Here is a 56,591-nt window from a genome sequence, read left to right as displayed (position 1 = left end):
TGATCCATCACGCCGACAACGTGGCCGCCCAGAAACGTCTGATCCAGGAGGTGTTCGGGGTGGAGCGCCTCGCCCTGATCTATGGCTGGTCGATGGGAGCGCAGCAGGCCTACCACTGGGCGGCCCTGGAGCCGCAGGCGGTGGAGCGGATCTGCTGCCTATGCGGCACGGCCCGCACCACCCCCCACAACCGCCTGTTCCTGCTCAGCCTGCGCCAGGCCCTCACCAGCGATCCCGCCTGGGATGGGGAACAGTTCAGGGCCACCCCCGAGCAGGGGCTGCGCAGCTTCGCCCTGATCTACGCCAGCTGGGCCGCCAGCCAGGCCTACTACCGGCAGGGTCTGCACGAGGCACTGGGCTACACCAGCGTGGACGACTACGTGGAGCGCAGCTGGTTGCCTGCCTACCGCCGCCATGATCCCCGCGATCTGCTGGCCATGCTCGACACCTGGCTGGCCAACGATCTCGGCGCGGCCGCCCTGGGGCGCATCACCGCCCGCACCATGGTGATCGCCGGCTCCCACGACCTCTATTTCCCCCCCGACGACTGCGCCGCTGAAGCCGCCTGCATCCCCGGCGCCCGCTTTGAGCGGCTGGAGTCGGTGCTGGGGCACAGGGCCGGCAATCCCCGCGATGCACCGTATGAGCAGGCCATGATCCGCGCCGCCCTTGAACGCCTGCTGATGGATTGATCCGCCGTTACTCCCGCCTCCCCGCTGAGCTCATGACCGACCTGGCCCGCTACGCCGCCGACCACGGCCTCCGCCATTTCCTCTTCTCCTTCTCGGACCTGTTCGGGGTGCAGCGCGCCAAGCTGGTGCCGGCCAGCGCCGTCAATCAGGTGGCCCGCGATGGCGCGGGCTTCGCGGGCTTCGCCGCCTGGCTGGCGATGACCCCGGCCGATCCCGATGTGCTCGGCCTGCCTGATCCCGCCAGCCTGGCGGTGTTGCCCTGGCAGCGCAACGTGGCCTGGGTGGCGACCGATCTGCAGGTGGAGGGCCGGCCACTGGAGCAGTCACCACGATGGGTGCTGCGCCGCCAGCTGGAGCGGGTGGACCGGCTCGGCTACAGCTTCCGCACCGGAGTGGAAGCGGAATTTTTCCTGCTGGAGCCCGGCGGCAAGACGATCGCCGATGGCCACGACACCCAGAGCAAACCCTGCTACGACCAGCTGGCATTGATGCGCCAGTTCGAGCTGATCGGCGGTCTGCTGGAGGCGATGGAGGAGCTGGGCTGGGGGCCGTACCAGGCCGATCACGAGGATGCCAACGGCCAGTTCGAGATCAACTGGACCTTCGCCGACGCCCTGGTGACCGCCGACCGCCACGCCCTCTTCCGGGTGATGGCCCAGGCGATGGCGGAACCGCTGGGCGCTCGGGTGAGCTTCGGCCCCAAGCCCTTCCCACAGCTCACCGGCAGCGGCGCGCACCTGCACCATTCCCTCTGGGACAGCTCGGGCCGCAACCTCTTCCACGACCCGCGCGGCGAGCTGGGCCTCTCGCAACTGGCCTACCACTTTCTGGGGGGTCTGCTGGAGCACGCCCCGGCCCTGTGCGCCATCACCAATCCCACCGCCGAGAGCTATGCGCGCCTGGGGGGGATCACCACCAACTCCGGCGCCACCTGGGCACCGGGCTGGATCAGCTACGGCGGCAACAACCGCAGCCACATGGTGCGCATCCCCGACGATCAGCGCCTGGAGCTGCGCCTGGCCGACAGTGCCGCCAACCCCTACCTGCTGCCGGCAGCCGTGCTCGCCGCCGGTCTCGACGGGCTCGAGCGGGAGCTCGACCCGGGTCCGCGCAACGACGCCAACCTCTACACCGATCCGCCGCCCCCCGGCACGGCGGCGGCGCTGCCCACCAGCCTCGAGGAGGCCCTCAGCGCCTTCGCCACCGACACGGTGTTGCGCCAGGCGCTGGGGGAACCCTTCTGCCAGGCCTACGAAAGCTTGCGGCGGCAGCGGGGGTAGCGCGCTGACATCCGCTGCGCCGCGGTTCTTCGTCCATGGTGGAGCCTGATGGCACCGTTGCCCTGGGCAGCGCCCCCTGTCGATGTGTTTCTCGAGCAGCTCCAGCTTCGCGGCAGCGGCACTGCTGATGCCATTGGGCGGGCTGGCTGTGCGCCGGTGCTGGCGTGAGCCATCGAGCAACCTGCTGCCCCTGGCCCTGACCCCAGTGTTGTTCGGCCTGCAGCAGGCTCTGGAAGGCCTTGTGTGGATCGGCCTCGATAGCGGGAGCCTGGAGCCCCTCACCCAGCCTGCGGCCCTGGCCTATCTGTTCTTCGCGCTTTGCTTCTGGTTGGCCTGGTTCCCCTGGTGCGCGTTGAAGGCCGGCGCCACGGGCGATGGCCACCACCGCTGGCTGATCCGGATCTGCCTGGTGCTGGGCCTGATGCTGGGCCTGTGGCTCTGGCTGCCGCTGCTGCTGGATCCCTCCCAGGTCACACCGACCGTGACTATTGGCAGCATCGAGTATCAGATCAGGAGTCCCGCCCATGGCGTGGTGAACCATGCCTGGGGCAGGCTGATCTACGGGTTGATCGTGACGGTGCCACTGCTGCTGACACCGTTCCGGCGGCTGCGCTGGTTCGCGGCGGCGATCGTGATCGCGTTTGTCTATGCCCAGGTGGCCTATCTCCACGCCTTCAGCTCGGTCTGGTGTTACCTCACCGCGATGCTCTCGGCACTGCTGCTCTGGGTGGTGGAAGAACCAGCAGCAGAAATCGGAGCCGTAGCCGTTCAGACCACCTCCAGCACACCCCGCACCATCGACATGCCGCAATGAAATGGGTACTCACCTGGCTGCATCGGCGGCAGTTCCAGGCTGGTGCGGGCATTCAGGGGTAGATCAAGCGTGCGGCGGAAGTCGGGGACGATCACCTGCGCGACGCAGCCGCTTGGATCCAGCCGGTGAAAGATGAGGCGCACCGGGCGGCCAGCCGTCAGCCGGATCCGCGCTGGGGAGTAGCCCCCATCCACGGTGATCGTGATCTCCTGCACTCCTCCTTCACCTTCGCCAGCCGCCACACCACCGCCATGGCGGCCGAGGAACCACCAGAGTTCGGCAGCGATCAGCGCCAGGCCAGCGGCGGCTACCGCCACGTTGAGGCCAAAAGGCTGCTCGATCGTGCGCCACAGCGGTTCGCCGCTGGCGATGGCGTTGGCGGCGGCTGTGGCTGTGGCGGCAGCTACGAAGCTGTTCATCAGCTGGCGGCAACGGGAAGGGGGGTGGGCTTGAAGCGACGCAACCGCAGGGCGTTGCTCACCACCGACACGGAGCTGAAGGCCATGGCCGCGCCGGCGATCATCGGACTCATCAGCCAGCCGGTGAAGGGGAAGAGCAGTCCGGCGGCAATGGGCAGACCAGCCACGTTGTATGCAAAGGCGAAGAACAGGTTCTGGCGGATGTTGGCCATGGTGTGGCGGCTGAGCTCGATCGCCGCGGGCACCCCGGCCAGGTTGCCGGAGATCAGGGTGATGTCGCTGGCCGCGATCGCCACATCGGTGCCAGTGCCCATCGCCAGACCCACATCGGCCTGGGCCAGGGCGGGAGCGTCGTTGATGCCATCGCCCACCATCGCCACCGGACCCTCGCCCCGCTCCTGCAGCCGCCGGATCACATCGGCCTTATCGGCGGGTCGCACCTCGGCGATCACCCGCTCGATGCCCAGCTGGGCGGCCACCACCTCGGCAGTGCGGCGGGCGTCGCCGCTGAGCATCACCACCTGCAAACCGAGGCGCCGCAGGGCGGCCACAGCGGCATCTGCTCCCGGTTTGATGGGATCGGCGATGCCGAAGCAGGCCTCGATCCGCCCATCCACCGCCACCGCCGCCACGCTGCGGGCCGCACCCTCCAGCCGGGTGACCAGGGGCTCAAGCGCCTCCATGCCGAAACCAAGCTCCGCCAGCCAGCGGGGTGTGCCCACCACCACGTCTCGAGCATCGGCGCGGCCCCTGACGCCGCAGCCCGCCACCGCCTCGAACGCCTCCACGGCCGGAAGGCGCGGAGCCTGGAGCTGGGGGCGGATGTAGCCCACGATGGCCTCAGCCAGCGGATGCTCCGAGCGCTCCTCCAGGGCCGCGATCATCCCCAGCAGGGCCGCCGCCGGCAGCTGGCTGCCGCCCAGCCGCTCGAAATCGGTCACCTCCGGCTGGCCGCGGGTGAGGGTGCCGGTCTTGTCGAGCACGATGGTGCGCAGGCCGCCGGCGGTTTCCAGAGCCTCGGCGCTGCGGAAGATAAGTCCGTTCTCCGCCCCCTTGCCCGAGGCCACCATGATTGAGGTGGGTGTGGCCAGCCCCAGGGCGCAGGGACAGGCAATCACCAGCACGCTCACCAGGAACAGCATCGCCAGCACCGGGTTGCCGCTCACCAGGAACCAGCCCACGAAGGCGGCGATGGCCAGGGCGATCACCACCGGCACGAACCAGCCCACCACCTGATCGGCCAGGCGCTGCACCCGCGTGCGGGAGCTCTGGGCCTGGCGCACCAGCTCGACGATCTGGGCAAGCACGGTGTCGGTGCCCACGTGGCTGACGCGAAAGCTGAAGCTGCCGCTGCGGTTGAGCGACGCCCCGATCACCGCATCGCCGGGACCCTTCTCCACTGGAGTCGGCTCACCGGTGAGCATCGATTCCTCCACCCAGGAGCTGCCCTCCACCACCACCCCGTCGAGGGGCAGCTTCTCGCCGGGGCGCACCTGCAGCAGATCGCCCACCACCACCAGCTCCACCGGGATCTCCTGGACGGCGCCATCGCGCAGCACCCGGGCCGTGGGCGGCTGCAAGCGCAGCAAGCGGCGGATCGCCTCTGATGTCTGGCCGCGGGCGCGGGCCTCCAGCAGGCGGCCCAGCAGCACCAGGGTGAGGATCACCGCGGCGGCCTCGAAATAGACGTCGGCGGGAAGGCCTTCGTCGGTGAGCAGCCGCGGCGCGACGGTGGCCACCAGGGACGTGAGCCAGGCGATGCCGGTGCCGGCGGCCACCAGGGTGTTCATGTCGGCGCTGTGCTGACGGAAGGCCGAGGCGGCGCCGGTGAAGAACTCCCGGCCGCACCAGAACAGCACCGGGGTGGAAAGCAGCAGCTGGGTCCAGGGGCTGGTGAACCAGCCGGGCAGGAACGGCAGGGAATGGAGAGCGAGCATGTGGGGCAGGCTCGCGAGCACCACCAGCGCGGTGAGCACGGCCGCCAGCGAGAGCTTGCGACGCAGCTGGGTGAGTTCATGGGCCAGCTCCCGCTCCGGGTCGGGAGTGGGGGCCAGGCCATCGGCGTGGCAGCAGGACGGAGTGGGGGGTGGGCCGGTCATCGGGGATGGGTGATCGATGAGGGTCGATCGGGAGCAGCGATAACTCGACGCTAAGGTGTCCAGTGGACTGGAGAGTCAAGTGCTTCATTGCACCGGCTCCTCCTCTGGGGCGATCAGATCCGCGGCCTGCCGCGCGTCGCTCAGCACCTGAACCAGCAGTCGGGGAGACTCCCTGAGCAGGTCGATCCAGTGGGACAGGTAGGCGGCATGGTGGCTCACATCACTGCCGATCTCAAGGCGATCACCCAGCAGCACCGCCCCAAGCTCAGCCACCAGCTCCTCACGGGCGTAGGCCCTGCTGCCCATGACGCCCGAGAGATCCCGCTTCAGGCGGCTGGGGTGGCCAGTGGAGTGAATCGCCTCATGGGCCCAGGTGGCATAGAGGGCACTGGCGGAATGGAAGGCGGCGCGATCGGGCAGCGCGATGCGATCCAGCTGAGGCAGATAGCAGGCCCTCTCGCCGCCATGGTTCACCGGCACCGGCCAGGCCCCGAGCACCGCCTCGGCGGCGGCCAGGCGCTCGGGCTCCGGCCGCATGGCTGCGCCCTCAGCAGCCTGGCGGGCAGCGATCAAACCGCCCAGGCCCTCACCGACCAGATCCGCCGCATTGAAAACGGCCACTGGCCTGTAGCTGATCCAGGCCCGGTCGGTACCGGGCTTCGTGCCCTCAACTCCGGCACCCTCCGCGACGCTCTCACGCTGGTTCAGCTGGGGCCGGAGCACGCGCACCGCCTGGGTGCCCTTGCGTGGCCCGATCCCCCGTGCCTTCGCCTCGGCAAACCCGCACCAGTAGGGCAGGGCGTGGTGCCGGCCTGCATCAAGGCAATCAACGAAGCGACGAGGGCCTCCTCGCCACTGGGCCTGCTGCGAGTCGGGGACGGTGCGGTGTCAGCAGCCATGGGGCGTCGGGATACGTCCCCCCTCCAATGCCCCTGCTGGCTCAGACCGACGTGATCAGGGAGACGTGATCAAGCTGCTGTAGAGCCTGTGACGATTGGCCTGCTCACGAAGCTGGATCGCCTGGTCGCTCCATTGGCTCCAGCGCTCAGCCTGCTGGGCAAGGATGCCGGCCTGCAACACCGGCAGGGTTTCAGCCACACCATTCTCGAGCTGATCGCCCAGAATCGCTGCGAGCACCTGGAGATCGTGAAGATCCCCCAGACAGTCCTGGGCCTTTTTCAGAAGCGCGATCCACTCCCCCAGCACCGGTGCCGCGAAAGGCTCCAGATGCTCGAGGGCGTAGCGCAATCCCTTGATGCGCTTGCGCAGATCGTGGAGAGCAGGGTCGTGCGGATCGGCGGCGAACCAGCCGCCATGCAGGAACAGGCCGCTGGAGGCCTGCGACTGCCATTCGAACAGCCAGGGCCCCAGCGGAAGATCTCCCACGGGAGAGAAGCGAGGCTTCAGCTGCCAGGCGCGCAGACGGGCGAGCAACTTGAGATAGGGCCCGCCGGTGAGCGCCTCCGCGAGGTCTTCGAAGGCCAGCCGCCGGTTGCGCGAAAGCCGCTTCAGCACCGGCTTCATCGCCTTGCGTTCCTGCTCCGGCAAGGGGGGCAGCAACTGCCCCTCCAACCGATCCCTGAGCACATCGAGATCACGACAGAGGCTGGTGCGCCGCGCCACCCTGGCGATGCGGCGATCGCTCACCGAGTCCGGCATCCGCAGCGCGGGCGCGAACTGGCTCAGGGCCGTGCGCAGCCTGCGCAGGCTCACCCGGAGCTGATGCAGCGGTTCAGGATCGTGATCAGCCAGCACTTCGGACTGGAGCTTGCCCAGCCGGCGCGTCTGGTGCTGGATCAGATCGGCTGCGTAGAGCCCACAGACCATCGCGGGGTCAATGACCTCCGCGTTGCTGGTGCTGGCGCTGGTCTCGAAGGCCGTCACGGCGATGGCGGTAAGACAGGACTCATCTTCACTGAGCGGGCGGAGTGCCGCTCAGCGGGGCCGGGGCTGCTTGAGTTGGTCGAAGCTGCGGTCAAGGGCCAGGCCGATCGTCAGTCCGATCGGCAGGTCGCCACCGAAGGAGGTGCCGAGCACGTGGCGGTACAGCTTGCTTTCCACCAGGAGGTAGGTGGAGTCGGGAAGGGGAATGAAGTCTGAGGCCCTGACAATCTGGGGGCCGGTCCGCACGAAGAAGGTGACGAACTTCTGCACCTCCGGGCGGGAGAACAAGTCGGCATTGTTGATGTAGATGAAGAGCGGCCTCGACAGTGGGGTGTAGCGCTCTTTCTGAACAGCCTCTACTGAAGGTCTGGTTGCTCCCTTGCGTCCGAGAATGGCGAGGGACCTGAGCTTGCTCTGGTTAGCGAGATAGTAGCCGAAGCCAAAGTAGCCAAGTGCGTTGGGATCATTTGCCACGCATCTCACCAGCACATTGTCATCTTCACTGGCGGTGTAGTCGCTGCGGCTGTTCCCTGCATCACCGGTGATCGCCTTGTTGAAATAGTCAAAGGTGCCGGAATCGGAACCAGCTCCGCACAGCTTGATCGGGCGGTCGGGCCAGGCGCTGTTCACCTGGTTCCAGCGCTTCACCCGTCCAGTGGCCTGGCGGTTCCACAGGGTGTTCAGCTCCTTGACAGTGATCTGATTGACCCAGGTGTTCTTCGGATGGACAGCCACCGTCAGAGCGTCGAAAGCAATCGGCAGCTCGATGAACTTGACCCCCTTCGCCTCGCAGGCCTTGAGTTCCTTGCTGTTGATCGGCCGTGAGGCATTGGCGATCGGCACCTTGCCGGAGCAGAAGTCACGGAATCCGGCCGATGTGCCCGTTTCCTTGAGCTCGAAGCGAACGTTTCGACCGGGATCAGTCTTGCGGAATGCCCCGATAGCCTCCGAAGTGATCGGGAACACCGTGCTTGATCCACTGATCCGAATCACTCCAGCCGCGGACTGGGCCCGAGTGGGAGACAGGGGCGTAGCGGTGATCAGAAGGGCGACCGCCAGTGAGGTGCCTCCGCAAGTCAATCGGCCGGACTGAGGCAGGAGGAAGCGTGGAAGCATGGAGCGAGCGCCCTACCCACTCACTTTGCGTGAGGAGGTGGGCATCATTGGTTAACAGTAAGTTAGGGCTGGGTTGTGAACCGTGCTCCTCATAGGCTGTTGAATGGCACTTCCGGGCGTTGGTCCCATGGCCAGGCCCCCTTGGACAAGGAGACGCGACCAGCTGCGACCAGCTGGCCCTGACCCCGGCCCGTGGTCTCACGACATCCTCTAGTGGCCGGGATCGTGCAGGACCGGCGTCGCTGGCTCTGGGGGGATGGATATGAACTGAACCTGATGCTGGAGCGGTTCACTCTCGAAGCGCCATTTCTGGCCGAGGCCCTGGGTTACTCCGATGCCTCCTCTCTGCTCCAGGAGGGCCATCGTCAGAGATCTCGCGATCGGCTGTGTCCTGCAATACCTTGCAGCACCTGTGCGTGTTCCGGCAGTGAGTTCAGCGCTTGTCGGCGGGATGCCCGTTAGCGCTCCAGCACCTGTCAATCACGGGTCAGCCGAACTCGTCGCCTCCTCATGAAGACGTAAGGTTTCGCTGTTCACCGGCTAGCAAGGCTGGATCCTCCGTGACACCAGCAGATCCTTCATCAGCCGTCGCGACGATTCGTTCCTGGGGGGATTCGGCCCGCGACTACATCAGTGCAGGCCTGGGAGTGCATCCCGGCGAGAGAGCTCTCGTCGCAGCACTTTTCCTGCATTCTGCGCTTATCGGCTCGATTCTTATCTTCACGCTGACATCGGCAAATGCTCTCTTTCTCTCCTTTGTTGGCCCCAAGGGTCTCCCACTGATCTATCTCTCCGTGGCCATCGTGGGGCCACTGACCAGTGGTTTTCACCTCTGGTTCGCCAACCGATATTCCAATCAGCAGGCCTGGCGATTCAGTCTGTTGCTGATCACTCTGGGTTTTCTCTTTCTCCGCTCGCTGATGGCGACTGATGCTGCCATGGTGGCGGCCTTCGGTCTGCTGATCTGGTATCGGGTGGTGGAGGGGTTACTGAACCTGGAGTTCTGGGGCCTCACCGCCTCGCTGCTCGATGTGCGCCAGGCCAAGCGGCTGTACGGGGTGATCGGCTCAGGAGAAGTGCTGGCCCTCGTCGTCGGCGGCTTCGGGCTGCCCGTGCTGGTGGCTCGGCTCGGCAGTGAGAATCTCGTGCTTCTCTCCGCCGCCGCCGCCGCGCTCTGCCTCCCCGTCGTGGAATTCATTCTGCGCGTTGATCGCCGGCACCGGCACCGCTCCGATCCCCAGCAGCGGGGGAAGGGACCCCAGCGGTCCCAGCCGCTGGGGTCGAGCTACACGAGGCTGATCCTGGCGCTGTTCCTGGCCTCTGTGCTGATGCGCTTCCTGGTCGACAAGAGTTTTCTGGTGGCGGCGCATGCACGTTTCAGCAATGCCGACGCCGTGGCGGCCTTTCTCGGCACCTTCTACGCCGTGGCGGCCTCCACGACGCTGGGGCTGCGATCGTTTGCCACCGGTCCTGTGCTCAACCGCTGGGGGCTGGGCATCGGTCTGCTGGTCCTTCCGCTCAGCCTCGGCCTGACGTCGCTGGCCAGCGTTGCGGCCACTGGTCTTGGTCTCCCCACCCTGGTGGTTTTCGGGGCTCTTGCGCTGTCCAAGTTCTTCGATCGCGTTCTGCGGCTCTCGATCGATCGTTCCTCCGTTCTGCTCCTGTTTCAGCCGTTCGCCAGCCGGGACAGGGTCAGAATCCAGACCTTCGCAGAAGGAATCATCAGCCCGGTGGGCGCAGGCCTCGCCGGCGTTCTGCTTCTGTGCCTCGACCACTTCTGGCCCGATGGAGTGACGGCCCTTGCCTGCCTGATGCTTGCTGTGGCAGGGGTCTGGCTTGTTCTGGCTCGGCTTCTGCGCCGACAGTATCCGCGGGCGCTGGCCATAGCACTGCAACGCAGGCAGCTGACCGGCGGTGCGTTCCAGGCGAGCGATCCAGCCACGCTGGCCATCCTGCGGAAAACGGCGCTCGGTCCGCAGGTCGGCCCCGCCGTCTATGCCCTCGATCTGCTGGCGGACGCCGACCCGGCCTTTCTGAAGACCCAGCTTCCTGAGCTCATGAGGCACCCTGCTCCCGAGCTGCGGTGCCATGTTCTGGGGCTGCTGGAACGGACAGGAATCTTGCCCGATCTGGGGGCCCTGAGGTCGATCGCCGACGCCGATCCGATTCCCGAGGTGCGCGCCGCCGCGATCCGGGTTCTGGCGGTACAGGATTCAGATCGCAACCCGGCCCGATTGGCTGTTGACCTCCGGAGTCCGCATCCGGCCGTGCGAACCGCCGTCCTTGTCGGCCTGCTGCGTCATGGCGACACGACGGGTCGTCGGAACGGCTGGCAGATGCTCCGCCGCCTGCTGCGTTCCGCCGATCCCTGCCAGCGTGCGGACGGCGTACAGATCCTAGGGCAGCTCGGCCATCGTGATCTGTACCGACCCTTGCAGTCCTTTCTCCTTGATCCGGACGTGAGGGTGCGCAGGGCTGCACTCGAGGCCGCGGGAGCGATCGCCCATCCCCGCCTGTGGCCCGCCGTCGCAGAGAGTCTGGGGGATCCGGCCTGCGCCATTCATGCGCGCCGGTCCCTGCTTGGCGCGGGAGACGCGGGTGTCGATGCCCTGATCGTCCAACTCGAGCGGGCGCCGACCGGCAGCGAGGAGGAGCGGCGGATCCTCCGCCTGCTCGGGACGCTCCGTTCCCCCCGTGCCATCGCCTCGCTCCTGGACCGCAGCCGGTCGGAAGACCCGGCCATCCGCCACGCGGCCCAGTCCTCATTGGCGGGATGCCGTTACCGCGCCGATGAGAGCGTCCGCCCCGAGGTGGAAGCCCAGCTGCTGCGGGAGGTTCGCCACGGTGCCTGGCTCCTGAGCGCTATGGCTGAATTCGGTCATGACCTGCATGAGGTGTTGCCCATGGCACTGGCCAACGAACTCGAGCGCACGAGGGATCGACTGCTCCTGCTGCTGGGTTTCCTTCAATCCGGCAGCCTCCTGCGACAGGCCCGCCTGCGCTACTGGACCGGATCGCCCCGGGAGCGGGCGATCGCCCTCGAACTCCTTGATTCGATTCTCACCCCTGTCCTGAAGAGCCTCACGTTTCCCTTCCTGGAGCGCCTTGCCCCTCCTGCCGCCCTGCGGGAGCTCCCTGAGGAGGTGCGACCGAGGCCCCTGCCCGCGCATGAGCGTCTGCTTGAGATCCTCGAAGCCCGCAGGGGGCTGAGCTCCGATTCCTGGACGCGTGCCTGTGCGCTCTATTGCGCCGCCCGCCGCCCCGACGTCAGCTTTCACGATGCCGTGACCGACGCGATCGGTTCGGGGAATCCCGTGGTCGCCGAGACTGCCCTGCTTGCGTCCTGGTCGCTCAATCCGTCGGACATCGGCCAATATGCGGCGAGGATTGCCCACCACGATCATCCTCGGGTACGCGATCTGCTCGACCGCATGTCCGACCAAAAGACTCTTATGAACGGTACCGTCACGATCGAGAGGGTGATCCTTCTCAAGGGGGTGAGTATCTTCGCCTCGACACCCAGTGATGTCCTGCTGCAACTGGCCAACGTGCTGGATGAAGTGCAGTTGTCTGCTGGCGAGACCCTGTTCGAGCGCGGAGAGCTGGGCACATCAATGTATGTGATCATCGATGGCTTGGTTCGGGTTCATGTCGGTGACCAGACCATTGTCGAATTGGGCGATCACGAGATCGTGGGAGAGCTGGCGGCTATCGATCCGGAACCCCGTTCCGCCTCCGTGACGGCGATCTGGCCGACCCGGCTCTACCGCATCGAGCAGGAGACCCTGCTGGATCTGATGGTGGATCAGCCGGAGATCATCCAGGGTGTGATCCGGGAACTGGCCAAGCGGATTCGCCAGACAACAGCAAGGGAAGCAGTCGAGATCGATGCCAGTCAGACACCCCGTGGCGCCGGCATCTTCGCAGCCGGCTGAACCGAGGCAGGTTCCTGTCGAATGCTGAGGCGAATAGCTCGAAGCATGGCGCCGGTCTCGCTTTGCAGCATACCGGCTTGTAGGATAGAATGAGATTTAATTTGACTGGCAAGAATGTCGTCTGCTTCAATTGAGCATGAAGACCACAGCGATGTCTGCCGGAGCATCAGGCTATCTGGACGGCTGGATATGATCGGAACGGAAGCGATCACGATGAAATTCGCTTCCCTCAGTGCGGCAAAGGGACGACGTGTGATCGTCGATCTGAGAGAAGTCACGTTCCTCGCATCGGTGGCTATTCGTGAAATCATCAATAATGCCAAGGCGGTCGCCCGGCGCGGTGGGCGGCTTGTTCTTCTTGTCGGTGATAATGATCTTGTGGCCAAGACTCTCGAAACCACCGGTGTTGGCACCATCGTGCCCATGTTCGCCACGGAAAGGGAAGCCCTTGAGGCTGCCGTCGCCTGAGCTGCTTCCATGCTAGGTGAACCCGTTCTTCCCGCCGCCTCCTTCACCATCCAGGCGAATGCCGTCGACGTTGGAAGATCATCCGTCTGGCTGGCCAGCGAATGCGTGGAACGCGATGTTCCCCCCGACCAGATTCTGCGGTTGGACCTCTGCCTGAATGAGGCACTCGCGAACGTGATCAATCATGGAGGCCCAGGCGCCTTGAGCTGCCCCGTTCTGCTTCGGCTGTGCGTGGATCGATCCGGCAAACACAACTCGGCGGTTCTTTCGATCACTGACTACGGCACTTCATTCGATCTGGACGATTACGTTCCAAGACCCACACCTGGCTCGCTTCTCGACGCACAGCCAGGTGGATTGGGGTTGAAGATGATGCGTACTTTTTCCGATGATCTCGATTATTGCCGTGTCGAAGACAGGAACGAACTGAGAATCACTGTCCATTGGCCGCACAACGTCTGACCGCGCCGCCATGCTGAAGTCTCAATCCGCTCTCCCGGTCTCACTCGGGCTCTGGGGTGATCGAACGGTGCCCGACTCTCTTGGCTGGGTGCCCCTCTTCCATAATGTTGACTCGACGGCCCTGGACATTGCTCTCTCTAAAGCTGATCTAATTCTGCTTCCTGCTGGCTTGACGTTGCTTCGACCCGGTGAGGCCAATCAGAACGTCTATATCGTGTTAAGTGGGGAGATGATCGCGCTTCTCGAAGCTGATGGGTATGAGAGTGCTGGGATTCCCATTCCGGCCGGACAGTGCGTCGGTGAGTTCTCGGCCATTGATGGCAAGCCCGTCTCAGCCCTGGTTCGGGCGGTGTCGGATTCGACCGTGCTGCGGCTCACCCCGGAACTGCTGTGGTCTCGGCTGATCCTGCTGCCCGGTGTGGCGAGGAATCTGATGACCAGCCTGACCGAGCGGATGCGTCTCACCAATCAGCTCACCCTGCAAGCTCAACGCGAAGGTCTCGAACTCTCGCACCTGCGCAAGGAGTTGCACCTCGCTCATGAGCTGCAGACGGGGATGCTGCCGCTGCACCGTCCGCTTTTTCCCGACCGATCGGACTTCCAGGTCAGCGCGTTGATGGAACCTGCCTCCTCGGTGGGTGGTGACCTGTTTGATGTCTTGTTGATCAATGATCATCGTCTGTTCGTTTGCATTGGTGACGTATCGGGTCATGGCATTGGGGCGGCTTTGCTGATGGCACGCGCCATCGGGCTGCTGCGCATGCTGGCCATCTCGGAGCCGTCGCCGAATGAATTGCTCAGAAAGCTGAATGACCGCCTCTGCGAAGGCAATGAGACCTCCCATTTCATCACCGTGTTCTGCGGGTTCCTCGACCTGGGCAGCGGCCTCCTCCGGTACTCCAATGCCGGTCACTGTGCTCCCCTGATTGTGACCGAAAGCGATGCGCGACCTCTCCCTCTCCCAGCAGGGGCCTTGATCGGCGTTTTCCCCGAAGCTTCCTTCAGCGTCATGGAGGCAACTCTCCATCCAGGTGATCTGATGTTCTGCTACACCGATGGGATCACCGAAGCCGAGAACGATGCCTGTGAGCCATTTTCGGAAACGCGTTGCATGGAATTTCTGGGCCAACGACGGCTGGAACCGCTGGATCCGTTGATCGATCAGCTACGCGAGGAGTTGCGGCGGTTCACTGGAGCCCACTCGCTCGATGACGACGCAACGATGCTGGCGGTGCGGATCCTTCTCACGGCTGGAGGCTTGCAGCGGCGAGGCGGTGAACGTTCGTGAACGGCAGCGGTCCTGACTCCGCCCGGACGGAAACGCGCTCGGCCACGAGTGTCTACCGCGGCAAGATCATCGGCCCTGCAGAAGGATCTTAACTTCTGACTGGTCAGCTCCCAGCCGCCTGTTAGCTGCCGCAGAGGTTCCTGTGGAGGAACGTTCAGAGCCGCATCGCGGTCCAGTCCAGGAACCAGCCTCGACGCCACAAGAAATACGTTTGCAGCCCGGCGATCAATGCCATCACTCCCAGAATCAGGGCGTAGCCGTAGAACCATCGGAATCTCGGCCTTTTCTTGACGCTCATGCCATCGATGCCTGACCCACAGGCCCACAGAGGCACGAAACTCGCCGGAGCGATCCTCAGTGTCTTCACGACCTGATTCATGCGATTTCCGGTGCCGGCCCTGGGGGAAAGGCTCCCGGCACGATCAAGTCCCGCTTTGCAGGCGGCCAAGCGATTCTTAACCCGTCTGGGCCACACTTTTTCAAGTTCCTTTCCTCCTGTCATGGCCGTCACCCCCCTGGAGATCATGCGTTCGCTGGCTCAGAACGGTGACGTGATGGAGGTTCCCGAAGGCGACACGATCTTCGTAGCCGGGGCACCCGGCGACCAGATGTTCGGCCTGCTCGAGGGCACGGTGCGCCTAAGCTGGGGCCCAGCACCCTGCAGTGAAGACATCGCCCCGGGAGAGGTGTTCGGCATGGGGGCAGTGGTGGAACCGCAGCACAGGCGCCACGGGCACGCTTTGGCGATCACCCCCTGCCGCCTGCTGGTGATGGGACGAGAGGAGTTCCTGTTCGCGCTTCAAGAGACGCCGATGTTTGCCCTCGATCTGCTCGCTGCAATCGATCAACGCCTGCGGGATCTGAAGATCCGTCTGGCGGAGCTGAGCTGATCCCTCAGAGACCACATCAGACCCTCACATTGCCCGCCAGGCCCATGTATGGAGCAAGACTGAAGCCGCAGGGCAGCCCGATCAGAATGATCTGATGGACACAGTGCTGGCACCGGTGCCGTTTGAGATGGCTGCGGTCGGATCCGGCGGCCGGCCTCTTCCAGCGGAATTCTTCGACGGTTGCCAGGATCCCGGGAGGGTCATCCCCAGGCTGGTGGAACTCGCTCGCGCCATGGTCGACCTGGAGAGCCGCGAGCTGCCCATCCTGGAGGCGGTGGCTCCGGCCTATCGGCCCAGTGCTCTCAACCTGGTCCACTACGTGGCGCTGCGGCAGCACGACATCCGCGAACTGCAGGAGCAGCTCGCCTGCCTGGGGCTTTCATCACTCGGCCGCTGTGAGGCCAGCGTGCTCACCACGCTGCGGCGGGTGCTGGCCATCCTCTGCGCGCTCTCCGGAGAAGACAGTGGCCGCCGGCTGGGAGCGGAGACACCGCTCGAGCACAGGGCCGGCCTGGCCCTGGCTGCCGGAAACACCCGGCGGTTGCTGGGTGAGGTGGGCACGATCATGGTGACCCTGCCCGCCGAGGCCGCGGCTGATCCGGCTCTGATCACCGAGCTGCTCGAGGGCGGCATGACCGTTGCCCGGATCAACTGCGCCCACGATGACCCCAGGGTGTGGCAACGGATGGTGGATCAGGTGAGATCCGCCAGTGCCGCCACGGGCCGCCCCTGCCGGATCGCGATGGATCTGGCGGGCCCCAAACTCCGCACCGGCCCGATTGAGGAGGGGCCGCGGCTGCTGGTCTGCAAGCCCCGCCGTGATGTGTACGGCCGGCTGCTGACACCGGCGAGGCTCCTGTTCGCGCCGGTGATGCGACCGCTGAAGCCCCCAGCTGGAGTCGATGCCGTGGTGCCGGTCAGCGGCGACGACTGGCAGCGGCTCAAGACCGGTGATGTGCTGCAGGGCGTCGATGCCTCCGGCCGTCAGCGGCGCTTCAAGGTCGAGAAGCGCCTGGCCGAAGGCCTGCTGCTGAGCTGCACCCGCACCTGCCACTTCATCCCCGGGCTGCGCTTCGTCAACCAGGCCGGGATCTCGATCCTGGTGGGCGTGATCCCGCCCCAGCCCGGCGCCGTGACTCTCCAGCCAGGAGATCACCTGCGAATCGTGGCTGGCACCGAGCCGGGACGTGACGCTGTGCTCGACGCTCGTGGTGCCGTGACCAGCCCGGCGGTGATCGGCTGCACCCTGCCGGAGGTCTTCGCCGATGTGAAGGTGGGCGAGCGAATCGTCTTCGATGACGGCCGGATCGCCGGACGGATCGTGGCCATCCCGGCCGGCCCTGCTGGCGCCGCCGAACTGCTTGTGGAGATCACCGCAGCGCGGCGGCAGCGCTCGAGGCTGCGGGCTGACAAGGGCATCAATCTTCCCGACAGCACGCTCCAGCTGGCGTCGCTGACCTCCCGCGACCTCGAGGACCTCGCCTTCGTCGCAGACCACGCCGACATCGTCAACGCATCCTTCCTGCGCTGCGCCGGCGACGTGCACGCCCTGCACGAGCAACTCATCCACCTCGGGCGACCGGATCTCGGCGTGATCCTGAAGATCGAGACCCGCCAGGCCTTCGATCAATTGCCCGCACTACTGCTGGCCGGCATGCACCATCCGGCGCCCCTCGGAGTGATGATTGCCCGCGGCGATCTGGCGATCGAGTGCGGCTGGGAACGGCTTGCTGAGATCCAGGAGGAGATGCTGCGTGTCTGTGAAGCAGCCCATCTCCCCTGTATCTGGGCCACTCAGGTGCTCGAGGAGCTGGCGCAGCGCGGCACACCGACGCGCGCTGAGATCACCGATGCCGCCATGGGCGCCCGCGCCGAGGGTGTGATGCTCAACAAGGGCCCCAACATCGCCGCCACCGTGCGCACGCTGCACGACATCGTGCTGCGGATGCAGAACCATCAGCGCAAGAACAGCCCCACCTTCCGCCGCCTCGAACTGGCGGCGCACCATCACCCCGAGGCCATTCCGCTCAGTCCAGCAGGCTGCGGCCGAGGCTGAGGCTGCCGCAACTGGGTGCGCTCCATGCAGCTGCTGCGGAAGGGCTGCGAGGTGATCGGCGTGGTAACGAGGCTCAGCCAGAGCCGAGTGCGGGAGCAGATGAAGCTGGCGCTGCCGGAAATGATTGAACTAAATAAAATGAAATCTTCTGGATTAGACCGTGCCAGGAGAATTTATCTGAAGAAGCTGGTCGAAAGGAAAATGGGAATCGCGATTGATTGATTCGCGATTGCTGCATGAACCGCCGAGCAGTCTGCGAGGAAGGACATAGCCAACCTCTTGCCACAACTGATACTGCCAAGCTCTTAGACCCCAAGCCAGGCACCCCGCCTGCCAATGCCGGGAAGGGTTGCCTGATGCAAGCTAATTATAAACAATACACATAATGCAATTGGCGCTAATGCTCCGGTTCAGAAGCAGGTCTCGCGGCGGACCGTTCGCTACAACTGAAAGTCACTGCATCGTTATCGTGCACCTCAACCACGTATCGCCGCCTCGATTGCGGCAATGTCGATCTTTCTCATCGTCATCATTGCATCGAACGCGCGCTTGGCGACAGCGCGAACGGGGTTGGTGAAGGCCTTGGTCAGAGCAATCGGGGTAATCTGCCAGGACAATCCCCACTTGTCCTTGCACCAGCCGCACTCGCTCTCTTGCCCACCGTTGCCTACAATCGCGTTCCAGTAGCGATCAGTCTCAGCCTGGTCAACGGTTGCAACCTGAAACGAAAATGCTTCGTTGTGCTTGAACGCAGGACCGCCGTTGAGCCCGAGGCAGGGAATACCCATCACGGAAAACTCAACAGTCAACACGTCTCCCTGCTTCCCAGCCGGAAAGTCCCCTGGTGCGCGGTGCACCGCTCCGACAGATGACTCGGGAAACGTCTCGGAATAGAACCGCGCGGCGTTCTCGGCGCCATCGTCATACCAGAGGCAAATCGTGTTTTTTGCAGGCATTACCATGTCACACCTCGTTTGCGATGCGCCAGTGAAGGTCGGAGTCTATATTGGATTCCACTGGTGGGATAACGCCACCCCTGAGTGAAAGGCAGGGACTATAGAGCGCAAGAATAAAGTCGGTGGAGGCCTGTCCACTCAAGGGGCTTATTATCAGTTCATCTATGCGGTGACAATTCTCCGGAGTGCTTCCTGTGCGAGCGTGTTAAGACTCTTTCCCTGCACTTCCGCAGTCATCACCAACTTCTCATGGAGTTCAGGCGGAATCCGAAGATTGAATTTGCCTGAAAAGTGTTTCCGCGGCTCAATTCCTTGCTCCTTGCAGACATCAAGAAAGACTTCCAGTGACTTTTTGAATTCTCGACGAAGCTCATCCGGACTTGATCCATAGAAGTCCGCTCCCCCAGAAAGCCCAAGAATTTCCCCGCGAAACTGATCCGTTTCCTCGTCGAATTCAATTTTGGCGTGGTAGCCATCCACAGTCATTAGATTCATGATGACACTCCGTGTGCTTCAAACCATTTGCGGATTGAAGCAACAGCACCCTTGTCTGTATCGGGCGATGGGTGGGGCCTGTGAAAGACCCCACCCATCGCCAAACAGAACGACCGCGACTCGGCTGCCCGCCCTCTCAGTGACATCCCCACCAAGCTCCTGAAACAGGGCTTCGATGTCCCTCCACTGCAAGCTGCCGTTTACGGGAGGGGAGAAAATCAGCTCAAGGGTGCGCTGGTGCTTCCGCTTCATCTATGCATGGTACTGTAACTCGGTACCAGTTGCGACTTCCGGTCAACGGCTTGCTGGATACGGAGAACGCTCAAGATCAGAATCGGGCGAGCGAACTTGGGCATTGTCGATTTCCTCAGCTCCCGTCTTCAGTATCTTGATTCCAGAAGGTCCACTCATCGGTAGACATCTCTTCTATGGCCAACCTTAATAATGTCGACAACACGCGACTGATCATCGACGGAGTAGACAACCCGATGGTTACCCTGACGGACACGATAAAGGTTCGGCCTGCCTGCGAGCTTTTCAGACCCTAATAGCCATGGTTGAGTTTCCAGTGATTTAATCTTCTCAATCAATCGCGACAACGTCGCCTTGTCAGATACCGCTTGTAGTTCCTTGGCGGCTGATGGCTTAATCGAGAGGCTGTATCTATATTCGGCCACTATCTCTTAGACTTGTGACAAACTCTTCGAAGCTAGAGCTTGACTCAGCCTGTCTCTGATCAGCATCTCTCAAATCATCAGCATCTTCCGCCAATGTCATGCGCACTGCTTCATTTACCATATCCGATATTGAGCGATTACATGCAGCAGCCCTTAGGCGCAGTGCACGATGAACATCCGCGTCAAAGTAAATAGTGGCCCTTTTGGCTTCATCCATTCCTCGATCTTAGCGCTTTGACGTCAAGACGTCAAGACGTTGATGCTTCCGAGTTTCTTCTGATCCTTCTAACGCTCAAGATCAGAAGCGGGCAGAGCTACTCCGATTGAATGAGCAACCTCCGCCCCCGTCTTCTGCATCTGAATATTACCAATCGAAGACTCCTTGCCGATCTCGAATACAACGGGCTTGAGCGGATTTGTATTCACCTGTAACTGAAAGATGTCGGGCCTCGAGTAATGCCCGACAACATCGAGACTCCGCTGCGCAATTCCAACACGCTCAAGGTCAATCTCTGCATACAGAATTCCTAACTCACGCCGCCTGGGCCCTGCCACGATCCTTCCGCCCGGCTCGATCACCACTGAATCTCCAGGGTTTATCCACTCCTCGGCATTTGGATACAGCTCCGATTTTCCAGGAACAGAATCCGGAATGTCTGCGGCCCGGAAGGCCATTCCGCTTCCCACTACCCAGCATCCACCCTCTCGTGCGATGTGCTGGAGTGTGCCAATCCACTTGTCACCGGAGTCATAAGCAGGGGCGATGTAAATCTCGACACCAAGGGCGTAAAGCGTAAATCGTGCAAGCGGCATGTAATTCTCCCAACATATGAGCGTGCCGATACGGCCGGAAGTCGTGTCAACTACCTTTAGCCCTGAACCATCGCCAAATCCCCATACCATACGCCCTGGATTCGTCGGCATGAGTTTTCGATGCCTATTCAATAAGGCTCCGTCTGGCCCTATCACCACAACCGTATTGTAAATAGTTCCGCGGCTGAATTCAGCATCCCGCTCATCCACACCGCAGACAACTGTTACCTTGTGCTTCTTTGCAGCCTCGCGAAGCGGAGTGAGATCGTTGCCGTTGAGGCTGACGGCATTTGCGAGAAGCTGGGAGTGAAGCTTCTCCGCGAGCGCCATATCTGCACCTGGCCGCAGCCTCCAGATCCAGGATGGATATCCCGGGATGTATGCCTCTGGAAAAACCACAATTCGGGCCTCATTTGACGCAGCTTCACGTATCGAGTCGACGGCGTCAGCGATTGTCGCGGAACGGTTCAGTAACACCGGCGGTCTTTGAACAACTGCAATTCGCAACTTTTGCCTCTGCTGGTGCATGTCAGGCTAACAGTATTTCGGCATGTCCAGCTTCCATCCTTTCTAGAGATCTGCAGCAGCAGAAGAAGCCATCAAGACCCTACGCTATTTCCTGAAAGTTCTTCCAGCATATGGCTTTTGCGAAGATCGGCTCCTGGCAGAGGGGAAGATGGGCGGGTCCAGGAACCAGATGTTCAACCAGCTACAGAATGTCGGCTGTTTTGACGCACCACAGTGACCACGATTCAGCACAAACAGGTCATCAACGCACTCCTCTCGTCGTTGTGCTCCAACAACTCCTGGCTCGTGACATTCCCCATACCTCTCTTCAGAAGTTGGTGGGTCAGAGAGTGACGAAAGCTGTGGCAGCTGGCCGAGATCGCACCAAAGGTTGAATCCGCAGACCGGATCTGGCTACTCGCCCGCCTGGAGGAGCAGCAGCGTCTTGCCGCTGGCGTCCTGGAGCATCAGGCTGCGCTTGTCGATGCTCCAGCGGCGCACCAGAGCCAGGGCTTCGGTGTAGCGCTGCTCGATGGCCATTACTTCCGGGCTGCAGGCCATCCGGGTGCTGGCCAGCTGGAAGAACCGTATTGTTTCGCCCTCGAGGCTGAAGCCGCCCATCAAGCGGTTGCAGCCACCGCTGCCAGCCAGGCGCAGGTTCTCGGCAGACAGCTGCAGCTCGATCGCTCGGCCGGGGGGCTGCCGAGGGACGACCGTCTCCCCACCGAGGGCCAGCAGCTTCCAGGTGGTACCCCGCAAGGGGGCAACGAGTTGCCGGCGGGGTTGCCCGCGGCCCGACCTCTTCTGAGCCCTGGCGGGCTTGGGGCAACCCTGTCCGGGGTTGATGGTGCCGAATTTTTCCACCACCAGGGTGCGGCGTGGCGGCTGCCCCTCCTCCATCGACGGCCGCTGGGTGATCAGCCCCTGCAGCCCCACCAGCAGCGGCTGGCCGGGCTTGTCGGACGGACGGGCCTGGAGATAGGCGCGCTGCAGGGCCAGGAAGTCGCCTTCCATCGCCACCGGCAGCCGCTGGCTGGTGGCGCAGAGCCGGATGCTGGCCGCATCGGCCATGTAGGTGAACATCCCTGTGAGCTGCAGGCGTGGGTCGATCGGCGCTGGCTGGGGCAGCCGCTTCAGCCGATCGTTCTGGGCGGAGCTGATCGGCGCACCCTCCAGGTCGAGCTTGCGCAGCGCCGCACCAGCATCGAGCGGCTGCAGAAAGACGGGCGCCTCGCGGCCGCCCCGAAGCACCAGCCGCCCGGTGCCGGGCTCCAGGCGCCAGCGGCCGATGTCATCGAACGCATTTGGTTGGGGCCGGTTCAGAAAGATCTGCCGCAGCTGGTAGGTGCCATCGGCGGCCAGATCCACATGCCAGCGGATCGCGCCGCCCGCGCCGGGGATGTCGCCCTGCCAGCTGGCCGGCAGCGCACCGAAGCCAACCTGCTTCAGCAGCAGCTCCACCGGTTGCTTCTGGCCACTGAGCACCGGCGTGATCGTGTCGCTGCTGAACAGCAACCGGCCCTGGTGACGCAGCGTTGCCCGCAGCGTGTAGCGGCCGCGGGGCGTCACGTCGCTGTCCTTATACGGAATCGAGAAGCGGAACGGCGGCTGGCCGGCCGGCGCGATCCGCTGGCGGCCGATCACCGTGGCGGGAGCATCGGCCCGCGCGTAATCCTCGATCACGACCTCGAACACTGCATCGGGCGGCAGGGCGATCCGCTCGCGGAAGGTGGCAGTGCCGCTGACCGTGCCAGCCATCGCGGGGGCCGTCATCACCAAGCTGCTGGCCACCAAGCTGCTCGCCACAGCGGCAGGCCAGCCCCACAGACGAAACGAAATCGAGATCGGCACGATCGGCGGGGCGTGGTTTTGGGGTGGACGGTACTGGCCGACTGAGTCCCCACTTCAGGATGCGTCTCAGTGCCAAGCCCATCGGAGCCAGGAGTTGGGCCGGATCCGGCCGATGGGACTGCCCTCCCCGCTGCCCGCCGCGCTCAAGTTCCAGGTCAGCTTCGGTGTGGCCCTGAGCGGGTGCTGGCTGCTCACGATCCTGCTGCGGCACACCCCGCTCGGACGGGTGATCTGATCTGATGCGTCTGACGGGGGTTAATCAGCCTTCAGCCATCGGCTGCAGCCAGGCGGTTGACAACATCACCCATCTCTGCCTGATGGTGAGCTTCATCCGTTCCAGGCGACAGCCAGGCGATCCGCCATGAGCACCCCCGAGTCGTCGCTGCTGGCCGTGCTCACCACGGTGGCGAAACGCGACGATGCCAGACGATTGGCCAGGCAGGTGGTGCGTGCGGGCCTGGCGGCCTGCGCCCAGCTGGAGCCGATCGAGAGCATCTACGTCTGGAAGGGGGAGCTGGTGGAAGAGCCGGAGATCCGGATCACCTTCAAGACCACCCAGCAACACCGGCAGGCACTGATGGACCTGCTTCGTGAGGTTCACCCTTACGAGATCCCCGCGATCATGGCCACGCCCCTGCAGGATCCCGATCCCGCCTACCGGCGCTGGGTGATCGAGCAAACGCTCCCCAGCTGATCCGCCAGGGGCGTCAGGATGGCAGCCACGCCGCCGATCCCAGCGTCCCGATGAACACCAGCGCCATCCCCACCGGCCCGGTGATCGCCTCGCCGCCGCCGCCCCCCTGGGTGGATGCGCGCACGCCCCTGGGGCGGCTGATCGCCGCGGTGCTGGCGGTGGAGCCCGTGCGTCAGCTGCTGTTCCTACAGGCCCGGCGCATGATGATCCGCACCGCCGAAACCCGGGGCATCCCCTGGAGGCGGCGCCGCGAGCAGTTGCTCCAGCAGGCGGAGCCCCTGCTGGTGGCCTCCACCAACCCGGCCACTGTGATCCCCCCCTATTACCGCGCCCGTTTCCACGCCTATGAGGAAGGAAACCTCTGCTGGCAGGCCGCCTGCGAAACCGAGCAGGCCACCGATTCGGTGGCGCTGCGGGTGTGGAAAGAGGAGAAACAACTCAACCCCGCGGCCGCCCAGCAGCGCATGCGCGACGGCATCTACGCCGCGATCGAACCCAGTCTCAGCGGCCCGGTGCGCGACGTCCTCGACATCGGCTGCTCCGTGGGGGTTGGCACCCTGGCGCTCACCGACTGGCTCGAGCAGCACGGCCACAGCGATGTGCACGTGAGCGGCCTCGATCTCTCCCCCCAGATGCTTGCGGTGGCGCGGGTGCGCGACGCCAGCGGCCGCATCAGGGCCTGGCACCACGGCGCCGCTGAAGCCACGGGCCTGCCGGCGGCGAGCTTCGATCTGATCACCGCCCAGTTCCTCTGCCATGAACTGCCGGGCGTTGCCACCCGAGCAGTGCTGAAAGAAGCGGCGCGGTTGCTGCGGCCCCAGGGGGTGCTCGCCCTGGTCGACCAGGACCCGGAAGCAGAGGTGATCCGCTCCATGCCGCCGGCCCTGGCCACCCTGCTCAAGGCCACCGAGCCCTACCTCGAGGACTATTTCCGTCTGGATCTGCCCGCCGCCCTGGCCGAGGCGGGTTTCACGGCTATCCGCCGGGTGGCCTCCGACCACCGGCACCGGGTGCTGGTGGCCACGCGGCCGTGAGCACCGCCGTTATAATGGTGCGCCTGTTCGCCTCGCTGCGGGAGCAGGCGGGCTGGTGGGAGCGAAGCCTGGCGATCACACCTGACTATCCATCCCCCACACCGGCGAGCCTCTGGCCGCACCTGGGGCTGGGCGCGGCCATCCCGCCCCAGGTGCGGGTGGCGGTGAACCAGGCATTCGCCGCACTCGATCAGCCGCTCCAGAGCGGCGATGAGGTGGCCTTCCTGCCGCCGATCAGTGGGGGCTGAGCCGATGGCACACCCATCGGCAGAGGAGCGCCCGCTGCAGCTCAGGCTCCATCCCGCCCGCTTCGACCCGCTCTCGGCCCTGGCCGACTGGCAGCGGAATCTCACGGCCGGCGGCGCCGAAGCGCCGGCCGCGGAAGCCCACTTCATCGGTCGGGTGCGCGGCCGCACCGCCCATGGCGCAGCGCTCGAAGCCCTGGAGCTGGAGCACTACCCCGGCATGACCGAAACCCAGATCGAGCGGATCGCCGCCGCCATCAGCCGCCGCCATGGCCTGCTGGCGGTGCGGGTGGATCACAGGGTGGGCCGGGTGCTGCCAGGGGAGGCGATCGTGCTGGTGGCCGTGGCCGCCGACCGGCGCGGCCCGGCCCAGCGGGGCGGCCAGGAGCTGCTCGAAGCCCTTAAACACGATGCCCCCTTCTGGAAGCGGGAGTGGTGCGGCGGTGTGGGCACCTGGGTGGAGGGCAACACGGCGTTCTGAACGGGGCGGCATGCAGGAGCGTGTTCAACGCAGCGACAGCCTTCAGAAGATCGGCAAGCGCAGCAGCTGGGCCCACAGCTCCGTGCCGGCCGCCAGCGCGCCCAGCTCCGCCGGAATCTCCAGCAGCAGGTCGGCACCCTGCAGCGAACCGATGCGGGATGAGGCCTGGCTGCCGTCCACCAGCGCCAGCAGCTCGCCATCGGGTCCCACCTGCAGACGGGCGCGGGCCAGCTCGGGGCGGCCTGAGCCTCGCTTCAGGTCAGCGGCCAGGCGCACCTTCAGGCGCGGCAGCGGCTGCACCGGCGCTCCCTCCAGCAGCTGCAGCGCCGGCAGCAGCAGCTGCAGGGCGGTGATCGCGGCCGCCACCGGATTACCCGGCAGGCCAAAAAATGGCGTGCCAGCGCCCCCATCCCCCAGCCGCCCGAAGGCGAACGGCCGACCGGGCTTGAGGAACAGCTTCCAGAACGCCACCGATCCCAGCTCCGCCAGCAGCGGCCGGATCCAGTCGCTGTCACCCGCCGACACCCCGCCGGTGCTCACCACCAGATCGCAGCCGGCCGCCAGCTCCAGCAGGGCGGCGCGCAGGGCGGCGGGCTGATCGGCAACCACCCGTCGCTCGGCCACCGCCAGCCCCAGCCGCTCCAGCAGCGCCACCAGCAGCGTGCCGTTGCTCTCCCAGATCTGCCCCGGCCCGCGGGCGCTGCCCGCCGGCACCAGTTCATCGCCCGTGATCAGCAGCCCCACACGGGGGCGCCGCCGCACCACCAGCTCCGCCACGCCACAACTGGCCAGCCGGCCCAGATCGGCGGGGCCGAGACGCACTCCAGCGCCCAGCAGCTCCTGGCCGGCTGCGGCCTCCTCATCGGCGGCGCGGATCCAGGGGTTGGGCCCCGCCTCGCGCATCAGGCTCAGCCGCTCGCCATCGGCGGCCACCAGCTCCTGGGGCAGCACCCGGGTGGCGCCTTCCGGCAGGGGAGCACCGGTGAGGATGCGGATGGCTTCCCCCTCCGCCAGAGCCCGGGGGTAAGGGGCTCCTGGCGCCGAGCGACCCACCAAAGGCCACGAGTGTCCCACCTGCGGGACACTCGCCGCCGCCAGGGCATAGCCATCCATGATCGAGGCGCGGAAGCCGGGCACCGCCTCCGCGGCCAGCACCGGCTCGGCACTCACCAGGCCCAGGGCCTGCTGCAGCGGCAGCGTCTCGCTGCCGGCCAGGGGCGTGATGGCGGCCAGCACCTGGCGGCGGGCCTCCTCCAGGGGCAGACCCTCGCGGGGGTAGGGCTCAGGCGATGCAGCGCTGGTGCTCATCGGGGCTCACGGCTCAGGAGGGCACGGCGCCGGGATGGTGCCAGGCGCCGTGGCGTCCCCCCGTCTTCTCCAGCAGCCGCACCGGGCCGATGGTCATGGCCGGATCAGCGGATTTCACCATGTCGTAGAGGGTGAGCAGACCGACCTGCACGGCTGTGAGCGCCTCCATCTCCACCCCCGTGGGGCCGGTGGTGCGGGCGGACGCTTCGAGGCGCAGGCCGCGGCCATCGGCGCTGGGCTCGATGCGCACCTCCAGGCCCGTGAGCGCGATCGGGTGGCAGAGGGGGATCAGCTCCCAGGTGCGCTTGGCACCCTGGATTGCCGCCACCCGCGCCACCGCCAGCACATCCCCCTTGGGGGCCCGGCCTTCGAGCACCAGCGCCAGCACCGCCGGGTCCATGGCGATGAACCCCTCGGCCACGGCACGGCGATCGGTGGCGGGGCGGTCGCCTACCTCCACCATGTGCACCTCACCGCTGGCGTTGAGGTGGCTGAGTGACGGATCGGGCCTGCCGAGCTCCGGCACGGGGTCCCACGCGAGTCTGCGAACGCTAAGCCGGGGTCAGGCGCTCCAGGTGCGATCTGTGCCCCACCGGCCTCAGGCGCTGGAATTGGCCGATTAGAAGGGTCTGAGCCCGTGGGCAGTGCCCTCGCCGAGCACCGCGTTTTCACCAGCACGATCCGATCACCACCGTGACCATCGCCCCCCAGCGCACCACCCCTGGACGCGACCGCCTGGAACCCGGCAACGTCTTCCCGCCGCTGCGGCGAGGCCGCCTGGAAACCCTGCAGGTGAACCTCACCTACCGCTGCAACCAGGCCTGCGTGCACTGCCACGTGAATGCCGGCCCGAGCCGCACCGAAAGCATGGCGGCAGACGTCCTGGCCCTGATCCCCGAGGTACTGGCCGCCAGGGAGCTGCGCTGCCTCGATCTCACCGGCGGCGCGCCGGAGCTTCACCCCGAGTTCCGGCCATTGGTGCGACGGGTCCGCGCCCTGGGGGTGGAGGTGATCGATCGCTGCAATCTCACGATCCTGCAGGAGCCGGGCCAGGAGGAACTGGCCGCCTTTCTGGCCGCCGAGGGGGTCACGGTGGTGGCCTCGCTGCCCTGCTACCTGCAGGACAACGTGGAGCGTCAGCGGGGCTCCGGCGTGTTCCAGCGCAGCATCGACGGCCTGCGTCAGCTCAACGCGCTCGGCTACGGCCAGCCGGGCTCGGGCCTGGAGCTGAACCTGGTGTTCAACCCCCAGGGGGCGGTGCTGCCACCAGCGCAGGGACCGCTGGAGGCGGACTATCGGCGGGTGCTGGCGGCCGATCACGGCGTGGTGTTCAACCGGCTCTATGCCCTGGCCAACATGCCCGTTCAGCGCTTCGCGGCGGTGCTGAGCGCCCAGGGGGAGCTGGAGGACTACCGGGTGTTGCTGCGCCGCAGCCACCGCGACGCCAACCTGGAGCAGGTGATGTGCCGCCAGCTGATCAGCGTCGACTGGCAGGGCTTCCTCTACGACTGCGATTTCAACCAGCAGCTGGGGCTTGTGGCCAGCGGCGATCCTGCCGCCGAGGCGGCCGGTGAGCCTGGAGAACGACCCCACCTGCGGGATCTGCTGCGGCGCGACCCAAGCGGCGATCCGATCCAGGTGGCCGACCACTGCTTCGGTTGCACCGCCGGCAGCGGCTCCAGCTGCGGCGGGGCGCTGGCCGCATGACGGCCAACCCCGAGCCAGACATCCCCTCCAGCCCAACCTCAATCCCAACCTCCCCAGCCTCCAGGCGCTGGCTGCTGCTGCTGGCGGTGGCCGCACTGGTGGCGCTGTTCTTCCTGCTGGATCTGCCCCGGCAGCTCAGCCTCGACGCCCTGCGCGACGCCCACACCAGCCTGCTGGCCTGGCGCCAGCGGGCGCCGTTCAGCGCCGCGGCCCTCTACGGCCTGGCCTATGTGCTGGTCGCCGGGCTCTCCCTACCCGGCGCGGCGGTGATGACCCTGGCCGGAGGCGCGGTATTCGGGCTGGGGCTCGGCACCCTGCTGGTTTCATTCGCCTCCAGCGCCGGGGCCACCATCGCCTTCCTGCTGGCCCGCACCCTGCTGCGCGAGGCGATGCTGAACCGCTTCGGCGCCAGGCTGGCCCCGATCGAGGAGGGCCTGCGCCGCGACGGTGTGCTCTACCTGCTCAGCCTGCGGCTGGTGCCTGTGTTCCCCTTCTTTCTGGTGAATGTGGTGATGGGGCTCACCCCGATCCGCACGCTCTCCTTTTACGTCACCAGCCAGATCGGCATGCTGCCCGGCACCCTCCTTTACGTGAATGCCGGCACGCAGCTGGGGCAGCTGCGCAGCCTCGAAGGCATCCTCACGCCGCCGCTGCTGCTGTCGCTGGCGCTGCTGGGGGCCTTCCCCTGGATCGCGCGGCTGGCCCTGGAGCGCTGGAAGCTCTGGCGGCAGGAATGAGCCCGGGCCGTGGCCCCGCCTGGATCACTAGCCTTCAAAACCGGTAGCTGCCCACCACCGCATGACCCGCACCCCCCTGAACGAGGCCGCCGTGCAGCAGGCCGTGCAGACCTATTACGGCAGCACCCTGAGCAGCAGCGCCGATCTGCGCACCAACGCCTGCTGCGATGCCAGCGCCGTGCCTGCCGCCCTCCGGCCCCTGCTGGGCCGCCTCCATCCCGAGGTGCTCTCCCGCTACTACGGCTGCGGCCTGGTCTGCCCGCCGTTGCTGGAGGGGGCGTGGGTGCTGGACCTGGGCTGCGGCAGCGGCCGCGACGCCTACCTGCTCGCCCAGCTGGTGGGACCGAGCGGCAGCGTGGTGGGGGTCGACATGACGGCGGAGCAGCTGGCGGTGGCGGAGTCCCACCGCGTCTTTCACGCCGAGGCCTTCGGCTACGACAACGTCCGTTTTCTGGAGGGCTTCATCGAGCAGCTGGAACAGCTCGACCTGGAGCCCGCCAGCTTCGATGTGGTGATCTCCAACTGCGTGGTGAACCTCTCCACCGACAAGTTGGCGGTGCTGCGCGGCGTGCGGCGGCTGCTCAAGCCGGGCGGTGAGTTCCACTTCGCCGATGTCTACGCCGACCGGCGCGTGCCCCAGGCCCTGCAGGCCGATCCGGTGCTCTACGGCGAATGCCTCAGTGGCGCCCTCTACTGGAACGACTTCCTGCGCCTGGCCCGCCAGGCGGGCTTCGCCGATCCGCGCCTGTTGAGCGACCGCCCCCTGGAGATCACCGATCCGGAGCTGGCCGCGCGCACCGGCGAGCTGCGCTTCTTCTCAGCCACCTACCGGCTGTTCAACATCGACAGCCTCGAAGATGCCTGTGAAGATCACGGCCAGGCAGTGATCTACAAGGGCACAATCCCCGGCCACCCGCACCGCGTCGACCTCGACATCCACCACAGCTTCGAAACGGGTCGGGTGTTTCCCGTCTGCGGCAACAGCTTCAAAATGCTGCACCAGAGCCGGCTGGCACCCCATTTCAGCTTCATCAACGCCCACTCCAGCGCCCACTTCGGCCTGTTTCCTGGCTGCGGCAGCGTGATGCCCTTCACGTCAACCACGATCACACCGGCCACGTCCGCGCCAACCACTGCAGGCTCCAGCTCCTGCTGTTGACGACTGCCCATGGGAAGGTAACGGCTGTGTTGCGGGTCGTCGCCATGGGCTGGTCGCGCCCCTCCACGCGGTTCTGCGTCTTCCTGACGCTGCTGAACGACCGCCTGGGGGAGAGCATCGTCTTTCCCCTGCTGCCGTTCCTGCTGGCCAGCTTCACCAGCGATGGGCGCACCCTGGGGCTGCTGGCGGGGAGCTACGCCCTGGCCCAGTTCCTGTTCACCCCGCTGATCGGTGCCCTCAGCGACCGCTTCGGACGCAAACCGGTGATCGCCGGCTGTGTGGCCGGCTCGGTGCTGGGCCTGGGTGGTTTTGCTCTCACCCTGGCCCTGCCCTGGCCGGCCGGCAGCACCTGGCCGCTGCCACTGCTGTTCGCCGCCCGGCTGATCGATGGGGTCAGCGGCGGCACTGCCGCCACCGCCGGCGCCGTGCTGGCCGACATCAGTCCTCCGGAGAAGCGGGCCAAGGCCTTCGGGCTGATCGGCGTGGCCTTCGGACTCGGCTTCATCCTCGGGCCGGCCCTGGGGGGGTTGCTGGCGGGGGTGAATGTGACGCTGCCGTTGCTGCTGGCAGTGGCGGTGGCAGCCGTGAACCTGGTGCTGGTGATCACGGTGCTGCCGGAAACCCATCCCCCGGCCGCGCGCCTGGCACTACCGCGCAAGCGGGAACTCAACCCGCTCACCCAGCTGACGCGGGTGTTTCGCAACCCCCGGGTGCGGCGGCTCAGCCTGGCCTTCTTTCTGTTCTTTCTGGGCTTCGGCGGCTTCACCGCCGTGCTGGTGCTCTATTTCAAGCAGGTGTTCGGCTGGGGGCCGGAGCTGGCCGCCATGGCCTTCCTGGTGGTGGGTGTGGTGGCAACGGTGGTGCAAGGAGGTCTGATCGGACCGCTGGTGCAACGCTTTGGTGAGGTACGCCTCAGCCAGGTCGGCCTGGGTCTGGTGGTCGTGGGCTGTCTGCTGATTCCCCTGGCCAGGAAGGCCAACGCCCTGCAGGTTGTTTTCCCTGCCCTGGCCCTGCTGGCCTTCGGCACCGGGCTGGTCACCCCCTGCCTGCGCAGCCAGGTGTCACGCCGGCTGGATGACAGTGGCCAGGGAGCAGCCCTGGGCAGCCTCCAGGGTCTTCAGAGTCTGGGCAGTTTCATCGGCCCACCCCTGGCGGGCCTGGCCTACGACCTGGTGGGCAAGACCAGCCCCTTCTGGGCCGGCATCGCCCTGTTTCTGGTGGTGGGGCTGCTGGTGGCCGGAGCCGGACCCCTCAGCAGCCTTTCCGCAAGCAAGTCCACGACCGTGCCTCCCAGGCCCTGATTGCTACCTTCCACCCAACAGCCCCAGCCATGGATCCGGTGATGAATGAGCCCGTCGTGGCACCAGAGCTCTACATCAACCGCGAGCTGAGCTGGATCGCGTTCAACAGCCGTGTGCTGGCCCAGGCCCTTGATCCCGCCACGCCGTTGCTGGAGCAGGCGAAATTCAGCGCCATCTTCAGCAACAACCTCGATGAGTTCTTCATGGTCAGGGTGGCGTCCCTGAAGTCACAGCTGGAGGCGGGCGTCTCCACCCTCAGCGACGACGGTCTCACCCCCAGGGAGCAGCTGGAGGCGATCCAGCTGAAACTGCGCCCGCTGCTGGAGCAACAGCAGGCCCACTACCGCCATCACCTCAAACAGGAGCTGTTTGATCAGGGCGTTCAACTGATCGACTACCAACGCCTGAACAAACAACAGAAGACCTGGGTCAACTCCTACTTCCAGACCGCCATCTTTCCGGTGCTCACCCCCCTGGCGGTGGATCCGGCCCATCCCTTCCCGTTCATGAGCAACCTCAGCTTGAACGTGGCGGCCCTGATCCGCGATCCCGACACCGGGCAACAGCAGTTCGCCCGGGTGAAGGTGCCCACCAAGACCCTGCCGCGCTTCGTCGAGATTCCCACCGAACTCTGCACCCGCGAGCCCTCCCCCGTGTACACCGTGGTGCCCCTGGAGCAGGTGGTGGCCTTCAACCTGCAGCTGCTCTTCCCCGGCATGACGATCGAAGGGCATTACTTCTTCCGCATCACCCGCGACGCTGACCTGGAGCTGCGCGACCTGGAGGCCGACGATCTGATGGAGGCTCTGCAGGAGGGCCTGCGCAAACGCCGCCGCGGCGGAGAAGTGGTGCGGCTCGAGGTAGCGAACGAAATGCCCGATGAGGTGGTGGATCTGCTGATGGAGGGCACCGATGTGGATCTGGCCGACCTCTATCGGATCAATGGACCGCTGGGCCTCGACGACCTGATGCACCTGCTGTCGATCCCCCTGCCCCAGCTCAAGGACAAGCCCCACCAGGGCCGCACCGCCACCGCCCTGGGCCGGGCCCAGAAGAGCCGCCTGGGGGATGGCTCGATCAAGGCGGAGGAGTTCGAGAGCATCTTTGCGGCGATCAGGCGCAACGATGTGCTGCTCCATCACCCTTACGACCTTTTCTCCACCTCGGTGGAGGAGTTCATCAACCAGGCCGCCGACGACCCCTCGGTACTGGCCATCAAGATGACCCTCTACCGCACCTCGAAGGATTCGCCCATCATCGCGGCGCTGATCCGCGCCGCCGAAAACGGCAAACAGGTGATGGCCCTTGTGGAGCTCAAGGCACGCTTCGACGAGGACAACAACATCCAGTGGGCCCGTCAGCTAGAGCACTCGGGCGTTCACGTGGTCTACGGCGTGCTGGGCCTCAAAACCCACACCAAGATCATGCTCGTGGTGCGCAAGGAAAAAGAACGGCTGCGCAGCTACGTGCACATCGGCACAGGCAACTACAACTCCAAAACCTCCAGCCTCTACACCGACCTCGGCCTGCTCTCGGCCCAACCGGAGCTTGGGCAGGATCTGGTGGAGCTGTTCAACTACCTGACCGGCTTCTCGAAACAGCAGAGCTTCCGCAGTCTGCTGGTGGCTCCCGTCACCCTGCGCAAGGGAATGGAAGCCCTGATCCAGCGGGAAATCAGCCACGCCCGCGAGGGCAGAGGCGGACACATCCGCGCCAAGATGAATGCAATCGTGGATCCAGCGATCATCGCCCTGCTCTATGAAGCCTCCCAGGCCGGGGTGGTGATCGAGCTGGTCATCCGCGGGATGTGCTGCCTGAGGCCCGGGGTGCCTGGTGTGAGCGAAACGATCCAGGTGATCAGCATCATCGGCCGCTTTCTCGAGCACTCCCGGATGTTCTGGTTCGCCAATGCCGGTGAGGCAGAGATGTACATCGGCAGCGCCGATTGGATGCCACGCAACCTCGACCGTCGCGTCGAAGCGGTGACACCGATCAAGAATCCTCAGCTGCGCAGCAAGCTGGAGCGCCTGCTGGACACCTACCAGACCGACGACTGCGCCGCCTGGGACATGCAGAGCGACGGCAGCTTCATCCAGCGACGGCCCAGTGGCGACCCCCGCTGCGCCCAGCTCGATCTGATCAAGCAGTGGCGCAAAGGGCTGAATGCACCGGCCTGAGGCATAGCGAACCAGGATCACCAATTCTGGTAAGCATCGCTACACGTCCTGTTGAATCGGCATCATGCACAACTCAATGAAGAAAAATAGCTTGTCCATCTTCACGGAGTCTTCGGATTTTTACAGCAGGCCACCTCTGGACCCTGCTATGTTCCGCGCACAACTCATCCGGAGGCTGAGGTGATGGGGACACCTTTGCAATCCACCCCTGCCACAGGTCTCGCTCCCAAAAAAGCGAAGTCCGCGGCACGGGCGGTGCAGCCCAAAACCGGAGGAGGTCGGCTGAGCGCCGATTCCATCGGGTGGTACCTGAGCAACATCGGCCGCGTACCCCTGCTCACGGCAGCTGAAGAGATCGAGCTGGCTCACCACGTGCAGGAAATGAAGCGCCTGCTGGAGTTACCCGACGCTTCCCTCACTCCCCGCCAGCGGCATCAGATCCGCATGGGGGGTCGTGCCCGCGACCGCATGATGGCCGCCAACCTGCGTCTGGTGGTGAGCGTCGCCAAGAAATATCAGAACCAGGGGCTGGAGCTTCTCGATCTTGTCCAGGAAGGGGCGATCGGGCTGGAGCGGGCCGTTGACAAGTTCGATCCGGCCATGGGCTACAAATTCTCCACCTATGCCTACTGGTGGATTCGCCAGGGCATGACCCGGGCCATCGACAACAGCGCTCGCACGATTCGCCTGCCGATTCATGTGAGTGAAAAGCTCTCGAAGATGCGTCGCATCACCAGGGAGCTTTCCCACCGCTTCGGTCGCCAGCCCAACCGGCTGGAGTTGTCCCATGCCATGGGCATGGATATCAAGGATCTGGAGGATCTGATCTCCCAGAGCGCTCCCTGCGCCTCCCTTGATGCCCACGCCAGGGGCGATGAAGACCGCAGCACCCTGGGCGAGCTGATCGCCGATCCGGCCAGCGCCGAGCCCATGGATCACATGGACCGCTCGATTCAGAAGGAGCACCTCGGCGCCTGGCTCTCCCAGCTGAACGAGCGGGAGCAGGAAATCCTGCGGCTGCGCTTCGGTCTGGAAGGCAAGGAGCCGCTGACCCTCGCTGAGATCGGCCGCAAGATCAACGTCTCGCGCGAACGCGTCCGGCAGCTTGAAGCCAAGGCGATCATGAAACTGCGGCTGATGAGCAACCTGCAGCAGGCCGCCTGAGCCAGGGCGGCTGTCAGGCTGGGCACCGCCGGCTGGGATTGAAGCGCTGATGGGAGTGGCCTTGGTGCTGGTCTGGCTGGCCTGTGTCCTCGGTCTAGCGATTTGGGCCCGCCAGCGCTGGCCTGATCAACCCGAATGGAGCCGCAAACTGCTGCATATCGGCTCCGGACCGGTGGTGCTGATCGCCTGGGCCGTCGGGGTCGATCGCTGGATCGCCCTGCCGGCTGCTGCCGTGGTAACCCTGCTGGCGGCGCTTAACCACCGCTACCGCTTACTACCGGCCATTGAGGACGTGGGGCGCCACAGCTACGGAACCGTGGCCTACGGCGCCGCGATCACCCTGTTGCTGGCGCTGTTCTGGCCGGCCCAGCCCCAGGCCGTGGTAGCGGGGGTGCTGGTCATGGCCCTGGGGGATGGCTTCGCCGGGCTGCTTGGACCCTTGATCTCCTCACCGAGCTGGCAGATCCTCGGGCAACGCAAGTCGGTTGTGGGCACAGGGGCCATGGCCGGCATGGCCCTGCTGGTGGTGGTGCTCCTGCGCCAGCTGGGGGGCACCGGGCCCGGCCCAGCCGCCCTGGTGCTGATCAGCCTGGCGGCCACTCTGCTGGAGCAGATCGCCATCGTCGGCCTCGACAACCTCAGCGTTCCAGTGGCTACGGGCCTGCTCTGGAGCTGGCTCTCGCTCAGGCCCTGAGCATCCCCTCGCAGCGGTGCTGCCAGTCGGAGGGGGTGCCGAGGCCGGCCACCACCAGCCGATCGCTGGGCTCAGCCTTGAGACGCAGCTGCCACTGACGGATCACCTCGGCACGCTCCATCCAGGCCTGGAGAACGGTGGTCTGAATGCCCTCGGGATCCCAGCCCCGCTGACGGGCTGAACCCAGGGCCCAGCCGAGCAGATCATCGAGCTGGAAGGGTCGAAAGCCGGCAAACACTGGCCCTGTGGGCTCCTTGGTAGCGCCACTCTGCTCAAGATAGAACAGCTGGAGGGGTTCGCTCAAGCCGCAAAATTGGAGGAGATAGGACATTGGGTTCGCTCCTGATGCATCACCGGATGCCTCAAGGAACGGCAACTTAGTGCGCCCACCAGAATCAACTGTTCAACAGGAACATCCTGTTGCAAGAACATGATTCTGGCAGTCTCACTCTGGGAGTGCCAGAACTAATCCAATCAGACCGGCGCCAGGCTGCTGGCCTGGACCTCAGCCACAGCTGCGGCCAGCCCGTCCAGCACCGTGCGGGTGGTCTCCAGGTCGATGCAGGCATCGGTGATGCTCTGGCCGTAGGCCAGCTGGCTCAGATCGGCGGGGATCTTCTGATTGCCTGCCACCAGGTGACTTTCGATCATCACCCCCATCACATGGCGGGAGCCACTGCGCAACTGATCAGCCACCTCGGCGAGCACCTCCCCCTGGCGCCGGTAGTCCTTGTTGGAGTTGCCATGGCTGCAATCAACCATCAGCCTCGCCGGCAGGCCCTCCTTCTGAAGGGCATGGGCCGCCTGCTCGATCGCTTCGGAGTGGTAGTTGCTGCCTCCCTTGCCGCCGCGCAGCACGAGATGGCCATCCGGATTGCCGGTGGTGGAGACGATCGCAGCGTGGCCCAGCTGGCTGATGCCCAGGAAATGGTGGGGCTTGGAGGCGGCCTGCATGGCATGGATGGCCGTGACGGCGCTGCCGTCGGTGCCGTTCTTGAAGCCGATCGGCATCGACAGGCCGGATGCCATCTCCCGGTGGGTCTGGCTTTCGGTGGTGCGCGCCCCGATCGCCGTCCAGCCGATCAGATCAGCGATGTACTGGGGCACCACAGGATCGAGCAGCTCGGTGGCGGCCGGCAGCCCCATCTCGGCAAGATGCACCAGCAAGCCCCGCGCCAATCGCAGCCCGGTGTTGATGTCGTAGCTGGCGTCGAGGTGGGGATCGTTGATCAGGCCTTTCCAGCCCACGGTGGTGCGGGGCTTCTCGAAGTACACCCGCATCACCACCTCCAGCTGGTCTCGGTGGCGCTCGCGCACCTCTGCGATCGCATCGGCATAGGCCCGGGCGGCCTCCACGTCGTGCACCGAGCAGGGGCCGACGATCACCAGGACGCGGGAGTCCTGCCCATGCAGGATCGCCTTGATCCGCTCACGGGCATCGAGCACGGTGCGGGCCGCCGTCTGGCTCAGAGGCAGTTCGCGGTGGAGGACCGCCGGGGCCACCAGCGGCCGTGTCTCCACGATGTGGAGGTCGGAGGTGGTGAGCATGCCGGGAGCGGTCTGGAACCGGGGCCAATCTCACACCCTAGAGACTCTCCCCGCAGCATCTTTGGCAGCGATGGTGACTGAGCGGGGGGCCACGGCCGGAAACAATGGAGACAACCTCATCGTTTCGCCATGCTCTCCCCAGACAGTGACACCGACCTGCTGGTGAGCTATCGCCAGGCGGAGGCGGAGCGCTCGGCTCTCGGTGTGCCGGCGCTGCCGCTCTCCGCCGCCCAGGCCCAGGCCCTCACCCAGCTGCTGGAGCAGCCTCCCGCTGGTGAGGAGAGCGTTCTGCTCGATCTGCTCAGCGAACGCATCCCGCCGGGAGTGGACGAGGCCGCCTACGTCAAGGCCAGCTGGTTGAGCGCCATCGCCCAGGGACTGAACGTGAGCCCCCTGGTAAGCCCGATCGAGGCCACCAGGCTGCTGGCCACCATGATCGGCGGCTACAACGTCGGTGCCCTGATCAGCCTGCTCGGCAACGCCGATGCCGCCGTCGCCGCCGAAGCGGCCCAAGGCCTGAGCCGCACCCTGCTTGTCTACGACTCGTTCCACGACGTCCTGGAGCTGGCGTCCAGCAACCCCTGGGCGAAACAGGTGGTGGACAGCTGGGCTGGCGCCGAGTGGTTCACCGCCAAGGCGGAGCTGCCGGCGGCGATCACCGTCACGGTGTTCAAGGTGGAGGGTGAAACCAACACGGACGACCTCTCCCCCGCCACCCACGCCACCACCCGTCCCGACATCCCCCTGCATGCCATGGCGATGCTGGAAACCCGCATGCCGGGCGGACTGGAGCTGATCGATCTGCTCAAGACCAAGGGTCACCCCGTCGCCTACGTGGGCGATGTGGTGGGCACCGGCAGCTCGCGCAAGTCGGCGATCAACTCCGTGCTCTGGCACACCGGCACCGATATTCCCCACGTGCCCAACAAGCGCGGCGGCGGCGTGATCCTGGGCGGCAAGATCGCACCGATCTTCTTCAACACCGCCGAAGATTCCGGTGCCCTGCCGATCGAGTGCGATGTCTCGGCGCTGAACTCGGGTGATGTGATCACAATCCGTCCGTATGCGGGCACGATCGAGCGGGCTGAAGGCGAACCAGGCGCCGGTGAGGTGGTGGCCCGCTTCGAGCTCAAGCCCAGCACCATCGCCGATGAAGTGCGCGCCGGTGGGCGAATCCCCCTGCTGATCGGCCGCTCATTGACCGACAAGGTGCGGGCCCAGCTGGGTCTGGCGCCCTCGGAGCTGTTCATCCGCCCCGCGGCCCCGGCCGATACCGGCAAGGGCTTCACCCTGGCCCAGAAGATGGTGGGCAAGGCCTGCGGCCTGGCGGGCGTGCGCCCCGGCACCAGCTGCGAGCCGCTGATGACCACCGTCGGCTCCCAGGACACCACCGGGCCGATGACCCGTGACGAGATGAAGGAGCTGGCCTGCCTGGGCTTCTCCGCCGATCTGGTGCTGCAGAGCTTCTGCCACACCGCCGCCTACCCCAAGCCGGTCGACCTCAAAACCCACGCCGAGCTGCCCGATTTCATGGCCTCCCGCGGCGGCGTCGCCCTGCGCCCCGGCGACGGCATCATCCACAGCTGGCTCAATCGCATGCTTCTGCCCGACACCGTGGGCACCGGCGGCGACAGCCACACACGCTTCCCCCTGGGCATCTCCTTCCCCGCAGGATCGGGCCTGGTGGCCTTCGCCGCCGCCATCGGCGCCATGCCGCTCGACATGCCCGAATCGGTACTGGTGCGTTTCAGCGGTTCACTCCAGCCCGGCGTCACCCTGCGCGACGTGGTCAACGCCATCCCCTGGGTGGCGATCCAGAAGGGTCTGCTCACGGTGGAGAAGGCCAACAAGAAAAACGTGTTCTCCGGCCGCATCCTGGAGATCGAGGGCCTGCCCGATCTCAAGCTCGAACAGGCTTTTGAGTTAACGGACGCCTCTGCCGAGCGCTCCTGTGCCGGCTGCACGATCAAGCTCTCAGAAGCCACCGTGGCGGAATACCTGCGCAGCAACGTGGCGCTGCTCAAAAACATGATCGCCCGCGGCTATCACGACGAGCGCACGATGGCCCGTCGGATCCAGGCGATGGAGGCCTGGCTGGCCGATCCCCAGCTGATGGGCGCCGACGCCGACGCCGAGTATGCCGAAATCATCGAGATCAACCTCGATGACCTCACCGAACCGGTGCTGGCCTGCCCCAACGATCCCGACAACGTCAAGCTGCTCTCCGAGGTGGCGGGCGAGCGGATCGATGAGGTGTTCATCGGCTCCTGCATGACCAACATCGGCCACTACCGCGCCGCCGCCACGGTGCTCGATGGGGCCGGCACCAGCGCCGCGCGTCTGTGGGTCTGCCCCCCCACTCGCATGGACGACGAGGTGCTGCGCGCCGAGGGTTACACCGCCAAGTTCGAGGCCGCCGCCGCCCGCATGGAGCTGCCCGGATGCTCGCTCTGCATGGGCAACCAGGCCCGGGTGGAAGACAACACCACCGTGTTCTCCACCAGCACCCGCAACTTCAACAACCGACTCGGAAACGGCGCCCAGGTGTATCTGGGCAGCGCCGAACTGGCGGCGGTGTGTGCCCTGCTGGGCCGCATTCCCAGCCCGGCCGAGTACCTGGAGATTGCAGCGGCCAAGATCGACCCCCTCTCAGGCGAGCTCTACCGCTACCTCAACTTCGACCAGATCGATGGGTTCAGTGATGCCGGCCGCATCGTGAGTGTGGAGGAGGAAGAGAAGGTGCTGGCTGAGGTATGAACCCCCAGCTGCACGCACCCATCCTGGCCGCATGCACGCTGCTCGGGCTGCTGGCGCCCGTGGCCCGGGCCGACGATCCCAGCGGTGGCTACTTCTCCGGCACCGCGGTTGAGTGCCCGGGCCTGCCCCAGGCAGAGGCGGCGGCAGTGGCCTGCCATCGGCAAGCGCTGGCAAAAGCCGACCGGGAACTCAATGCCGTCTACAGCGACCTGATGGCGCGGGCCGACTCCCAGGAGCGCCGGGCCCTGCAGGACGCCCAGTTGGCCTGGATCCGTCTGCGCGATTCCCAGTGCGCCCTGGTGAAGGCCTACTACAGACGCTCACAATTCCCAGAAAAATGGACCAGCCAGTGCCAGGCCGTGCAAACGATCCGCCGGGTGCAGGAGCTGCGGGACCTGGGCACGGGCATCAGCTGGTGTGAGCCTCAGCACGACGACCCTGGAGGGCTTCGGCCATGCTCATAGGCCTCGGCACGGCGTTCTTAACGCTGATGGCTTGCATGGACCCGGCAGGGCAGGCCTTGGCTTTCGAGCAGGTGGGCGAGCCGATACTGGCCTGCACAACCCCGACTACTCCTCCGGGCAGGTGGCCTTCAAGGGGTTGGGATATGAGGCGGGCGGAACCGCTTTTCTCTTCACCTGCGGCGCCAAGCCGGAGCGGTTCGGTCTGCGCAAACGCCGACTTGAACAGCTACCTGCAAATTCAATCATCGCCAACCGACCCGATGGAAGCCTCCTGCTGATCGGAGCTAGGGTGCTAGGAAAATATTTACCCAACCATAGCTACGGAGCCTTCTTCACAGCCGATGGCCAGAGGTTGCTGGTCGTGAGGACTCAGTTCCTGCAGGTGAAGTCGGTCACAGGAGCCGTGCTCAGCAATTTCATCTTCAGTGAAGGCATGGCCGAAGGGGTTCCGATGGCGATGGCAATGGCTCCGGACGGCCTATCCACATCCTCTTCCTCCGACACAGGCACCAGCTCCAGACCACTTCCAACCACCGAGCGCACCAGCGGCGGCAGGAAGACCATCTGGTGCCTTGAGAATCTCCTTCCCGGATCGGCGCCTAGGTGTACCTAGGCAGCGCCAAGATCTACCGCTACCTCAACTTCGATCAGATCGAGGGCTTGGTGGTGAGCAACGAAGAGGAGTCCAGGGTGCTGGCTGAGGTGTGAGCAGAGAATCTTGCTGCAGCAAATGTGACAAATCAGGAGTACCGGGCTGGACTTCCGAGGCGAAGTGACTACGGTTCGGCTGTTAATAAGAATTGGAAGGCATGGCTCGCTCCGAAAGGCTGTTGGCGACCGGAATGGCCTTGGCTGTCGCAGGATCGCTCGTCCTCACGGGCTGCTCACAGACCAAAGAGGTCGCCAAGGACGCCGTCACAGCCACCGGCGAAGCTGCGAAGCAGGCCGCCACCACCACCGGCCAGGCCGCTCTGGCACCGGCCGTGAACCCCGTGCTCGACCTGCTCAAGAAAGGCGAGAACGAGGTGAAGGGCGGAAACCTCGGCGCAGCCGTCGCCACTATGGGCGGCTTCAAGGCAATCTGGGACAAAGCCGCTCCGGTGATCAAGCCCCTCGCCGGCGATAAGTGGCCCGCGATCGAAACTGCGGCCAATCTCGTGATCAGCACCTTCGGTGGTGGAACGCCCGATGCCGCAGGCGCCACGTCGGCGCTCACCGGCCTGATCGGCCCCCTCTCAGCGCTGATCGGCAAATAGAGCTGTAGAGCTCACGATCAAGGCAACCCGGAGTGCGCGGTGAAAGGCGAAAGGCCCGTCCCGCGCCCCACCTGGATCAGGAAACGGTATTGCTTGAGCCAGCCTGTGCCTGAGCTGGGAGTTGGAGAGGCCATTGCCAAGGGCAGCACTAACGGACATGCAGCACAACCGTTCAAATCTGCTATAGATTAAAATGATTCACGTATCAACAACCGGTAGTGCCAAAAGCCTTCTCCTTAGCCCGCTTGGCCTCCTTCTGGCAAGAGCATCTCTACGAGGGGCGCATAAGTAGCACCTCAGATCTCTTCAACCAAGCAGCTAAAGAGATCAGTATTGACAGTTTCAGCTTCCCGAAATTCAGAGAAAGAGAAAATAAAAGCTCCGGCCTGAGCACCTACCAAAAATTAATAGCTGGCCTTCAGGTTACCCGCCCAGATGCGACTATTGAATCCAATCCCACGGTCTCAATCGAACCTGCTGCCGAGTATCGAACCTCTGGCGTCATGGGCGGTCCAGATGGAACGTCCCCAATCAACAAGAACTTCAGTTCAAGCTTTGATGGCCTGCTGGTGAGTTGGCAGCCAGGCACAACAGCCAGTGATCGAGCTACCGCACGTCAAGCCTTTGGCTTGTCCCTGCGCGAGGAGATCTACACGGCGGCGATGAAGAACAACGCTGCCGGCATGCTCGAGTGGGTGAATCTGCCGCCTGGTCTCAGCGCAGAACAGGCCATTGCCATCCTCGCCCGACGCCCAGGCGTGGCCTATGCCGAGAAGAACTGGAAGCTGGAGGCCCAGGCCACCAGTAACGACACCTACTTCACAAACGGCAGCCTCTGGGGCATGTATGGCGATGCGAGCAGCCCCGCAAATGCCTACGGCAGTCAGGCCGCCGAAGCCTGGGCCTCCGGCTACACCGGCTCCAGCAGCGTGTATGTCGGCATCATCGACGAGGGCTACCAGTACGCCCATCCTGACCTGGCCAACAACGCTGGCACCAACCCTGGCGAAACGGCCGGAGATGGCATCGACAACGACTTTAACGGCTATGTCGATGATGTCTACGGCTGGGATTTTGACGCCAATAACAACACTGTCTACGACGGCACTGGTGACGACCATGGCACCCATGTCGCCGGCACGATTGGCGGCAGGGGGGGTAATGGCAGCGGCGTTGCCGGAGTGAACTGGGACGTGAAACTGCTAAGTGCCAAATTCCTGGGCAGCAATGGCGGCACAACGGCCAATGCCATCAAGGCCGTCGACTACTTCACGGCCCTGAAGAATAAAGGCGTCAACATTGTTGCCACCAACAATTCCTGGGGCGGAGGTGGATACTCGCAGGCCTTGTACGATGCGATCGAACGCGCCAATCAGGCCGATATTCTGTTCATCGCCGCTGCAGGCAATGGCGGCATCGATCGTGTTGGCGACAACAATGACAGCCTAGCCAGTTATCCCTCTAATTATACTAATTCAAATGTGATTGCTGTCGCGGCGATCACAAGCACCGGCAGTAGATCCAGCTTCTCCAACTACGGCGCCACCACGGTGGACCTCGGAGCCCCTGGCAGTGGAATCTGGTCGACAGTGCCCAATGTCAGCTATGCCAGCTACAGCGGCACCTCGATGGCCACACCACACGTAACCGGTGCCGCCGCCCTGCTCAAATCGGTTTACCCCGCCGCCACAGGCGCCCAGATCAAGCAGGCGCTGCTGGAAGGGACAGCACCTACCAGCTCCTTGGCGGGGATCACCGTCAGCGGAGGACGTCTAGATATTCCTTCGTCGATCACGCGCCTCGGCCAGCTCGTTGGCAGCAGCGTGCCCCTGCCCCAAGTGTCTCTCGCCGCCTTTGACGCCAGCGCCTCAGAAACGGGACCAGACCCAGGAACCTTCCGCCTCAGCCGCTCGGATTCCAACGACAGTCTCGAGGTGTTCCTGCAGATCGGCGGAACCGCCACCAACGGCAGCGACTATTCAAGCAATGGTGGGGAACTTGCCAGCAGCATCACATTTAATCCTGGTCAAAGCAGCGTCGATTTGATGATCACTCCCATCGATGATCAGATCTACGAAGGCACCGAAACCGTGATCCTGACGCTGGCCAGCGGAGTTGGCTACAGCATCAGTAGCAGCGCAAGTTCTGCCACGATCAACATTGTCGACAACGATCCAGCCCCTGTTAGTCCCAATTTCTGGGGAACGCCCGGCAACGACACCATCACCGGAAATGCCGGAAACAACCTGATTGCGGGCGTCAGCGAAAGCGGCAACGACAACGGCAAAAGTACCATTGACACGCTCACTGGCCTAGGTGGCAAGGACACCTTCGTGCTGGCCGACGCGAGGCGCAGCACCTTTTACAACGATGGCAACAACAGGAATCAAGGTACTGGCGACTATGCGCTAATCAAAGACCTGAACAGCAGCGAAGGCGACCTTGTTCAGCTGCGCAGTGGTAGTCAATACCTGATTCGCAACAATGGATCCAACACTGAGCTCTTCCTTGGAAATGGCAATAACACATTCAGCAGCAATGACGAATTCATCGCCACAATCCAGGGCGTGAATCTGGCCACAGGCACTGGCGTCTACATCCTGGGCACTACCGCCAGTTGGACCAGCTTTGTCTGAAGGTTCCTCATTGATGTCGACACCAGCTCAGAGATGACACCTCAACCGATCCAGCCCCTCAGGATTGCGAGCAGCCACCGGGTGAGACGCTGGAGATGCACGCTCTCCCCCGACCTCTGAACCAGGAAATTCTGCTATTTGAGCCCTCCACCCCGGAGGCAGGAGCCCTGCGCGCCGTGCTTGCCTTCCCAAGCACTTATTCCGTGGGTATCACCAGCCTGGGCTTCCAGGTGGTCTGGGCGACCCTGGCGCGGCGCACCGATCTGGATGTGCGGCGGCTGTTCACCGACCGCGGCGACCCCCCCCACCGCCACTGCGACCTCTTCGGTCTCTCGCTCAGCTGGGAACTCGATGGCCCGGTGCTGCTGGACCTGCTGGAGCAGCAACGCATTCCGCTCTGGAGCCGTCAGCGGGGCGAGGACGATCCGATCGTCTTCGGGGGCGGACCGGTGCTCACCGCCAACCCCGAGCCCCTGGCCCCCTTTTTCGACGCCGTGCTGCTGGGCGATGGCGAACAGTTGCTGCCCGACTTCGTGGAGGCGGTGATCGCCCACCGGCAGGCACCGAGGGCCGAGAGGCTGCGCGCCCTGGCCCGGGTGCCGGGTGTGTATGTGCCGGCGCTTTACGCCCCGCGCTACGACAGCGCCGGAAGCCTTCTGGCGGTGGAGCCGATCGAAGCAGACATCCCGGCGACCGTGGCCAAGCAGACCTGGCGGGGTAACACCCTCAGCCACTCGATGGTGATCACCCCCGAGGCGGCCTGGCCCTCGATCCACATGGTGGAGGTGGTGCGCAGCTGCCCAGAGCTCTGCCGCTTCTGCCTGGCCAGCTATCTCACCCTGCCCTTCCGCACCCCGTCGCTTGACGACGGCCTGATCCCCGCCGTGGAGGCGGGCCTGGGGGCCACACGCCGGCTGGGCCTGCTGGGGGCCTCGGTCACCCAGCACCCCCAGTTCGCCGACCTGCTGAGCTGGCTCGACCAGGACCGCTTCGATGACACCCGGGTGAGCGTGAGCTCGGTGCGGGCCGCCACAGTGACGCCGCAGCTGGGGCGAATTCTGGCCAAGCGCGGCAGCAAGTCGCTGACGATTGCGATCGAGAGCGGCAGCGAGCGGATGCGGCAGGTGGTGAACAAGAAGCTGGCCACGGAGGAGATCTTCGCGGCGGCCCGCTACGCCAGGGAGGGCGGGCTCAGCGGCCTGAAGCTCTACGGCATGGCCGGCCTTCCCACCGAGGACGACGATGACATCGAAGCCACCGCCGATCTGCTGCTGGCTCTGAAGAACGCCTCCCCCTGCCTGCGCCTCTCTCTGGGCGTGAGCACATTCGTACCCAAGGCCCACACCCCGTTCCAGTGGGAACCGGTGCGGCCCGAAGCGGAAAAGCGCCTGAAACGGCTGGCGCGCCGCCTGCAGCCCAAGGGCATCGACTTGCGGCCCGAGAGCTACGGCTGGAGCGTGATCCAGGCGCTGCTCTCCCGCAGCGACCGGCGCCTGGCCGCCGTGATCGCCGCCGTGCGGGGCCGCCACGGCAGCCAGGGGGGCTGGAAGACCGCCTACCGCAGCGTGTGCGAGCAACCAGAGGGAAGCCTGCCCCCGCTCCCGCCCTGGCAGGACACGATCCATGGTCACTGGGACACGGAGAGGGTGCTGCCCTGGGAGCATCTGGAGGGGCCCCTGCCCAAGGCCACACTGGCCCGTCACAGGCAGGAGGCCCTCGCGGCAGCCAGCGTCAGACCCGCCTGCGCGACTCCGGGCTGAGGGAGTAGGCCCGCAGGCCGCAGAGCAGCACCCAGCCGGCAATGTTGATGCGGCTGTCATACATCGGAATGTCGGTGGAGTGCAGCGTCACCAGCACCAGGGCCGCCGCCCACCAGGCGCGATCGAACACCGGAGCTGCGGTGATTCCCAGGCGCGCTGCCTGGATGAGCAGCCAGATCACCAGAGCCACCACCATCGCCGCCGCGGGAAGGCCATGGCTCAGGGCCAGGTCGATGACCACGTTGTGGGGATGACCATGCCACAGGCCCGTCCGCAGGGGATAAATCACGCTGAAAGCCGCAGCGCCCCAGCCCAGCCAGGGCCGTTCGGCGATCAGCCCCACGGCCACCCCCCACTGGCTGAGACGGGTGCTGGCCAGGTCGCGATCGCCGGCGAACTTGAAGTCGTTGAGACGAGCCCAGACCGCCTCGGGCACCATGGCTCGGGCCGGGGCCTGCAGCACCATGGGCACCCCCGGCAGGCTGGCGAGCCCTACGGGGATCAGCAGCAGCAGCAGCAGGGGCAAGAACCAGATCCAGCGGGCCGGCCCCGCCACCAGGGGAAGCGCCAGTATTAGAGCCCCCCAGGCGTTGCGGGAGTCGGTGAGGGCGATGGCGGCTACCAGGCCCACCGTGATCAGCAAGGCCGGCAAGCGCTTCAGCCACGACTGAGAGCGCTGCAGCAGGGCCGCCAGGGCAAAAGGCCAGGCCAGGGCCAGCCAGGCTCCGGCGATGTTGGCGTAGTCGAACAGGCCGGCCAGGCGACCAGACGGATTGCCGCCGGCTTTGAGGTGCCAGATGATCGCTCCCCCCAGGATCTGGAACGGCCCGCTCCAACCCCAGAACAATTGTCCAAGGCCGGTGACGATCACCGGCACGGTGCCGGCCACAAGCCAGAGGGCCACCCGGCGTCGGGCCTGGGCCGAGGCCAGATAGGGCTGGAACCCCCAGAACGCCCAGAAGAAGGGCAGCCAGTTACCCAGGCCCACCCAGGCCAGCCAGCCGCTGGAGGCGGTGAAACAACCCAGCACCATCAGGGCTGATACCAGCAGCAGCACCTGATTGACCCGATCCCGCCACCAGGGCAGGCGCTGGCGGCAAGCAAGGATCAGGGCCACCAGCAGGAGAACTCCGGCCAGCAGGGCTGAGCTGGCCAGCAGCAGCAAGCCCAGCTGAAAACAACGCCAGCCCAGGGGCGAGGCGCCCTCGGGCCTGGTCGCATCAAGGCGCCGCAGCCACTCCTGCCTCACGAGAACACGGCAGTGCGACCCCGGTAGACCATCACCTGGCGGCGCAGGTGCAGCCGCAGGGCCCGGGCGAGGGCCAGCCGCTCCATGTCACGTCCCTTGCGGATCAGGTCCTCCACATCATCCCGGTGACTGACGGGCACGGTGGCCTGCTCGATGATCGGTCCGCCATCGAGATCTTCGGTTACGTAGTGGGCAGTGGCCCCGATCAGCTTCACGCCCCGCTCCCAGGCGCGGTGATAGGGCTGGGCGCCCTTGAAGGCCGGCAGGAACGAATGGTGGATGTTGATCACCGCAGGGAAGCTGGCCAGGAAGTCGGGGCTGAGCACCTGCATGTACTTGGCCAGCACCACCAGCTCGATGCCGTGGTCTTGGAGCAACTGCAACTGCGCCCGCTCTGCCTCCTGCTTGGAGTGAGGCAGCACCGGCAGATGAACGAAGCGTGCACCGAAATCCTCGGCCAGGGCCTGCAGATCGGGGTGATTGGAGATCACCAGCGGCACCTGCATCGGCAACTCCCCGGCCCGGGTGCGCCAGAGCAGATCCACCAGGCAATGATCCTGTTTGCTCACGAAGATCGCGACGCGTGCCGCGACATCGGAGAAATGGACCTGGCCGTCACCGCCAAGCCGCTCTGCCAGGGCCGTCACCGCCGGCGCCACCGCCTCCCGCGGCAGTCCGAAACCCTCCAGCTGCCACTCGATCCGGCTGAGGAACAGCCCCGCGCCGGCGTCGGTGTGGTGATCGGCATGGCGAATGTTGCCACCGTTGGCCGCCACCCAGCCGGAGAGCTCACTAACCAGACCCGGACGGTCGGGGCAGATCACCTGCAGGATTGCTGTGGGCACGCTCATCGGCACCAGGGCCTGTCTCGAAGGGCATTGTGGCCGGCGCTCTCCAGGCCAGTCGCCAGCAGGGCAGACGGCCATGCCGGTGCGACGTACAGTCGCGCCTGTCTTCGGTGCCCACCATGGCCGTTCAGCTGGTTTCCACCCTTCGTCATGCCCTGAGGCAACTGGGCCTCCTGGCGCTCGCCGTGGTGCTCAGCTTCGGATTGGTGGCCTGCGATGGCGGCCAGGCCAAGAAACCCCCGAGCATCAGTCCCGCCGATCTGGCGATCATCCAGCGGCAGGCCGAGGGATTCCTGGCAGCCAAGGAACGGCTGCCCGAGCTGGCCTCACTGGTGAACGACAAGAACTGGGTGTTCACCAGGAATCTGATCCACGGACCCATGCAGGAAGTGGGCCGGGAAATGCTCTACATCAATCAGCGTCTTCTCCCCGCCGACCGCGTCGAAGCCACCGCCAGGGCCAACCAGCTCAAGAGCGCTCTGGCCGAGCTGGATGAGGCCGCACGCCTCCAGGACGGAGAACGGCTGCGTAAGGGCTACATCAAGGTGGCCAGGGGCTTCGGTTCCTACTCCGAGGTGCTCCCCGCCGCTGCGCTGCCCAGTGGCTCCGCAGCCTGAGCGCTTCCCAGCCACATCCTGAGCGTCCGGCCGAGCCTCGCTCGGTAGTGGTGATCGGCGCCGGCATCGTCGCCCTGGCCACGTCCTGGCTGCTTCAAGGCCGCGGCCATCGAGTGCGGCTGATCGCCCCTGACGCCCATGGGCCTGATCCGCAGGATTGCGGCAACGGCAGTGCCGCGGCCCTGGGGGTGTTGATGGCCCAGGTGTTCCAGCGCAGCAGGGGCCGCGCCTGGCACCTGCGCCAGGCCTCCCTGAGCCTCTGGACCCAGTGGCGCCAGCAGCTGAGCGGGCGTGGCTGGCCGATCCCCTTCCAGGCCGGCCTGCTTCTGCTGCCGCATGACATCGGCGACACCAAACGGCTGCGCCAGCTGCTGGAGGAACGCCAGGCCCTCGGTCTGCCCCTGAGCTGGTGGGAGCCATCTCGGCTGCAGGAGCTGGGTCTGAGCCTGGTTGAAACCGAGACCAACGCGGGTGGCCTCCACTCCGCCCAGGACGGACAGCTGGATCCCCTGGCCGCCATGGATGCTTTTCGCCGTGATGGCCTGCGGCAGGGCCTGGAGCTGCTCAGCGAGCGGGTGGTGGGGCTGGAGCGGCAGCCGGCAGGCTGGAGAGTGCAGGGCTGCTCAGGCGCGCAGGCCATCACGGCCGATTGGGTGGTGCTGGCAGCTGGCCTGGCCAGCGAAGGGCTTCTTGCCCCCCTCGGGCACCAGCGACCGCTGCAGCCCGTGCTCGGCCAGTGCCTGGAGCTGGCGACCAGCGCGCCGATCCGCTGGCCCTGCCCAGTGGTCTGGCAGGGGCTCAACCTGGTGCCTCGGCCAGGCGGGGGTCTCTGGCTGGGGGCGACCCTGGAGCCGGGGGATCAGGCCGACCCGGAGCTGCTGGGACCGATGCGACAGCTCGCCGGCAGGGTCCTGGGCTGCGACTGGCTGAGAGATGCGGCAGTGATCCGCCGCTGGCAGGGCCTGCGGGCGAGGCCCCTCGGTAGGCCGGCCCCGCTGCTGGAGCATCTGGAGCCTGGACTGCTGCTGCTGAGTGGTCACTACCGCAATGGAGTGCTGCTGGCACCGGCCTCTGCCCAGTGGGCCGTGGAGCAGATCGAAGGTTCCCTTACCTGTCGTTAACGAATTGGGGTAGACGGCTGGATAGCGTCACTGGGTGACTGCAGGCCCGAAGAGTTTTCTCCACACCATGAAACGAAGCCAGCCAAATTCCCTCGCCAAGGTCGGTACGGCCCTGGGTCTCAGCCTCAGCCTGGCCCTCTCCGCCTGCGGCGGTGGCGGCGGCGGCGGCGGGGCTCTCACCGGCAGCCTCAATGGAGCCGGAGCCTCCTTCCCGGCCTCGATCTATCAGCGCTGGTTCCAGGATCTGGCCAGCGAGGGCATCAACGTCAACTACCAATCGGTTGGATCAGGAGCTGGCGTTCGTCAGTTTGTGGCGGGTACCGTCGATTTCGGCGCCTCCGACGCGCCGATGAAGGCGGACGACATCGCCAAGGTCAAGCGAGGCGTGGTTCAGGTGCCGATGACGGCGGGCGCCATCGCCGTGGCCTACAACCTGCCGGGTTGTGATCTCAAGCTCAGCCAGGAGCAGGTGGTGGACGTGTTCCTCGGCAAGATCAAGAACTACAAGGATCTGGGCTGCGCGGACAAGCCGATCAACGTGGTGTACCGCTCCGATGGCTCCGGCACCACCTACAACTTCACCAACAGCCTGGCGGCCTTCAGCGACGAGTGGAAGAACGGACCCGGGGCAGCCAAATCGGTGGCCTGGCCCACCGGCGTGGGTGCCAAGGGTAATGAAGGAATCGCCGCCACCTTGAAGCAGACACCCGGCGGCATCGGCTATGTGGAAACCGCCTACGTACAGGGAGAACTGCAGGCGGCGGCCGTGCAGAACAAGAGCGGTGAGATGCTCAAACCCACGAACGAAACCGCCACTACGGCACTGGGCTCGATCGACATCGGTCCGGATCTGGTGGGAAGTGATCCGAATCCGGCAGCCGGCTACCCGATCGTGACCTTCACCTGGATCCTGCTCTACAAGAGCGGTAACGGTGACAAGACCGCGTTACTGCAGAAAGTGTTCGAGCACACCCTCTCTCCAAAGGCACAATCGCTGGCCCCCGAACTTGGTTACGTGAGCCTGCCCCCCGAAGTGGTGGCCCGGGCCAAGGAAGCCGTGGCCAGCATCGGCAAGTAATCCTCGCCAGTCGATCCCTACGGGACCTTTGACCGGTATCGGAGCAGAAAAAAGCCCTCTTTGCAATGCAAAGAGGGCTTTCCTGGTTGAGGCTATGGTCGACGACCGTGGCGGGCGACACCAAGAGACACCCGGCCACGATCACGACCCGTTCACTTGCTCTCGGTGAACTCCGCATCGATCACATCATCGGCACTGGGGCCTGAGGATGTGGCGCCGGCAGCACCGTTGCCGCCCGGTTCGGCACCAGGAGCACCGGCTTCAGCGCCGGCCTGCTGGTAGACCGAGGCCCCTACTTCATAGAGCTCCTTCTGAAGCTCCTCAAAGCGGGTCTTCATTGCCTCGTAGTCCTCCTTGTCGACAGCATCCTGGAGGTGCTGGCGCTTCTCATCCATCTTGGCTTTGACCTCCGCAGTGACCTTGTCGCCAAGATCGGTGAGTTGTTTCTCAGACTGATAGATGAGGGTTTCGGCCTGGTTCTTCAGGTCGATGCGCTCGCGCTTCTCCTTGTCGGCAGCCGAGTTGGCCTCAGCGTCCTTCACCATCTTCTCCACCTCGTTCTCGCTGAGGGTGGAGGCCCCGGTGATCGAGATGCTCTGCTCCTTGCCGCTGCCCTTGTCCTTGGCGGTGACGCTGAGGATACCGTTGGCGTCGATGTCGAAGGTGACTTCGATCTGGGGAACGCCGCGAGGTGCAGGCGGGATGCCATCGAGACGGAAGGTTCCCAGGCTCTTGTTGTCGGAGGCAAGCTCGCGCTCCCCCTGGAGCACGTGGATTTCCACATTGGTCTGACCATCCACAGCGGTGGAGTACACCTCGGCTTTCTTGGTGGGGATGGTGGTGTTGCGGGTGATCATCTTGGTCATCACGCCGCCCAGGGTTTCCACGCCCAGCGACAGCGGAGTGACATCGAGGAGAAGGATGTCCTTCACTTCACCGGCCAGCACACCTCCCTGAATGGCGGCACCAACGGCCACCACCTCATCGGGGTTGACCGTCTGGTTGGGGTCCTTGCCGGTGACCCGCTTGACCAGCTCAAGCACTGCGGGAATGCGGGTGGAACCACCCACCATCACCACCTCATCGAGCTCTGAGGAGGAGAGCTTGGCGTCCTTGAGAGCCTGCTCCACCGGAACCCGGCAGCGATCAATCAGCTTGGAGGCCAGCTCCTCGAACTTGGCCCGGGTGAGGGTGAGATCGAGGTGCTTGGGACCCTCGGGAGTGGCCGTGATGAACGGCAGGTTGATTTCGCTCTGGGTGGCGCTGGAGAGCTCGATCTTGGCCTTCTCGGCCGCCTCGGTCAGGCGCTGCAGGGCCTGCTTGTCCTGGCGCAGATCGATGCCTTCATTGGCTTTGAAGCTGGCGGCCAGATGATCGACGATCACCTTGTCGAAGTCGTCGCCGCCTAGGTGGGTGTCGCCACTGGTGGAGAGCACCTCGAACACGCCATCGCCCACTTCGAGCACCGAGACGTCGAAGGTGCCGCCGCCAAGGTCGAAGACCAGGATGCGCTCGTTGCTCTTCCGGTCGAGGCCGTAGGCAAGAGCAGCTGCCGTGGGCTCGTTGATGATGCGCAGCACTTCGAGGCCGGCGATCTTGCCGGCATCCTTGGTGGCCTGACGCTGGGAATCGTTGAAGTAGGCAGGCACCGTGATCACCGCCTGGGTGACGGTTTCACCGAGGTACTTACCGGCGTCATCGGCCAGCTTGCGCAGCACCTGGGCACTCACCTCTTCAGGCGCGAACTGCTTGTTCAGCACCGGGCACTTCACCTTGACATTGGCGCCCGCCTTCTCGACGCCATAGCTCACTTCCTTCGATTCCTCGTTCACCTCATCGACCCGACGGCCGATGAAGCGCTTCACCGAATAGAAGGTGTTCTCAGGGTTCATGACCGCCTGACGCTTGGCGATCTGGCCCACCAGTTGATCCTGGTTCTTGGTGTAAGCAACCACCGATGGGGTGGTGCGGAACCCTTCCGCATTGGCAATAACGGTGGGCTTGCCGCCCTCCATCACCGCCACGCAGCTGTTCGTGGTGCCAAGGTCAATGCCGACAACCTTACCCATGGGTTCTCACCTCCTTTGAATTGAATGTTCTGTCCCATGCATCTTCAGCAGCGGGGGCCACCGCAGGCGAGGTGTGGTTTCCGAACAGAGAGCGGGCGGGTGGCGGCCAGGCCCGTACATTTCGCTCCCGGCATCGCCCCAGAACCCAGCCGCCATGCCACTTGAGATCTCCGCCCGCACCTCGCTCGTGGCCGTTCTCGGCGATCCGGTGCGCCATTCCCTCTCGCCGGCGATGCACAACGCCGCCCTGCGGGAGCTGGGTCTCGACTGGATCTACCTGGCCCTGCCGGTGCAGGCCCTTGATCTGGCGGTGGTGGTGCGGGCCCTGGAGGCCATCGACTGTCGTGGACTGAACGTGACCCTGCCCCACAAGCGGGCGGTGGCGGAGCTGGCGGCGGAGCTCACCCCCCTGGCCCGGCGGGTCGGGGCCGTGAACACCCTGGTGCGACGTGAGGGCGGCGGCTGGCTGGGCACCAACACCGACGTGGAAGGGTTTCTCGCGCCGCTGCGAGCCGGCGTCGGCCAAGAAGCGGGTTCGGTGCCAGACCTGGCGGGGGGACGGGCCCTGGTGCTGGGCTGCGGCGGCAGCGCCCGGGCCGTGGTGGCGGCCCTGGTGGAGCTGGGACTGGAGCATATTCAGCTGGCCGGACGTCGGCCCGATGCCCTGGCGGCGTTCCTGGCGGAGTGCGGGTCATGGGCACCCCAGCTCAGCGGAGTGGCCTGGCCGGCGGCGGCCGATGGGCACGGCGACCTGCTGATGGCGCTGGCCGAGGCCGATCTGGTGGTGAACACCACGCCTGTGGGCATGGGAGCCAACGCCGGCGCCTGCCCTCTGGAGGCGGCTGACCTCGAAGCACTGCGCCCTGGCAGTCTGGTCTACGACCTGATCTACACACCCCGGCCAAGCCGCCTGCTGCTGGAGGCCCGCCAGCGGGGCTGCAGTGTGCTCGATGGCCTGGAAATGTTGGTGCAGCAGGGAGCCGCCGCCCTGAGGCTCTGGCTCTCAGCGCCGGGGCGCTCCGAAACCACGCCGCTGGCACTGCCGCTGGCGGCGATGCGCCAGGCCGCGCTCGATCAGCTCAGCAGCGCCTGATCACTGGCGGCAGGGGCTACCCCCCTAGCCTGAGCGCAATGCAGCCAACGCGCCCCGCATCCATGGAAGGCCCCCCGATCTGGCAACGGCTCCTGGCCGTGCTGGCCTATCTGCTCCCCTGGAGTGACGGGGTGCCCTTCGGTGAGGCCCTGTTCAGCCTGGTGCCGGCCCTGCAGTGGCTGGTGCTGCCGGCACTGCCGCTGATGGCCCTGCAGCAGCAGATTCCCTTCGGAGGGTTTCTGTTGTTCCTGATGCTGTTCCTGGCAGTGGTCCGCAATGCCCGGGTGCCTTATTTCATCCGCTTCAACGTGCTGCAGGCGATCCTGATCGACATCGTGCTGATCCTGCTCTCATTGGCCTTCAGCGTTCTGCTGCGCCCGCTGGGGGCAGGCTTTGCACTTCGCACCCTCAGCAACACCGTGTTCCTCGCCACCCTGCTGCTGGTGGTGTTCTCGGTGGTTCAGAGCATCCGTGGCCGTGAAGCCGACATCCCCACGGTCTCGGAAGCGGTGCGGATGCAGCTCTACTGACAGCAGGGGCGGCAGAGCGGAATCCGCAGGAGACCGGCAGGTAGGCTGGCCAATCCGTTGCTGGCAGCGCTCTGCCGCCGGCCTCCCAAGAGCCCATCACGGAGCCTCAGCCCCCATGTCGCAGAAGCCTTACTACGAAACCATGTACATCCTTCGTCCGGACATCCCGGAGGAAGAGGTGGAAACCCATGTGGCCAAGTACCGCGATCTGCTCACAGAAGCCGGCGCTGAAGTGCTGGATTGCCAGATGCGCGGCAAACGTCGGCTGGCCTACACGATTGCCAAGCACCGCGAAGGCATCTACGTGCAGCTCAACCACGACGGTGACGGGCAGCAGGTGGCCCTGCTTGAGCGCGCCATGCGCCTCAGCGAAGACGTGATCCGCTATCTCACCGTCAAGCAGGACGGGCCGCTGCCCACCCCCCGCAGCGCTCCTGCCGCCGCAGAACCGGTCACAGCCGAAAGCTGAACCAGCGGAAATCAACGAATCCCGCCCAACCTGGGGATGATGGATCCGCCATCAATCCTGGCCAACTGATGGTTGATGACCTCCCCAGGCCAGGAATCCCGCCAGTGCAGATTCCGGCCGACCTGCAGAGTCCAGAGCCAGATTCTGAGCCCACGGGGGATCGGCTCAGGAGCGCTCTGCGGGAGGCAACTCTGGAGCTGGAGGCCACCAAGGCTCAACTGTTGACCTGCCAGCAGGACCTGGAGCGGGCGAGACTTCAACTGGCCGATCTCGAGGAGCTGATAAGAGATCTGCCCCAGATCTTCGAGCGTAAATTTCACCAGCGCCTGCAGCCCCTGCTCGATCAGCAGCAGCTGCTGGCCCAGGACAATCACGCCCTCAGGGAGCAGGCAAGGCGCCTGTTGCCGCCGGCACCACCGCCTCCCCCACCAGTCCCTGAGCACGAGCTCAGACCAGCGCGAGGCGCAAGTCAGCAGGATGCTTTCGAGCCGTTGCGGGCCCTGCGGCAGCGCTGGCTAAGGCGTGGTCAGCCTCCCGCCTGAATCAACGCCGAGTCCCGCTGTCGGTTTTTCCTCAGGCCTGACGCCGGCTGGCCGCCCACAGCCGGGTCGGCATCCCCCACACGTAGATGAAGCCCTCTGCAGCCCGGTGATCGAAGCGATCGTCGCTGCCATAGGTGGCCATCGAGGGCACGTAAAGGCTGTCGCTGCTGCTGGAGCGGCCGATCACCACGGCATTGCCCTTGTGCAGCCGCAGACGCACCATGCCATTGACTGTGGCCTGGGTGCAATCCAGGAAACCATCGAGTGCCTGCTTGAGCGGGCCAAACCAGAGTCCCTGGTAGACGAGATCGGCCCAGCTGGATTCAATCTGGCGCTTGTAGCGCATTACGTCGGCGGCCAGGGTGAGGCTTTCGAGCTCCTGGTGGGCACGGATCAGCAACAGCAGACCAGGAGTTTCATAGATCTCCCTCGACTTGATCCCGACCACCCGGTTCTCGATGATGTCAAGGCGTCCGAAGCCATGGAGGCCGGCCAGCTCATTGGCACGGCGGATCACACTGACCGGATCGAGGCTGACGCCATCGATCGCGACGGGGTTGCCCTGCTCGAAAGCGATCTCCACCACCTGGGGCTCCTCAGGTGTGTCGCGGATCGAGCGGGTCATGGCAAAGACCTCTTCCGGAGGCTCCACCAGAGGATCCTCCAGCGGGCCGGCCTCGATGCTGCGGCCCAGCAGGTTGAGATCGATCGAATAGGGGTTTGCCTTGCTCACCGGGGCCGGAATGCCGCAGCGCTCGCCGTAGGCGATCGTTTCCTCCCGGCTCATGGCCCATTCCCGGGCCGGGGTCAGCACCTTCAGATCGGGAGCAAGGGCGCCGATCGCCACATCGAAGCGCACCTGATCATTGCCTTTGCCCGTGCAGCCATGGGCCACGGCATCAGCGCCCAGCTCCCGGGCCACCTCCACCAACCGGCGGGCGATCAAGGGCCGGGCCAGGGCCGTGGAGAGGGGATAGCGCCCCTCATAGAGGGCATTGGCACGGATGGCAGGGAAGGCGAACTCGCGGATGAAGGGATCGATCAGATCCCCCACGATCGACTGGCTGGCGCCGGAGTCGAGCGCCTTCTGGCGGATCGGCTCCAGCTCATCGCCCTGGCCGAGGTCGGCGGCGAAGGTGATCACCTCCTCC

At 65.1% G+C, this 56,591-nt stretch carries 54 protein-coding genes (2 of these 54 running past the window's edge); 35 read left to right on the top strand and 19 right to left on the bottom strand.

Annotated features, from left to right (window positions below):
* From CJZ82_RS06445 to CJZ82_RS06435, 3 genes are all read left to right on the top strand, one after another.
* Positions 1-692, top strand: partial view of an alpha/beta fold hydrolase gene (locus CJZ82_RS06445; protein ID WP_094554978.1) — the 3' portion only. Its footprint begins 307 nt before the window's first position; the window shows 692 of its 999 coding nt (coding positions 308-999); its start codon lies beyond the left edge, outside the window; it ends in the stop codon at positions 690-692.
* A gap of 32 nt (positions 693-724) precedes the next feature.
* A complete protein-coding gene (gene glnT, locus CJZ82_RS06440; protein ID WP_094554977.1) occupies positions 725-1,972 on the top strand; it encodes a type III glutamate--ammonia ligase in 1,248 nt (415 codons plus the stop codon).
* Between the two features lie 82 nt (positions 1,973-2,054).
* Positions 2,055-2,786: a DUF6629 family protein gene (locus CJZ82_RS06435; RefSeq protein ID WP_094554976.1), complete on the top strand. Its 732-nt coding sequence runs from the start codon at positions 2,055-2,057 to the stop codon at positions 2,784-2,786.
* Here CJZ82_RS06435 and CJZ82_RS06430 read toward each other — a convergent pair.
* The 5 genes from CJZ82_RS06430 to CJZ82_RS06410 form a co-directional block, all read right to left on the bottom strand.
* Positions 2,741-3,205, bottom strand: coding sequence for a cupredoxin domain-containing protein (locus tag CJZ82_RS06430; protein WP_094554975.1), 465 nt, complete (start codon positions 3,203-3,205; stop codon positions 2,741-2,743). The two genes, CJZ82_RS06435 and CJZ82_RS06430, sit on opposite strands and share 46 nt — an antisense overlap.
* The gene (locus CJZ82_RS06425; RefSeq protein ID WP_094554974.1) at positions 3,205-5,304 is read right to left on the bottom strand and encodes a copper-translocating P-type ATPase; all 2,100 of its coding nucleotides are present in this window, start codon (positions 5,302-5,304) and stop codon (positions 3,205-3,207) included. Before CJZ82_RS06425 ends, CJZ82_RS06430 begins: the two co-directional genes overlap by 1 nt.
* A gap of 84 nt (positions 5,305-5,388) precedes the next feature.
* Entirely contained in the window at positions 5,389-6,033 is a 645-nt protein-coding gene (locus tag CJZ82_RS06420) for a zincin-like metallopeptidase domain-containing protein (protein WP_233130084.1), read from the bottom strand.
* Positions 6,034-6,258: 225 nt separating this feature from the next.
* Entirely contained in the window at positions 6,259-7,188 is a 930-nt protein-coding gene (locus CJZ82_RS06415; protein WP_094554973.1) for a CHAD domain-containing protein, read from the bottom strand.
* 51 nt (positions 7,189-7,239) lie between these two features.
* Positions 7,240-8,304: a PstS family phosphate ABC transporter substrate-binding protein gene (locus CJZ82_RS06410; protein ID WP_094554972.1), complete on the bottom strand. Its 1,065-nt coding sequence runs from the start codon at positions 8,302-8,304 to the stop codon at positions 7,240-7,242.
* Between the two features lie 794 nt (positions 8,305-9,098).
* Here CJZ82_RS06410 and CJZ82_RS06405 point away from each other — a divergent pair.
* From CJZ82_RS06405 to CJZ82_RS06390, 4 genes are all read left to right on the top strand, one after another.
* A complete protein-coding gene (locus CJZ82_RS06405; RefSeq protein ID WP_094554971.1) occupies positions 9,099-12,239 on the top strand; it encodes a cyclic nucleotide-binding domain-containing protein in 3,141 nt (1,046 codons plus the stop codon).
* A gap of 114 nt (positions 12,240-12,353) precedes the next feature.
* Positions 12,354-12,707, top strand: a complete 354-nt coding sequence (locus CJZ82_RS06400) for an STAS domain-containing protein (RefSeq protein ID WP_094554970.1) — start codon at positions 12,354-12,356, stop codon at positions 12,705-12,707.
* A gap of 9 nt (positions 12,708-12,716) precedes the next feature.
* Positions 12,717-13,169 carry an ATP-binding protein gene (locus CJZ82_RS06395; protein WP_094554969.1) on the top strand — a complete coding sequence of 151 codons (453 nt, stop codon included), beginning with the start codon at positions 12,717-12,719 and terminating at the stop codon, positions 13,167-13,169.
* Positions 13,170-13,179: 10 nt separating this feature from the next.
* On the top strand, positions 13,180-14,457 hold the full coding sequence (locus tag CJZ82_RS06390) for a PP2C family protein-serine/threonine phosphatase (RefSeq protein ID WP_094554968.1): 1,278 nt from the start codon (positions 13,180-13,182) through the stop codon (positions 14,455-14,457).
* 154 nt (positions 14,458-14,611) lie between these two features.
* Here CJZ82_RS06390 and CJZ82_RS18255 read toward each other — a convergent pair whose 3' ends face one another.
* Positions 14,612-14,836, bottom strand: coding sequence for a hypothetical protein (locus tag CJZ82_RS18255; protein WP_094554967.1), 225 nt, complete (start codon positions 14,834-14,836; stop codon positions 14,612-14,614).
* A gap of 121 nt (positions 14,837-14,957) precedes the next feature.
* On the opposite strand from CJZ82_RS18255, the gene CJZ82_RS06380 reads away from it, so the two are divergent.
* From CJZ82_RS06380 to CJZ82_RS06370, 3 genes are all read left to right on the top strand, one after another.
* A complete protein-coding gene (locus CJZ82_RS06380) occupies positions 14,958-15,347 on the top strand; it encodes a Crp/Fnr family transcriptional regulator (RefSeq protein ID WP_094554966.1) in 390 nt (129 codons plus the stop codon).
* Positions 15,348-15,441: 94 nt separating this feature from the next.
* A complete protein-coding gene (locus tag CJZ82_RS06375; protein WP_094554965.1) occupies positions 15,442-17,403 on the top strand; it encodes a pyruvate kinase in 1,962 nt (653 codons plus the stop codon).
* 24 nt (positions 17,404-17,427) lie between these two features.
* Positions 17,428-17,625, top strand: coding sequence for a hypothetical protein (locus tag CJZ82_RS06370; protein WP_094554964.1), 198 nt, complete (start codon positions 17,428-17,430; stop codon positions 17,623-17,625).
* A 254-nt stretch (positions 17,626-17,879) separates the two neighbouring features.
* Here CJZ82_RS06370 and CJZ82_RS06365 read toward each other — a convergent pair whose 3' ends face one another.
* From CJZ82_RS06365 to CJZ82_RS06335, 5 genes are all read right to left on the bottom strand, one after another.
* Positions 17,880-18,359, bottom strand: coding sequence for a VOC family protein (locus tag CJZ82_RS06365; protein WP_233130083.1), 480 nt, complete (start codon positions 18,357-18,359; stop codon positions 17,880-17,882).
* A 162-nt stretch (positions 18,360-18,521) separates the two neighbouring features.
* Entirely contained in the window at positions 18,522-18,845 is a 324-nt protein-coding gene (locus CJZ82_RS06360) for a type II toxin-antitoxin system HicB family antitoxin (RefSeq protein WP_233130082.1), read from the bottom strand.
* A 416-nt stretch (positions 18,846-19,261) separates the two neighbouring features.
* Positions 19,262-19,531 (bottom strand): type II toxin-antitoxin system RelE/ParE family toxin, encoded by a 270-nt coding sequence (locus tag CJZ82_RS19535; protein WP_158218492.1) that lies wholly within the window; start codon positions 19,529-19,531, stop codon positions 19,262-19,264.
* A 285-nt stretch (positions 19,532-19,816) separates the two neighbouring features.
* Positions 19,817-20,872 carry a carbon-nitrogen hydrolase family protein gene (locus tag CJZ82_RS06340; protein ID WP_094554959.1) on the bottom strand — a complete coding sequence of 352 codons (1,056 nt, stop codon included), beginning with the start codon at positions 20,870-20,872 and terminating at the stop codon, positions 19,817-19,819.
* Positions 20,873-21,265: 393 nt separating this feature from the next.
* On the bottom strand, positions 21,266-22,657 hold the full coding sequence (locus CJZ82_RS06335) for an META domain-containing protein (protein WP_233130081.1): 1,392 nt from the start codon (positions 22,655-22,657) through the stop codon (positions 21,266-21,268).
* 157 nt (positions 22,658-22,814) lie between these two features.
* On the opposite strand from CJZ82_RS06335, the gene CJZ82_RS19315 reads away from it, so the two are divergent.
* The 5 genes from CJZ82_RS19315 (at position 22,815) to CJZ82_RS06315 (ending at position 25,156) form a co-directional block, all read left to right on the top strand.
* Positions 22,815-22,937, top strand: a complete 123-nt coding sequence (locus CJZ82_RS19315; protein WP_255380786.1) for a hypothetical protein — start codon at positions 22,815-22,817, stop codon at positions 22,935-22,937.
* A gap of 126 nt (positions 22,938-23,063) precedes the next feature.
* Complete coding sequence (gene cutA, locus CJZ82_RS06330) at positions 23,064-23,396, top strand: divalent-cation tolerance protein CutA (RefSeq protein ID WP_094554957.1); 333 nt, start codon at positions 23,064-23,066, stop codon at positions 23,394-23,396.
* A 50-nt stretch (positions 23,397-23,446) separates the two neighbouring features.
* Complete coding sequence (locus tag CJZ82_RS06325; protein ID WP_094554956.1) at positions 23,447-24,430, top strand: class I SAM-dependent methyltransferase; 984 nt, start codon at positions 23,447-23,449, stop codon at positions 24,428-24,430.
* A complete protein-coding gene (locus tag CJZ82_RS06320; RefSeq protein ID WP_369820025.1) occupies positions 24,427-24,678 on the top strand; it encodes a MoaD/ThiS family protein in 252 nt (83 codons plus the stop codon). The genes CJZ82_RS06325 and CJZ82_RS06320 overlap by 4 nt, the downstream gene beginning before the upstream one ends.
* A gap of 4 nt (positions 24,679-24,682) precedes the next feature.
* Positions 24,683-25,156, top strand: a complete 474-nt coding sequence (locus tag CJZ82_RS06315) for a molybdenum cofactor biosynthesis protein MoaE (protein WP_094554954.1) — start codon at positions 24,683-24,685, stop codon at positions 25,154-25,156.
* A gap of 42 nt (positions 25,157-25,198) precedes the next feature.
* Here CJZ82_RS06315 and glp read toward each other — a convergent pair whose 3' ends face one another.
* Both glp and moaC read right to left on the bottom strand, forming a co-directional pair.
* Complete coding sequence (gene glp, locus CJZ82_RS06310) at positions 25,199-26,464, bottom strand: gephyrin-like molybdotransferase Glp (protein ID WP_094554953.1); 1,266 nt, start codon at positions 26,462-26,464, stop codon at positions 25,199-25,201.
* A gap of 13 nt (positions 26,465-26,477) precedes the next feature.
* Positions 26,478-26,990 carry a cyclic pyranopterin monophosphate synthase MoaC gene (gene moaC, locus CJZ82_RS06305; RefSeq protein ID WP_094554952.1) on the bottom strand — a complete coding sequence of 171 codons (513 nt, stop codon included), beginning with the start codon at positions 26,988-26,990 and terminating at the stop codon, positions 26,478-26,480.
* A gap of 167 nt (positions 26,991-27,157) precedes the next feature.
* On the opposite strand from moaC, the gene arsS reads away from it, so the two are divergent.
* The 7 genes from arsS to CJZ82_RS06270 all read left to right on the top strand — a co-directional run bounded on the left by arsS (position 27,158) and on the right by CJZ82_RS06270 (position 35,403).
* On the top strand, positions 27,158-28,171 hold the full coding sequence (gene arsS, locus CJZ82_RS06300) for an arsenosugar biosynthesis radical SAM (seleno)protein ArsS (protein ID WP_094554951.1): 1,014 nt from the start codon (positions 27,158-27,160) through the stop codon (positions 28,169-28,171).
* Complete coding sequence (locus tag CJZ82_RS06295) at positions 28,168-28,908, top strand: TVP38/TMEM64 family protein (protein ID WP_233130080.1); 741 nt, start codon at positions 28,168-28,170, stop codon at positions 28,906-28,908. The genes arsS and CJZ82_RS06295 overlap by 4 nt, the downstream gene beginning before the upstream one ends.
* Before the next feature lie 61 nt (positions 28,909-28,969).
* A complete protein-coding gene (locus CJZ82_RS06290) occupies positions 28,970-30,067 on the top strand; it encodes a methyltransferase domain-containing protein (protein ID WP_094554950.1) in 1,098 nt (365 codons plus the stop codon).
* A 44-nt stretch (positions 30,068-30,111) separates the two neighbouring features.
* Positions 30,112-31,368 carry an MFS transporter gene (locus CJZ82_RS06285; RefSeq protein WP_094554949.1) on the top strand — a complete coding sequence of 419 codons (1,257 nt, stop codon included), beginning with the start codon at positions 30,112-30,114 and terminating at the stop codon, positions 31,366-31,368.
* 41 nt (positions 31,369-31,409) lie between these two features.
* Positions 31,410-33,545 (top strand): polyphosphate kinase 1, encoded by a 2,136-nt coding sequence (gene ppk1, locus CJZ82_RS06280; protein WP_094555014.1) that lies wholly within the window; start codon positions 31,410-31,412, stop codon positions 33,543-33,545.
* Positions 33,546-33,728: 183 nt separating this feature from the next.
* Complete coding sequence (locus tag CJZ82_RS06275; RefSeq protein WP_094554948.1) at positions 33,729-34,709, top strand: RpoD/SigA family RNA polymerase sigma factor; 981 nt, start codon at positions 33,729-33,731, stop codon at positions 34,707-34,709.
* Positions 34,710-34,758: 49 nt separating this feature from the next.
* On the top strand, positions 34,759-35,403 hold the full coding sequence (locus CJZ82_RS06270; RefSeq protein WP_094554947.1) for a diacylglycerol/polyprenol kinase family protein: 645 nt from the start codon (positions 34,759-34,761) through the stop codon (positions 35,401-35,403).
* Here CJZ82_RS06270 and CJZ82_RS06265 read toward each other — a convergent pair.
* Entirely contained in the window at positions 35,393-35,707 is a 315-nt protein-coding gene (locus tag CJZ82_RS06265; protein ID WP_369820024.1) for a hypothetical protein, read from the bottom strand. The genes CJZ82_RS06270 and CJZ82_RS06265 overlap by 11 nt on opposite strands.
* 170 nt (positions 35,708-35,877) lie before the next feature.
* On the bottom strand, positions 35,878-36,951 hold the full coding sequence (locus CJZ82_RS06260; protein WP_094554945.1) for a 3-deoxy-7-phosphoheptulonate synthase: 1,074 nt from the start codon (positions 36,949-36,951) through the stop codon (positions 35,878-35,880).
* Positions 36,952-37,080: 129 nt separating this feature from the next.
* Between CJZ82_RS06260 and acnB the strand changes: the two genes are divergently transcribed.
* The 6 genes from acnB to CJZ82_RS06230 all read left to right on the top strand — a co-directional run bounded on the left by acnB (position 37,081) and on the right by CJZ82_RS06230 (position 45,824).
* On the top strand, positions 37,081-39,708 hold the full coding sequence (gene acnB, locus CJZ82_RS06255) for a bifunctional aconitate hydratase 2/2-methylisocitrate dehydratase (protein WP_094554944.1): 2,628 nt from the start codon (positions 37,081-37,083) through the stop codon (positions 39,706-39,708).
* Positions 39,705-40,172 carry a lysozyme inhibitor LprI family protein gene (locus tag CJZ82_RS06250; RefSeq protein WP_094554943.1) on the top strand — a complete coding sequence of 156 codons (468 nt, stop codon included), beginning with the start codon at positions 39,705-39,707 and terminating at the stop codon, positions 40,170-40,172. The genes acnB and CJZ82_RS06250 overlap by 4 nt, the downstream gene beginning before the upstream one ends.
* 31 nt (positions 40,173-40,203) lie before the next feature.
* A complete protein-coding gene (locus tag CJZ82_RS17700; RefSeq protein ID WP_143593549.1) occupies positions 40,204-40,785 on the top strand; it encodes a hypothetical protein in 582 nt (193 codons plus the stop codon).
* Between the two features lie 235 nt (positions 40,786-41,020).
* Positions 41,021-41,428 carry a hypothetical protein gene (locus CJZ82_RS06240; RefSeq protein ID WP_143593548.1) on the top strand — a complete coding sequence of 136 codons (408 nt, stop codon included), beginning with the start codon at positions 41,021-41,023 and terminating at the stop codon, positions 41,426-41,428.
* Positions 41,429-41,673: 245 nt separating this feature from the next.
* On the top strand, positions 41,674-44,064 hold the full coding sequence (locus CJZ82_RS06235; RefSeq protein ID WP_143593547.1) for a S8 family serine peptidase: 2,391 nt from the start codon (positions 41,674-41,676) through the stop codon (positions 44,062-44,064).
* Between the two features lie 95 nt (positions 44,065-44,159).
* Complete coding sequence (locus tag CJZ82_RS06230; RefSeq protein ID WP_094554939.1) at positions 44,160-45,824, top strand: radical SAM protein; 1,665 nt, start codon at positions 44,160-44,162, stop codon at positions 45,822-45,824.
* On the opposite strand, the gene CJZ82_RS06225 is transcribed toward CJZ82_RS06230, so the two are convergent.
* Both CJZ82_RS06225 and purU read right to left on the bottom strand, forming a co-directional pair.
* Positions 45,796-47,073, bottom strand: coding sequence for an O-antigen ligase (locus tag CJZ82_RS06225; RefSeq protein WP_094554938.1), 1,278 nt, complete (start codon positions 47,071-47,073; stop codon positions 45,796-45,798). The genes CJZ82_RS06230 and CJZ82_RS06225 overlap by 29 nt on opposite strands.
* Entirely contained in the window at positions 47,070-47,924 is an 855-nt protein-coding gene (gene purU / locus CJZ82_RS06220; protein WP_094554937.1) for a formyltetrahydrofolate deformylase, read from the bottom strand. Before purU ends, CJZ82_RS06225 begins: the two co-directional genes overlap by 4 nt.
* A gap of 116 nt (positions 47,925-48,040) precedes the next feature.
* Between purU and psbQ the strand changes: the two genes are divergently transcribed.
* The 3 genes from psbQ to pstS all read left to right on the top strand — a co-directional run bounded on the left by psbQ (position 48,041) and on the right by pstS (position 50,737).
* Entirely contained in the window at positions 48,041-48,538 is a 498-nt protein-coding gene (psbQ, locus tag CJZ82_RS06215) for a photosystem II protein PsbQ (RefSeq protein WP_094555013.1), read from the top strand.
* Between the two features lie 47 nt (positions 48,539-48,585).
* Entirely contained in the window at positions 48,586-49,659 is a 1,074-nt protein-coding gene (locus tag CJZ82_RS06210; RefSeq protein ID WP_158218491.1) for an FAD-binding oxidoreductase, read from the top strand.
* 67 nt (positions 49,660-49,726) lie between these two features.
* Positions 49,727-50,737 (top strand): phosphate ABC transporter substrate-binding protein PstS, encoded by a 1,011-nt coding sequence (gene pstS / locus CJZ82_RS06205; protein WP_094554935.1) that lies wholly within the window; start codon positions 49,727-49,729, stop codon positions 50,735-50,737.
* A 152-nt stretch (positions 50,738-50,889) separates the two neighbouring features.
* Here pstS and dnaK read toward each other — a convergent pair whose 3' ends face one another.
* Positions 50,890-52,806, bottom strand: coding sequence for a molecular chaperone DnaK (gene dnaK, locus CJZ82_RS06200; protein WP_094554934.1), 1,917 nt, complete (start codon positions 52,804-52,806; stop codon positions 50,890-50,892).
* 154 nt (positions 52,807-52,960) lie between these two features.
* Here dnaK and CJZ82_RS06195 point away from each other — a divergent pair, with 154 nt between their 5' ends.
* The 4 genes from CJZ82_RS06195 (at position 52,961) to CJZ82_RS17695 (ending at position 55,440) form a co-directional block, all read left to right on the top strand.
* On the top strand, positions 52,961-53,899 hold the full coding sequence (locus CJZ82_RS06195; RefSeq protein WP_094554933.1) for a shikimate dehydrogenase: 939 nt from the start codon (positions 52,961-52,963) through the stop codon (positions 53,897-53,899).
* Between the two features lie 38 nt (positions 53,900-53,937).
* A complete protein-coding gene (locus tag CJZ82_RS06190; RefSeq protein WP_255380785.1) occupies positions 53,938-54,429 on the top strand; it encodes a Tic20 family protein in 492 nt (163 codons plus the stop codon).
* Positions 54,430-54,544: 115 nt separating this feature from the next.
* Complete coding sequence (rpsF, locus tag CJZ82_RS06185; protein ID WP_094554931.1) at positions 54,545-54,898, top strand: 30S ribosomal protein S6; 354 nt, start codon at positions 54,545-54,547, stop codon at positions 54,896-54,898.
* Between the two features lie 68 nt (positions 54,899-54,966).
* A complete protein-coding gene (locus tag CJZ82_RS17695) occupies positions 54,967-55,440 on the top strand; it encodes a hypothetical protein (protein ID WP_143593546.1) in 474 nt (157 codons plus the stop codon).
* 31 nt (positions 55,441-55,471) lie between these two features.
* On the opposite strand, the gene CJZ82_RS06175 is transcribed toward CJZ82_RS17695, so the two are convergent.
* Positions 55,472-56,591 carry the 3' portion of an argininosuccinate synthase gene (locus CJZ82_RS06175; protein WP_094554929.1) on the bottom strand. The gene runs 104 nt beyond the window's last position, so 1,120 of the gene's 1,224 nt are visible here — the last part of the coding sequence; its start codon lies beyond the right edge, outside the window; it ends in the stop codon at positions 55,472-55,474.

The sequence above is a fragment of the Synechococcus sp. 1G10 genome (assembly GCF_002252625.1).
GTDB lineage: Bacteria > Cyanobacteriota > Cyanobacteriia > PCC-6307 > Cyanobiaceae > Regnicoccus_A.
Note: the sequence above shows the minus strand (reverse complement) of the source record. Positions and strands in the feature narration are given on the sequence as shown.

Excerpts from the sequence above, each read along its gene's own strand:
- glnT (WP_094554977.1), top strand. The coding sequence starts at position 725 with ATGACCGACCTGGCCCGCTACGCCGCCGACCACGGCCTCCGCCATTTC.
- CJZ82_RS06435 (WP_094554976.1), top strand. The coding sequence starts at position 2,055 with ATGTGTTTCTCGAGCAGCTCCAGCTTCGCGGCAGCGGCACTGCTGATG.
- CJZ82_RS06430 (WP_094554975.1), bottom strand. The coding sequence starts at position 3,205 with ATGAACAGCTTCGTAGCTGCCGCCACAGCCACAGCCGCCGCCAACGCC.
- CJZ82_RS06425 (WP_094554974.1), bottom strand. The coding sequence starts at position 5,304 with ATGACCGGCCCACCCCCCACTCCGTCCTGCTGCCACGCCGATGGCCTG.
- CJZ82_RS06410 (WP_094554972.1), bottom strand. The coding sequence starts at position 8,304 with ATGCTTCCACGCTTCCTCCTGCCTCAGTCCGGCCGATTGACTTGCGGA.
- CJZ82_RS06400 (WP_094554970.1), top strand. The coding sequence starts at position 12,354 with ATGTCGTCTGCTTCAATTGAGCATGAAGACCACAGCGATGTCTGCCGG.
- CJZ82_RS06395 (WP_094554969.1), top strand. The coding sequence starts at position 12,717 with ATGCTAGGTGAACCCGTTCTTCCCGCCGCCTCCTTCACCATCCAGGCG.
- CJZ82_RS06390 (WP_094554968.1), top strand. The coding sequence starts at position 13,180 with ATGCTGAAGTCTCAATCCGCTCTCCCGGTCTCACTCGGGCTCTGGGGT.
- CJZ82_RS18255 (WP_094554967.1), bottom strand. The coding sequence starts at position 14,836 with ATGAATCAGGTCGTGAAGACACTGAGGATCGCTCCGGCGAGTTTCGTG.
- CJZ82_RS06380 (WP_094554966.1), top strand. The coding sequence starts at position 14,958 with ATGGCCGTCACCCCCCTGGAGATCATGCGTTCGCTGGCTCAGAACGGT.
- CJZ82_RS06375 (WP_094554965.1), top strand. The coding sequence starts at position 15,442 with ATGGACACAGTGCTGGCACCGGTGCCGTTTGAGATGGCTGCGGTCGGA.
- CJZ82_RS06370 (WP_094554964.1), top strand. The coding sequence starts at position 17,428 with ATGCAGCTGCTGCGGAAGGGCTGCGAGGTGATCGGCGTGGTAACGAGG.
- CJZ82_RS06365 (WP_233130083.1), bottom strand. The coding sequence starts at position 18,359 with ATGCCTGCAAAAAACACGATTTGCCTCTGGTATGACGATGGCGCCGAG.
- CJZ82_RS06360 (WP_233130082.1), bottom strand. The coding sequence starts at position 18,845 with ATGACTGTGGATGGCTACCACGCCAAAATTGAATTCGACGAGGAAACG.
- CJZ82_RS06340 (WP_094554959.1), bottom strand. The coding sequence starts at position 20,872 with ATGCACCAGCAGAGGCAAAAGTTGCGAATTGCAGTTGTTCAAAGACCG.
- CJZ82_RS19315 (WP_255380786.1), top strand. The coding sequence starts at position 22,815 with ATGGGACTGCCCTCCCCGCTGCCCGCCGCGCTCAAGTTCCAGGTCAGC.
- cutA (WP_094554957.1), top strand. The coding sequence starts at position 23,064 with ATGAGCACCCCCGAGTCGTCGCTGCTGGCCGTGCTCACCACGGTGGCG.
- CJZ82_RS06325 (WP_094554956.1), top strand. The coding sequence starts at position 23,447 with ATGAACACCAGCGCCATCCCCACCGGCCCGGTGATCGCCTCGCCGCCG.
- CJZ82_RS06315 (WP_094554954.1), top strand. The coding sequence starts at position 24,683 with ATGGCACACCCATCGGCAGAGGAGCGCCCGCTGCAGCTCAGGCTCCAT.
- glp (WP_094554953.1), bottom strand. The coding sequence starts at position 26,464 with ATGAGCACCAGCGCTGCATCGCCTGAGCCCTACCCCCGCGAGGGTCTG.
- CJZ82_RS06295 (WP_233130080.1), top strand. The coding sequence starts at position 28,168 with ATGACGGCCAACCCCGAGCCAGACATCCCCTCCAGCCCAACCTCAATC.
- CJZ82_RS06290 (WP_094554950.1), top strand. The coding sequence starts at position 28,970 with ATGACCCGCACCCCCCTGAACGAGGCCGCCGTGCAGCAGGCCGTGCAG.
- CJZ82_RS06285 (WP_094554949.1), top strand. The coding sequence starts at position 30,112 with ATGGGCTGGTCGCGCCCCTCCACGCGGTTCTGCGTCTTCCTGACGCTG.
- ppk1 (WP_094555014.1), top strand. The coding sequence starts at position 31,410 with ATGAATGAGCCCGTCGTGGCACCAGAGCTCTACATCAACCGCGAGCTG.
- CJZ82_RS06275 (WP_094554948.1), top strand. The coding sequence starts at position 33,729 with ATGGGGACACCTTTGCAATCCACCCCTGCCACAGGTCTCGCTCCCAAA.
- CJZ82_RS06270 (WP_094554947.1), top strand. The coding sequence starts at position 34,759 with ATGGGAGTGGCCTTGGTGCTGGTCTGGCTGGCCTGTGTCCTCGGTCTA.
- CJZ82_RS06260 (WP_094554945.1), bottom strand. The coding sequence starts at position 36,951 with ATGCTCACCACCTCCGACCTCCACATCGTGGAGACACGGCCGCTGGTG.
- acnB (WP_094554944.1), top strand. The coding sequence starts at position 37,081 with ATGCTCTCCCCAGACAGTGACACCGACCTGCTGGTGAGCTATCGCCAG.
- CJZ82_RS06250 (WP_094554943.1), top strand. The coding sequence starts at position 39,705 with ATGAACCCCCAGCTGCACGCACCCATCCTGGCCGCATGCACGCTGCTC.
- CJZ82_RS06230 (WP_094554939.1), top strand. The coding sequence starts at position 44,160 with ATGCACGCTCTCCCCCGACCTCTGAACCAGGAAATTCTGCTATTTGAG.
- purU (WP_094554937.1), bottom strand. The coding sequence starts at position 47,924 with ATGAGCGTGCCCACAGCAATCCTGCAGGTGATCTGCCCCGACCGTCCG.
- psbQ (WP_094555013.1), top strand. The coding sequence starts at position 48,041 with ATGGCCGTTCAGCTGGTTTCCACCCTTCGTCATGCCCTGAGGCAACTG.
- pstS (WP_094554935.1), top strand. The coding sequence starts at position 49,727 with ATGAAACGAAGCCAGCCAAATTCCCTCGCCAAGGTCGGTACGGCCCTG.
- dnaK (WP_094554934.1), bottom strand. The coding sequence starts at position 52,806 with ATGGGTAAGGTTGTCGGCATTGACCTTGGCACCACGAACAGCTGCGTG.
- CJZ82_RS06195 (WP_094554933.1), top strand. The coding sequence starts at position 52,961 with ATGCCACTTGAGATCTCCGCCCGCACCTCGCTCGTGGCCGTTCTCGGC.
- CJZ82_RS06190 (WP_255380785.1), top strand. The coding sequence starts at position 53,938 with ATGCAGCCAACGCGCCCCGCATCCATGGAAGGCCCCCCGATCTGGCAA.
- rpsF (WP_094554931.1), top strand. The coding sequence starts at position 54,545 with ATGTCGCAGAAGCCTTACTACGAAACCATGTACATCCTTCGTCCGGAC.
- CJZ82_RS17695 (WP_143593546.1), top strand. The coding sequence starts at position 54,967 with ATGGTTGATGACCTCCCCAGGCCAGGAATCCCGCCAGTGCAGATTCCG.